We start from the raw sequence: 56,917 nt of genomic DNA, 5'->3' as shown, positions 1-56,917 counted from the left end.
CCGAGCGGAGTCAGCACCCGGTCGCTGAGCACCTCCGCCCAGGTGCCACCGCGTACCTGCCCGACCAGGTGACCGAGCAACGCCATGCCGAGATTCGAGTAGTGGTAGCGGCGTCCGGGCGGCAGCACCCGCTCGGCCCGGGCCAACTCGGCGACGAGCTGCTCGGCGTCCGGCGCGCGCAGCGTGTCCCAGACGTCGCCGTCCGGCTCCCGTTGCAGGCCGGCGGTGTGCGACAGCAGCCGGCGTACGGTCAGCTCGCCGTGCGCCGGCAGGTCGACGTGCCGCCGCAGCGGGTCGTCGAGGTCGAGCAGCCCGTCGTCGCGGCACTGCATGACCAGGACCGCGGTGAAGGTCTTGGTCACCGAGCCGATCCGGAACCGGGTCTGCTCGTCCAGGGCCGTGTGGGTGCCGGTGCCACCGGCGGTGCACGTCCACAGCGGCCGGTCGGCGCGATGCACCGCGGCCGAGATCGCCGGCACCCGGGCCTGCGCCTGGACCTGACGCACCATCCGGTCCAGGTGACGGGCGGCGGAGGTGCGGCCGGCGGCGGAGGTCATCCGAGGTTCCGGGCCAGCATCGGGCCCAGTGGCGCGCCGCCGAGGACGTGCGCGTGCACGTGGAAGACCTCCTGGCCGCCGTACGCGCCGGTGTTGAACATCAGCCGGAACCCGTCGCCGAGCAGGCCCTCGTCCTCCGCCACGGCGGCGGCGGTGGCGAGCACCTCGCCGGCCAGCGCCGGATCTCCCTGACCGAGCGTGGCCACGTCCGCGTAGTGCTCCTTCGGCACGACCAGCACGTGGACCGGCGCCTTCGGGTCGATGTCGCGGAAGGCGAGGGTGGTCGGCGTCTCACGGACCACGGTGGCCGGGATCTCTCCGGCGACGATGCGGCAGAACAGACAGTCGCTTCCCATCCGGGCAGTGTAAGGAAGAGATCCCCGGCGGCGTCCCTGCGACGCTCACCACCGCAGCAGGCGGGTGGCGAGGACGGCGAGGGCGGCCACGCCCGCGGTGGAGGTACGCAGCACCGAGGTGCCGAGCCGGACCGGCCGGGCACCGGCCTGCTGGAAGGCCGACAGTTCGTCCGGGGTGATGCCGCCCTCCGGCCCCACCACCAGCACGATCTCGCCGTGGTCGGGCAGTTCGACGGTGGTCAGCCGGTCGGTCGCCTCCTCGTGCAGTACGTACCCGGCGGCTGCACCGGCGATCCGGCGTGCCACCGAGGCGGTGGCTTCGTCAGGTGCCCCCGCCACCACCGGCAGCCAGGCCCGTCGGGCTTGCTTCGCCGCCTCCCGGGTGGTGGCCAGCCATCTGCCGCGGGCGCGTAGGCCCCGGTCGCCGCGCCACTGCACCACCGAGCGGGTCGCCGCCCAGGGGACGATCTCGTCCACCCCTGCCTCGGTCATCGCCTGCACGGCCAGCTCGCCCCGGTCGCCCTTGGCGATGCCCTGCACCACCACCAGTCGGGGGTTCGCCGCGTCGACGTACCCCCGGTCGGTGACGTCGAGGTCGAGGACGCCCCGGCCGACGGCGGTGACCACGGCGGTGGCCGTGCCGCCCCGGCCGTCGGCGAGCAGCACCTGCTCGCCGACGCGTAGCCGTTGCACGGTGGCGGCGTGGTGGCCCTCCGGGCCGTCCAGCACCATCGAGTCCGTCGTCGGCAGCGACTCGACCAGGAACAGCGGGGCGGACACGTCAGGCGTGACCGTTGAAGGCGTCGCGCATCCGGGAGAAGAACCCGCCCTGCTTGGTCAGCTCGGCCACCTCTTCGCCACGCGTCTTGGCGAACTCGCGCAGCATCCGCTCCTGCTCGGCGTCGAGCTTGGTGGGGGTACGCACGTCCAGGTGGACGTAGAGGTCACCGCGCCCGGCGCCGCGCAGGTGCGGTACGCCCCGGGCCCGCAGCCGCAGGGTGCTGCCCGGCTGGGTGCCCGGCTTGACGTCGACAGGTTCCTCGCTGTCGAGCGCCTTGATGGTCAGCCGGGTGCCGAGCGCGGCGGCGGTCATCGGCACGGTGACCCGGCAGTGCAGGTCGTCGCCCTTGCGGGAGAAGACGTCGTGCGGTCGTTCGTGGATCTCCACGTAGAGGTCCCCGGCGGTGCCGCCACCCGGGCCGACCTCGCCCTGCTGCGCGAGGCGGATACGCATGCCGTCCTCCACCCCGGCGGGGATCTTGACGGTCAGCGACCGACGGGTGCGTACCCGACCGTCACCGGCGCAGGTCGGGCAGGGGTGCGGGATCGTGGTGCCGTAGCCCTGGCAGACCGTGCACGGCCGGGCGGAGACCACCTGGCCGAGGAAGGTGCGCTGCACCGACTGAACCTCGCCCCGACCGCCGCACGCCTCGCAGGTGGCCAGGTGGGTGCCGGCGGCGGTGCCGGCGCCGGAGCAGGTGGTGCAGAGCACGGCGGTGTCCACGGTGATCGGCGCCTCGACGCCGAAGGCGGTCTCCTGGAGGTCCAGTTCCAGGCGCAGGATCGCGTCGGCGCCGGGGCGGGTGCGCGGTCGCGGACCTCGTCCGGCGCCGGTCGCGCCGCCGAAGAACGCGTCCATGATGTCCTGGAAGCCGACGAAGGGTCCGGCTCCGCCGGGGCCGCCCGGGCCGCCGGGCCCACCCCCGCCGGGTGCCAGCGGGTCGCCGCCGAGGTCGACGATCTGCCGTTTCCGATCGTCCGAGAGGACCTCGTACGCGGCGTTGATGTCCTTGAACTTCTCCTGTGCCTCCGGGTCCGGATTCACGTCCGGATGGAACTGGCGCGCCAGCTTGCGGTAGGCGCGCTTGATCTCGTCATCGGAGGCACCCTTGCTCACGCCGAGAATGCCGTAGTAGTCCCTGGCCACTGCGTTCCGTGTCCTCGTGTTCGTCTCGAGTTACGCCGTTCGGCGGCGGCAGCCTGCCGGCGGCCCTGACTTGTCAGTTCTGGGCCAGCAGCTCGCCCACGTAGCGTGCCACGGCCCTCACCGTGGCGATGGTTCCGGGGTAGTCCATCCGGGTCGGTCCCAGCACGCCCATCCCCCCGACGATTGTCGCGCCCGGGCCGTACCCGGTACTGACCACGGAAGCCGCCCGCAGGTTGTCGTACTCGTTCTCGTCGCCGATGCGTACCCGCAGGGTGCTCGGCTCCACCTCACCGATGAGCTTGAGCAGCACGACCTCCTCCTCAAGCGCTTCGAGGATGGGGCGCAACGAGCCCTGGAAGTCGAGCAGGCCGCCCCGGGCGAGGTTCGCGGTGCCGGCGAGGGCGAGCCGTTCCTCGTGCCGTTCGACGAGCGTCTCCAGCAGCACCGTGGACAGGGTCGTCATGGCCGGGCGCAGGTGCGGCGCGCAGTCGTCGATCAGGGCCTGCACCAGCGGCGGGGTCTCCGACAGGCGGACTCCGACGAGTTTCTCGTTGACCAGCCGGCGCAGGTCCAGGACGTCGTCGGCGAGGACCGGTGCGGGCAGTTCGACGAGCCGCTGCTCGACCCGGCCGGTGTCGGCGATCATGACGAGCATCAGCCGGGTGGTGGAGATCGGCACCAGTTCCAGGTGACGCACCCGGGACCGGGCCAGGCTCGGGTACTGCACGACGGCGACCTGACGGGTCAGCTGTGCCAGCAGCCGCACCGTGCGGTGCACCACGTCGTCGAGGTCGACGGCGCCGGCCAGGAAGCGCTCGATCGCCCGGCGTTCGGCCGGGCTGAGCGGCTTGACCCGGCTCAGCCGGTCGACGAAGAGTCGGTAGCCACGATCGGTGGGCACCCGCCCCGCGCTGGTGTGCGGCTGGCGGATGTAGCCCTCCTCCTCCAGCACGGCCATGTCGTTACGGACCGTGGCAGGTGAGACACCCAGCTGATGCCGTTCGACGAGTGACTTGCTGCCGACCGGCTCCTGGGTGGCGACGTAGTCCTCGACGATCGCGCGGAGCACGGCGAGCTTGCGGTCGTCCAGACCCATCTTCCCCACCTCCTGTCGCAGGTCAGCTCTCAGCGTCGCGGCCACCAGAGGAACACTCTGGCACTCGACTGTAGCGAGTGCCAGTCTACGTCGGGGGCCCAGCGGACGCGATGATCAAGTCGTCCCGGCTGTCATCGGACCGATCGGCGGGTTGACACTCGCCGGTGTCGCTCTGGTGCGCCGTTGCCGGTGACACCTACCGTGACCTCCATGACTGAACCACCTCGTCCCCCGGACTCCGGCGACGAACCCACGACACCACTGTCCGGCTCACCTGGCCAGGGCGGCTATCCACCGCCCGGCGGCTATCCACCCCCCACCGGCGACCAGCCGCCGCCGGCCGGCTATCCCCCACCCGGTGGCTACCCCCCGCCCGGCGGTTACCCGCCGCCGGGAGGGCCAGGTGTCGGCTACCCGACCGGCGGTTACGGCCCTGCGGGTGGTGGCTACGCCAACAACGAGGACAAGACCTGGGTCCTGATCGCCCACTTCGGCGGCCCGCTCGGCGTGGTCGTCGGTGGCGGCCTCTTCGGCTGGGTGGCGCCGCTGATCGCGATGATGACCCGCGGGCAGCAGTCCCCGATCGCCCGGGCGCACTCCGTGGCCGCGCTGAACTTCCAGCTCACCTGGGCCATCGTCGGCGTGCTGAGCTGGGTGCTCGCCACGATCACCTGCGGCATCCTGTTCTTCGCGCCGATCATCGCGGGGATCGTGCCGGTGATCTTCGGCATCATCGGCGGGGTCAAGGCCAACGACGGAGTGCTCTACCAGTACCCGATGAGCTACTCCTTCGTGAAGCGCTGACCGGCCGGGCCGCCTGGTGACGGGGATCAGGGCAGCAGGTCGCGGACCACGGCGTCGGCGAGCAGCCGGCCGCGCAGGGTGAGCACGGCACGGCCGGCTGCGTGGGCGGGCTCGGCGAGCAGACCCTCGGCGAGGGCCCGCGCCGCGCCCGCTCGCCCGGCGTCGGTGAGCACGTCCAGCGGCAGGCCGGAGGCCAACCGCAACCGCAGCATGACCTCCTCCATGTGCGTCTCGTCGCCGGTGAGCACCTCCCGGGCCTGCCCGGGTGACCCACCGGTGGCGAGGCGTTTGGCGTACGCACCTGGATGTTTGACGTTCCACCAGCGCACGCCGCCGACGTGGCTGTGCGCCCCCGGCCCGAGGCCCCACCAGTTGCTGCCGGCCCAGTAGAGCAGGTTGTGCCGGCACCGCGCGTCAGGTGTGCGGGCCCAGTTGGAGACCTCGTACCAGGAGAAACCGGCCGCGTTGAGGGCGGACTCGGCGGCCAGGTACCGGTCCGCGGCCACGTCCTCGTCCGGGTACGGCAGCTCGCCACGGCGCATCCGGGCGGCCAGCCGGGTGCCGTCCTCGATGATCAGGGCGTACGCGCTTACGTGGTCCACGCCGGCGGCGACCACCTGGTCCAGCGAGGCGGCGAAGTCCTCGGCCCGCTCCCCCGGCGTCCCGTAGATCAGGTCGAGGTTGACGTGGTCGAACCCGGCGTCACGGGCCTCCAGCGCGGCGGCGGTGGCCCGGCCGGCGCTGTGCCGGCGATCCAGCACCGCGAGCACCCCGGGCGCGGCCGACTGCATGCCCAGCGAGATCCGGGTGTACCCGGCCGCCCGCAACTCCTTCAGCGTGGTGGGTGTCACCGACTCCGGGTTGGCCTCGGTGGTCACCTCCGCGTCGGCGGCCAGCCCCCAGGTCCGGTCGATGGCGTCGAGAATCCGGGCCAGGTCGTCGGTGGGCAGCAGGGTGGGGGTGCCGCCACCGACGAAGACCGTCTCCACCCGGGCGGGCGGAGCCTCGCCCAGCACCCGGGCGGCGAGCGCCAACTCCGCCAGCACGGCGTCGACGTAGCCCTCCCGGGTTGCCCCACCGCCCAACTCGTCGGCGGTGTACGTGTTGAAGTCGCAGTAGCCGCAGCGGCTCGCGCAGAAGGGCACGTGCACGTACACCCCGAACCCCCGGGCGCCCACCGACGCACGGGCGGACGCGGGCAGCGACCCGTCGCCGGGGACGGGCTCGCCTGCTGGAAGGACGCCGGGCATGGCCACTAGTGTGCCCTCCCATGACCTCTCCCGACGCGCTCGTGCGGGTCGCCACGGCCCACGGGGTGACCACGCTCACCCTGGACAGTCCGCACAACCGCAACGCGCTCTCCACGCCGCTGATGACCGAACTGCTGGCCGGGCTGGCCGCCGCGGTCGCCGACGACGCGGTCCGGGTGATCGTGCTCGACCACACCGGTCCGGTCTTCTGCTCCGGCGCCGACCTGAAGGAGACCGCCGCGGCGTACGCCAGCGGCACGGTGCCGGCAGGGATGCTGGGTGACGTGCTCGCGGCGGTCCGGGATTGCCCGAAGCCGGTGCTGGCGAAGGTCGGTGGCCCGGCCCGGGCCGGCGGCCTGGGCCTGATCGCGGCGGCCGACCTGGCGGTCTGCGCGGCCGAGGCCACGTTCGCCTTCACCGAGGTGCGGATCGGGGTGATCCCCGCGGTGATCTCCGCGACGGTGCTGCCCCGCCTGTCGTCCCGGGCGGCGGCCGAGCTGTACCTGACCGGCGACACCTTCGACGGCCCACGGGCCGCCGAGATCGGCCTGGTCACCGCGGCGGTGCCGGCAGCGGAGCTGGCTGCCGTGGTACGCCGCTACTGCGACTCGCTGGTGCGCGGCGCGCCGGCGGCGTTGGCCGGGGCGAAGCGCCTGCTGCGCCGCCCGGCCGCCGTCGACCTGCGCGCCGAACTGGCCGAGCTGGCCGAGCTGTCCACCGGGTACTTCCTGTCGGCGGACGGGATGGAGGGTGTCACCGCGTTCCGGGAGAAGCGGCCACCCCGCTGGGTGGCGGAACTCGGCAGGTGAGGGCCGGCCGGGACGGGGAACCTCACGTCCACGCGTGGTCGCCGCGCGGAAGCCGGAACCGGTCGGACGCCCCGGACGGGTCGATGAGGGACGTACGCTTGGCGGACCTTGACACAGGAGGTGCGGGTGCGAACTCGGGCTGCCGCGACGGGCTTCGTGGTCCTCGTCCTGATCGCCGCGATCGGGATGATCGTGGTGCTGAGGCAGGCCGGTGAGGGGTTACGGCTGCCGCTGGCCGGCCGGGCCTGCACAGTGCAGGCCGACGGCGAGGTGACGCTCGACTCGCAGCAGATGGCGAACGCGGCGACGATCGCGGCGATCGGCGTGCAGCGCGAGATGCCCGAGCGCGCCGTGGTGGTGGCGCTGGCCACCGCGTACCAGGAGTCCGGGCTGCGCAACCTGACAGGTGGTGACCGCGACTCCGTGGGGCTGTTCCAGCAGCGGCCGAGTCAGGGTTGGGGCACGCCGACCCAGATCCGCGACCCCCGCTACGCGGCGGGAAAGTTCTACGCGGCGTTGAAGAAGGTGCGCGGCTGGGAGGACATGCGGGTCACCGACGCCGCGCAGAAAGTGCAGCGCTCGGCCTTCCCGGAGGCGTACGAGAAGTGGGCCGACGAGTCGCAGGTGCTCACCCGGGCGCTGCTCGGTCATGCCACCACGGCTGTCACCTGCGCGGTGGGTGGCGATCCGGTGATGCGGGGCGCCGCCGCCATCGCCGCGCTGGCCGAGGGGTTGACGCTCGACTGGGGTCTGTCCGAGCGCTCCCCGGTCGAGGACTCCGGGCCGGGTTCGGACTACTTCGCCACCGAGGTGGACCGCGAGGTCGGCCTGGCGAGCCTGACGGTGGGCATCCGGGCCGCCGCGGCGCGCTCGACCGACGCCACGCAGGCGATCCCCGAGGGCGAGCGGGCCGGCTGGCGGTACGCGCACTGGCTGGTCTCCCACGCGAAAGAGCACGGGGTGAAGCGGGTCGCCTTCGACGGCCGGGAGTGGACCGCCAAGCGGGGCACCTGGAAGCGCCTGCCGGACAGCGAACGCAGCAGTGGGCAGGTCCAGGCGGAGGTCCACGCGGACGTCTGAGCAGCCCCGATCTCCTTACCCGCAGTCACCGCAAAATCGGGCCATCCCCCACATAATTGCCCGTCCCGCCACGTTGCGTGACTGGCGGTAGTTGGGCAACAGCCATCAGTCGTCATCCCCGTGGAAAGGTCACGGGGTGCCCCCCGGGCCATTGCCACGCGCGTTACGATCGGCGGCCTGTGCCAGAAATGGTTTCACCTCTTGGGGAGGGGTACGACGTGGCGTTCGACTACGGCGACCGGACCGGCTACGAACCGATCAGTGACGTCGACCGCAAGGAGTTTCACGAGCAGGGCTTCCTCCTGCTGCGGAACGTCCTGACCGAGGATCACCGGGCTGCGCTGGAGGCCGCGGTCGACCGGGTGTACGAGGAGGAGAAGGCAAAGGGCACCACCACCAAGGACGGCACCCTGCACCTGCTGGGTTTCCTCGAGCGGGACGAGCTCTTCGGTGAGCTGCTGACCCACCCGATCGCGTTCCCGTACATGTGGGGCCTGGCGGGTTGGAACATCTACACCCACCACAACCACCTCGACGTCACGCCGCCGGCGGCGGAACCCGAGAAGCCGTACTGGGGTTGGCACCAGGACGGTTACCGGCAGAACTCCGACCCGGAGACGATGGACCCGAACCTGCCGCGTCCGATGTTCTCGCTGAAGGTCGCCTACGTGCTCTCCGACCTGTCGGAGAAGGGCCGCGGCGCGACGAAGGTGATCCCGGGCAGCCACCTGTGGAACTCGCTGCCGCGTCCGACGGACCTGAGCGTGCACAACCCGGATCCGGAGGGCACTGTCGAGATCACCGCCAACCCGGGCGACGCCTTCATCTTCGACCGCCGCCAGTGGCACTCCCGCTCGACCAACCTGTCGAACATCACCCGCAAGATGCTGTTCGTCGGCTACACCTACCGGTGGATCCGTCCGCTCGACGAGCTGCACCCCGACAAGGACGGCGAGTGGTACCGCAACCGCACGCCGGTGCAGCGCCAGTTGCTCGGTGAGGGCACCCACACGGCCAACTACTGGGGCATCAACTGGGACGGCTACATCGACGACGAGATCCCGCTGCGCAAGGAGCTCAAGCAGCGCGGTCTGCTCAACCGCAACATCCCCTGGCTCCGCTGACCGGACCGTGACGAAGGGTCCCGCCGGCCACGACCGATCGTGGCCGGCGGGACCTTTTCGCGTTCGCCCGCCGGTTCGGCCGGCACGCCGGTGCGTCAGCCGGGCGGTCCGCCGAGACGGCGGCGCACCTTCTCGCGGACCGGCTCGGGCAGGTCCTCGGCGGCCAGCAGCCGGGGCAGCAGCGCCGGCTCCAGGCTGAGCGCCCGGAACACCTCACCGAGGGTCACCCCGTGCGCCGGCCGGTGCACGATCTCGATCTGGTCGCCGGCAGCGACCGCTCCCTCGCGCAGCACCCGCAGGTACGCGCCCGGGGTCGCCCGCTCGGTGAACCGCTTGATCAGATCCGGTACGCCCCAGAAACCGGCGAAGGTGGTGCACGGCGTACGCGGGGTGGTCACCTGGAGCAGCGCCGCGCCGACCGCCCACCGCTCGCCGATCACGGCACCTGTCACGTCGACCGCCTCCGTGGTGAGGTTCTCGCCGAAGCCGCCGGGGCGGATGGCGCGCCCGAGGTCCGCCTCCCACCAGGTCGCGTCCTCCACCGCGTACGCGTAGACCGCCTTGTCCGGACCGCCGTGGTGGGCCCGTTCGCCGATGAAGTCGCCTGCCACGCCGTCGGCCCGGAAGAGCACCTGGGCGTCGGTCGGCCGCTTGTCGATGCCGCTGCGTCCGCTCGCGGCACCGGCCCACGGAGCTTCGGTCACCACGCCCACGTTCACCGAAGCCACAGTGCCCATCATGATCAGCATCCTACGGGAGCAACCCGGTGACGCCTCGGCCCTCTCGTTCGGCAGCCGGGCTGGTCAGGTCGGGCCCGCCACCGGTCACGAGACCGTGGGCACCCATGCGAAAGGCGCCCGACCTCACGGTCGGGCGCCTTTCGACGGTTCAGCGGTTACCGGGTCACACCGCGGCGGTTACGGCCCACACCGGCGACCAGCGCGACCGCGACGGCGGCCAGCAGCACCTGGAGCATCAGCTCCCGCCAGTCGATCCCGGCGGTCTCGGCGAAGCCGGAGGCCCGGGCGATCACGGTGCCGAGCAGCGCGGCACCGACACCGATGAGCATGTGCAGCCAGATCGGCATGTTCTGCCGGCCCGGCACCACCAGGCGGCCAAGCGCGCCGATGATCAGACCGACGATCAGCGCGGTGATGATGCCCCAGACGGTGAGCTCCATGGTCGCTCTCCTTCACAAAAGACGTTCCACGTTTGTGGTGTTCCTGTCGTGACCGCCTAGTGCCCGACCCGTGAAGATCCCAAACCGAATTTTCTGGCGGAGAAGCCGCGACGATTCCGAAAGATCGCGTCGAGGGAGCCCACACGCGGACGGGCGCCCGGCCTGATGGCCGGGCGCCCGTCGGAGGCGGATGCGGTTACCTGTGGGTGACACCGCGACGGCGGCTGCCCAGGCCGGCCACCAGGGCGACCGCGATCGCGGCCAGGGCGACCTGGACGGCCAACTCGGCCCAGTCGATGCCGGCGGTCACCGTGGCGATGCCCATCGCACGGGCGAGCACGGTACCGAGCAGCGCCGCGCCGACGCCGATGATCATGTGCAGCCAGATCGGCATGTCCTGACGGCCCGGCACCACCAGGCGGCCAAGCGCGCCGATGATCAGACCCACGAACAGCGCGGTGATGATGCCCCAGACGGTGAGCTCCATGGCGGCTCTCCTTACCCAGAAGATGTCATTCGGGGGTTCCTGTCGTGCCGATCAGATTCCCTCGACACCGAATCCCCAAACCGCCCAGAGCGCCGTCGGCGGACGCCACAGGTCATGCCGCGCGTCAATGGCACATTGCGCCGCGACGAGACCTGTCGGTCACTTCTTTCCAGTCGCCTTGCCGTCGGAGTCGGAGGAGAGCGCGGCGATGAAGGCCTCCTGCGGGACCTCCACCCGGCCCACCATCTTCATCCGCTTCTTGCCCTCCTTCTGCTTCTCCAGCAGCTTGCGCTTACGGCTGATGTCACCGCCGTAGCACTTGGCGAGCACGTCCTTGCGGATGGCGCGGATCGTCTCCCGAGCGATCACCCGACTACCGATGGCCGCCTGGATGGGCACCTCGAACTGCTGGCGCGGGATGAGGTTGCGCAGCTTCGCGGCGATCGTGGTGCCGTAGGCGTACGCCTTGTCCTTGTGCACGATGGCGCTGAACGCGTCCACCGGCTCGCCGTGCAGCAGGATGTCGACCTTCACCAGGTCGGACGCCTGCTCGTCGGTGGGCTCGTAGTCCAGCGAGGCGTAGCCCTTGGTACGGCTCTTGAGCTGGTCGAAGAAGTCGAAGATGATCTCCGCGAGGGGCAGCGTGTAGCGCAGCTCCACCCGGTCGGCGGAGAGGTAGTCCATGCCGAGCAGATTGCCCCGCCGGCCCTGACACAGCTCCATCACCGCACCGACGTAGTCGTTGGGGGTCAGCACGGTGGCCCGCACCGTCGGCTCGTACACCTCGGCGATCTTGCCGGTCGGGTACTCGCTGGGGTTGGTGACCACGACCTCCTGGCCATCCTCCTGGATCGCCCGGTAGACCACGTTCGGCGCGGTGGAGATGAGGTCCAGGTTGAACTCCCGCTCCAGCCGCTCCCCGATGATCTCCAGGTGCAGCAGGCCGAGGAAGCCGCAGCGGAACCCGAAGCCGAGGGCACCCGAGGTCTCCGGCTCGTAGGTGAGCGCCGCGTCGTTGAGCTTGAGCTTGTCCAGCGCGTCGCGCAGCGCCGGGTAGTCCGACCCGTCGATCGGGTAGAGACCCGAGTACACCATCGGCTTCGGGTCCTTGTAGCCGCCGAGAGCTTCGGTCGCCGGCCGGTTGTTGATGGTGACGGTGTCACCGACCCGGGACTGGCGGACATCCTTCACCCCGGTGATCAGGTAGCCGACCTCGCCGACGCCGAGCGCCTCGGCCTTCACCATCTCCGGCGAGATGACCCCGATCTCCAGCAGCTCGTGCACCGCCCCGGTGGACATCATCTTGATCCGGTCCCGGGCGCTGATGTGACCGTCGATCACCCGGACGTAGGTGACCACGCCCCGGTAGACGTCGTACACCGAGTCGAAGATCATGGCGCGGGCCGGAGCGTCGGCGTCACCGACCGGCGGGGTGAACTGCCGGACGATCTCGTCGAGCAGGTACGGCACGCCCTCACCGGTCTTGCCGGAGACCCTGATGCAGTCCGCCGGGTCGCCGCCGATCAGGTGGGCCAGTTCCTCGGCGTACTTCTCCGGCTGGGCGGCCGGCAGGTCGATCTTGTTGAGCACCGGAATGATGTGCAGGTCGTTCTCGAGCGCGAGATAGAGGTTCGCAAGCGTCTGCGCCTCGATGCCCTGGGCCGCGTCGACGAGCAGGATGGCACCCTCGCAGGCGGCCAGCGACCGGGACACCTCGTAGGTGAAGTCCACGTGGCCCGGGGTGTCGATCATGTTGAGCACGGCCTGTTCGCCGGCCCGCTCGCCCTCTCGGATGGTCCACGGCATGCGAACGGCCTGGCTCTTGATGGTGATGCCGCGCTCGCGCTCGATGTCCATCCGGTCGAGGTACTGCGCGCGCATCAGCCGCGGATCGACCACACCGGTGAGCTGCAACATCCGGTCAGCCAGGGTCGACTTTCCGTGGTCGATGTGAGCGATGATGCAGAAGTTCCTGATCCGCCCCGGGTCGGTGGCACCAGGAGCGTTCGCGCCGGGATCGAGCGTCGGTGGCACAGCGGTCCGTTCTGGTCGGCTGACGTGAGCGGGCCGGCACGCGCCGGCCCCCTCTATGCTCCCATGTCCCCGGCGGACATCGGCCGGGCGTCCGTCACTCCTGCGGCGGCTCGACGAAGAGGGCGGCGAGCCGGGGCAGTCGGCGGCGCGCCTCGTCCTCGTCGTCGAAGTCCCAGAAGTCGTTCAGGTCGGGCTGCCGGATCGCCGCACGCTCTCCCGGCAGGTCGGTCGCGGTCGCCTTGCGGTACGCGTCCCACGGCACCGCGAGCATGTCCTCGCACTCGAACTCCTCGCCGCTGAGCGAGGCGGACCGGATCTGCGGCAGCTCGGCAAGCGAGTCCGGATCGGCGACCGCCCGGGCGAAGACCTCCCGTCCCTGGGTCATCAGCCAACCCCGGAAGTACTCGAATCCGTCGTCGGAGGCCCCACCGTTGATCAGGTACGCGGCACCCCACAGATCGACCCGGTAGGACGCGGCCAGGACCCGTTGCTGGTGGTGGGCGTACCCGATGATCTCCTCGGGGTCGCGGGCGGCGAGCAACGCGACAGCCCGGGCGGCGACGGCGTCCGGTTCGCCCCCGCCGGTCCGGGCGCGGTCGATCAACTGCCAGAAGTCGTCGGTCCTCATGGGCTGGCAGTCTGGCAGACGCGCCCGGATCCGCGCCGGATGTCGCCGCCCGGCCGGCCGCCGGGCAGCATGGTCGGGTGAGTGTTCCCGTCCCGTACCACGCGACCGCGCAGCGGCCCGAGTGGTCGTCGCTGCCGGCGCGGCTACGAGCCGAAGTGTCCACGCGGATGGGTGCCCCGGTAATCCAGGCCCGCACCGCTGGTGCCGGCTTCACCCGCGGGTTCGCGGCGCTGCTGCGCACCGCCGACGGGCAGAGCGCGTTCGTCAAGGCCGCGCCCCACGCCGAGCAACCGCACCTGGTCGACTGGTACGCCCGGGAGGCCGCGATCCTCACCCGGCTGCCGGCCGGGCTGCCCGCGCCTCGGCCGCGCTGGACGCTGTGGGAGGCGGGCTGGTACGTCCTCTGCCTCGACCCCGTCGACGGTCACACCCCCCGGCTGCCCTGGGACCAGGCCGAACTGACCGCCACCCTGACCGCCTTCGCCGACGTCGCCGAGGCGCTCGCCGAGCCGCCCGTTGAGCTGACCGCCCTCGGCCTGCCCCGCCTCGCCGACCTGGCCCGCGACGACCTCCTCTGGTGGGGCGAGGTCGCCGCCGGCCGGGAGCAGGTACCGCCGCTGCCCGCCCCGGCGCGGGGACGCCTGGCCGACCTGGTCACGCTGGAGTCGCGCCTGCCCCGGTACGCCGCCGCCGCGACCGGGCTGACCCACGGCGACCTGCGGGTCGACAACGTACTCGTCGACACCGCCGGATCGGTCTGGTTCTGCGACTGGCCGTGGCTGTGTCACGGGCCCGCCTGGTTCGACCTGGTCACCCTGCTCATCACCGGGTACGCCACCGGACTCGACGTCGATTCGCTCTTCGCCGCCCAGCCGGCCGCCGCCAGCGCACCCGACGACGCGCTCGACGTCACGCTCGCCGCCCTGGCCGGCTACCACCTCACCGCCGCGACCTCAGCGCCACCGACCGCCTCGACCAACCTGCCGGCCCACCAGCGGTGGACCGGCGAGCAGGCCATCCGCTGGCTGTCCCACCGCCGCGGCTGGCTCTGACCCCACCCGCACCCACACCCGCCACCCGCACCCACGCCGTTGATCATGAGGTTATCGGCACCTTGAAGATCAACAATTGCCGCTACCCTCATGATCGACCACGGTGGGCGGCGGGAGGCTGTTTTGGCCCGTTCGAGCCGACCTGGTAACCTGGCTCTTCGCGCAGCGATGACGCATGCTCGTCGCGCGCGCAAGCTGACCAACCCGAGCTATCAAGACGAGGCTGTCGCGTGGCGAACATCAAGTCCCAGATCAAGCGCAACCGGCAGAACGAGAAGCGCCGGCTGCGTAACAAGTCGGTCAAGTCGTCGCTGAAGACCGCCATCCGCAAGTTCCACGAGGCCGCTGAGGCCGGTGACGTCGAGAAGGCCACCGCCCTCATGCAGGACGCCTCGCGCAAGCTGGACAAGGCGGCCAGCAAGGGCGTCATCCACGGCAACCAGGCCGCGAACCGGAAGTCCGCGATCGCCAAGCGCGTCGCGTCGCTCGCCGCCTGAGCCAGCGCCCAGACCTGACGGAAGCCCCGGGGCACCGCCCCGGGGCTTCCGCACGTCGTCCACCGGCTGTCGCTCCGGCCTTGTCCGGCGGCAGCCGGTCCCTTGATTCCTTCCCGGTCGGCGGCACGCCCCGGTCCAGCCAGCGTCCCCGGTCCAGCCAGCGTCCCTGCTTCGGGAAGCGCGCTGATCAGGATCCAGGCTCTGTGGTCCCCGATCGACGGCCAGGCTGACCCCGATCGGCCTCGACCTCGACACCGCGCGCTGCCGGGCGGTGCTGCTGGCCCGCCGGCCCGGCCGGCCGGTGCTGCTGCTGGTGCGCTGATCCGGCCGGGCGATGCTGCTGGTCCGCCGGCCCGGCCGGGCGATGCTGCTGGTCCGCCGGCTCGGAGCGGACCACGACGCCGGGCACGCTGTGCCGCAACCAGTCGACCCGGGCCCGCCCGACCACCGGCTCCATCTGCCGGCGGAACCTGTCACGTTCCTGCTCGGGTACGGCCGCGGCGGAGCGCACCACCGCGGCGGCCACCAGATCGTTGAGCTTGACCATCACGGCCACCGCGGCAGGCAGCACCAGCACCGCCCACCAGGTCACCAGCTCGGCGAGCGCGAGCAGGGCCGCCAACGCGATCGCCCCCTCGAAGAAGATGAAGCAGAGGACTCCGCCCGGGTTGACGAACCGCAGCCCGAGCACCCGCGCGTAGAACGGACGGTACCGCTCCTCGTCGGCCGGGATCGTGGCCCACGAGCCATGGAGCGCTCCGCTCACCTGGCGCCACCCTGCCGCGCCGCCGCCACCGAGAAGACCGCCTTCTCCAGCGCGTACGCCCGATCGTCGGAGCCGCCCTTGACCGCCGCGTTGCACTCCGCCGCCGCCCGCATCGCCAGTACCAGACCGTCCGGGGTCCAACCACGGGCCTGCCGTTGGGCCCGTTCCACCTTCCACGGCGGCATGCCCAGACTGCTGGCGAGTTGATACGGACTGCCCCGGCCGGCGGAGGCGACCCGGGCGACCGTACGGATGCCGTCGGCGAGGGCGTCGGCGATCGGTACCGGATCGACCCCCACGTGCAGCGCCCAGCGCAGCGCCTCGAGCGCACCCGGCAGGTCACCGACCATCGTGGCGTCGGCCACCGTGAACCCGCTCACCTCCACCCGGCCCCGGTAGTAGCGGGCCACCGTGTCGGCGCCGATCCGGCCGTCGGTGTCGGCGATCAGTTGGGAACAGGCCGCCGCGAGTTCGCGCAGATCGTTGCCGACCGCGGCGATCAGCGCCTCGGCCGCGTCGTCGGTGCATCGCCCACCTGCCCGGCGAATCTCCTCGCGGACGAAGGCCACCCGCTCGCGGTGTCCCTTCAGTTTGGTAGCCGGCACGACCTGGGCGCCTGCCGCCTTCAACCCGTCGGCGAACGCCTTGCCCTTCGCCGCACCGAGGTGCGCCACCACGAGCTGCACCTCCGGGTCAGGGTTCTTCGCGTACGCCAACAGGGCGGCGACCAGGTCCTTGCGGGCGTCCTGACCGGACCGGAGCACAAGCACCCGACGCCCACCGAACAGCGACGGGCTGAGCATCTCGTCGATCTCGCCCACGGTCAGCTGACCGGCCTGGTACTCGCGCACGTCGACGCCGGGGTCAGCGGCCCGGGCAGCGGCGACGGTTTCGGTCACCGCGCGCGTGGCGAGCAGCTCCTCGTCGCCGAGGACGAGCACAATGGGAGCGGCACTGGCGGCGGTCACGCCGCCCATATTCGCACGCTCGGCCGGCTGGTCCAGCCTGCTCGTCGGTACTCTGCCGGCAGACCCCGCACTCAGCGCAAATCCAGACATACGCCTCATATTCCGCCTTTCGCGGTAAATTGCCGTCGATTCATCACGATGGACGGACCCGGTCGACACCGGCGCTCACCACCCCGAGCCCTCGGGTCGACCGCACGACCGCCAGGTCACCACCGGTGTCGGTACGCAGCACCCGCGCCCCACCGCGGGCCAGCCGGGCCAGCACCGCCGGGTTGGGATGCCCGTAGGTGTTCCCCGCCCCGACCGGCACCAGCGCCACCGCCGGCCGTACCGCGTCCAGAAAGGCCGGATCCTGGTACGCGGAGCCGTGGTGGGCGACCTTCAGCACGTCGGCCCGCAGCCCGTCCGGCGGCAGCCGTTCCCGCACCGCCTGCTGCTCCTCCACCTCGGCGTCGCCGGTCAGCAGGATCCGCACCCGGTCGACAGTGGCGAGCAGCATCAGGGAGTTGTTGTTCGGATCCGATCGGGTTCCGCGCATCGGGTACGGCGGCCCGAGCACTGTCACCTCGACCGCCCCGGCCCGGTAACGCCACCCCACCGGGGCGGCCACCACAGGTGTGTGGTGTGCCGCGGCGGTGCTGCGCACCAGGTCCCGGCCGGCCGCCGGCTCCGGCCACTGCGGAACCAGCACCGTGTCCACCCGCCGTCCCCGGAAGATCCCGGCCACCCCGCCGGTGTGATCCACGTGGAAGTGGCTGACCACGAGCAGCGACACCCGCCGTACGCCGAGCCGGCGCAGGCAGGCGTCCGCCGCCGCCGGATCCGGACCGGCGTCGACCACCACCGCCCGGCCGGCCACCACCGGCAGCAGCACCGTGTCGCCCTGGCCCACCGCACAGGCCGTGACGACCCACCCCGGCGGCGGCCACCCCGGCGCGATCATCCGTACCGGCAGGGTGCCCACCATCACCGCGACCGCGCAGACCGCCACCAGGCGACGTACCACGGGACGGCGGGCCGCGATCAGCAACGCCACGGTCAGCGCCGCCAGCAGCAGCGCCCCGGAGATCCCGCCGGGCCACGGCAGGTTGCCCGCCGGCAGCCGGGCACCGTACCTGGCGACAAGCACCAGCCACCACGCCGGCCAGTGCGCCAGCCAGGCGACGGTCTCGGCACCGGCCGGCCAGACCGGCGAGACGACAGCCGCCGTCACGCCCAGCACCGTCGCCGGGGCGATCGCCGGCACCGCGAGCAGGTTCGCCGGCACCGCGACCAGGCTGACCGTGCCGGTCAGGCCCGCGATCACAGGTGAACAGGCGAGTTGTGCGGCAGCCGGCACCGCGAGTGCCTCGGCCGCCCCCGGCGGTACGCCCCGCCGCCGCAGCCTGTCCCGCCAACCCGGCGCGAGCAGCAGCAGACCACCTGTGGCCAGCACGGACAGCGCGAAGCCGGCGTCACCGGCGAGTTCCGGATCGACGAGTACCAGCACCGCCACGGCGGCGGCAAGTGCGGGCACCGCCGCCCGGCGTCGCCCGGTGGCCAGCGCGGCGAGCCCGATCGCGCCCATGGTGGCCGCGCGGACCACGCTCGGCGACGGCCGGACCAGGATGACGAAGCCCACCAGGGCCAGCCCGCAGAGACCCACGGCCAGCACCGGACCGGCTCGGGCCCAGCGGGCCAGCAGCAGCACCGCACCCACCACAATTGCCACGTTCGATCCGGAAACAGCGTTCAGGTGGGTCATTCCGGTGGCGCGGAAGTCCTCTTCCACAGTGTCGGGCAACTCGCTGGTGTCGCCGACGACCAGGCCGGGCAGCAGGCCACCCGGATCATCCGGCAGCGGCGCACACGCTCGCTGGAGACCGGCACGGAGCCGGTCGGCCGCGCGCTGCACCGCCGACGGGGCACCGAGCCGATCCGGTGCCCCGTCGGCCATCAGGACCGCCCCGGTGAGGTCGCCGCCGCGCGGTGCGGCAAGGCGCCCCTGGGCGGTGAGGCGCTGCCCGGGCAGCAGCCCTCGCCAGGCCGGGTCGTCGGCGAGCACCAGGACCCGCGCCGGTGTGGTGATCCGCTGGCCCCGTGGCCCGGTCAGGGTGACCAACCTGGCCGGCACCAGCAGCGTCGGTGGGCGGCCCACGATGCCGCCGCGTACCGGCCTGGGGTCGTCCCGGACGACCAGTTCGGTGCTGACCCGGGCCTGTTCGTCCACCAGGACACGCAACGGGCCGGCGTCCCGTACGGTCAGCCGCGCCGAGGTGGCCGCCCCGCCGCAGACCACGCCGAGCAGGATCGCCACCGCGATCCAGCCGTGGTGGCGCACGGTCGGGCGAGGGCGGCCGACGAACCCGAGCAGGTGCAGTGTCACCGTCCCGGCGAGGCCGGCCGCCGCGGCGGTCACCAGCAGCGTCCGCCGGGTGTCGAGGTGCAGCCCGGCCAGCGCGGTGAGCCAGGCCGCCACGGCAAGCCCCGCCATTCGGAGATCCGGGGTGGTCGCGTCGGCCGCGAAACCGGCGGTTCCGGCCGACCGGGTGACCGGGGTGGGTGCCGCCTTCACACCGTCACCAGGTCCTTGAGCTGCTCGTACCGTGCGTCGCCGATCCCGTTCACCTGACGCAGATCCCCGACGGACCGAAAGCCGCCGTGCGTGGCGCGATGCTCGATGATGCGCTGGGCGAGCACCGGACCAACCCCGGGCAGCGTCTCAAGCTGTGCCGATGTGGCGGTGTTCAGGTTGACCCGCCCGCCGGTGCCGGGTCCGACGCCCGGACCTGAGCCGGGCAGGGCACCCGACGGCGGGACGCCCGGGCCCACGGTGGGCGCCGGTACGCCGACCAGGATCAACTCGCCGTCGCTGACCCGACGGGCCGGGTTCAGCATCGCCACGTCCACCCCCGGCAACGCACCCCCGGCGGCGTCGACGGCGTCGGCCACCCGTGCGCCGGCCGGCAGTCGCACCAGTCCGGGCCGCCGGACCTTGCCAGCGACAGCAACCACCAGTTCGCCGGTGGGCGCCGCCGCCGGCACCGCGGGTTCGTCGCCGGCCACGGCGGCCGGCTCCGGTGTCCCGGCGGTACCGGTCTCGGCGACGACCGGCTCCACCTGAGGTCGGGATCGCCAGGCCCAGAATCCTGCGGCCACCACCACGAGAACGGCGACGGCCGCGAGCGCCCGCACTCCCCGCCGCCCCGGATCGAAGGCACCGGGCCCGGGCAGCGGACGCCTCGGCGACGCCTCGTCGACCGTCCACTCCCGCTCGACGTGGACAGGTGCCTCGTCACCGGCACCAGCCGGACCACCTACGGCACGAGGACCGGCGGCACGAGCGGGTTCAGCGGCCCCGGCCGGACCGCCGTCACCGACCCGGTCGGCAGCCTGGACCGGCAGCAGCACTGTCGGCCAGTCGGTCACCGACGGCGGCGACCTGCCGGGCGTTCCGGCGAGCGGTGGCAGCCCGACCGAGGGCGGCAGCCCGTGTTCGCCCGACATCGGCGGGGCGGCAGCATCCCCCGAGTGGTCCAGCGCACCGGGCATGAGTCGCCACAGCCGCTGGCGGACCACCGTCTCCTCGTCCTCGTCCCTCGACACGGCGCGAGGCTAGAGCGGCGCGGCACTGGCAGGCGCGACGATCAGGCAGGACTGTGGACAGGGCAGGGCTCTGTGGACAACGCCCTGATCATGCACCGGTTCTGCTATGACCTCGGCAACGCCGAAGCGGCACGATTTCAGTCCGGGCGGCTCTCCGGGTCCAGACCGAGGACGGCGCGCCCGCCGTCGACCGGCAGGGTCACCCCGTTGACGAAACCGGCCGTCGGCGAGAGCAGGTACGCGACCGCCTCCGCCACGTCCTGCGGCTGCCCGATCCGGCCCACCGGGTGCAGCCGGTTCAGGTCCGCCTCGATCCGCCGCGCCCGCTCCGGTTCCGTCCCGGCCAGCAACGCCTCGTGGCGTTCGGTGACCACCGAACCGAGAGCGACCGTGTTGGCCCGGATGCCGTGCCTGCCGTACTCGACGGCCAGCGCCCGGGTCAGCCCTTCCACCGCCGCCTTGGCCGTGGCGTACGGCAGGCAGCCCGGGACCGGCCGGCTCGCCTGATGCGACGAGACGTTCACCACGGCGCCTGCGGTGCCGGCGGCGAGGAAGCGGCGTACCGCGATGGCCGCGCCGACCACGACGGGGCGCAGGTTGCGGGTGATCAGGTCGACGACCTCGCCGACCGGCGCGTCGTGTACCGAGGCGTCGCGGAAGACCGCCGCGTTGTTCACCCAGCCGGTGAGTGGCTGGGCGCGCTCGGCCAGGTCGGCGGCGCGGCCGGCGACGCCCTCGTCACCGGCGTCACCGACCACCGCCGCGAGCTGGTCGGCCCGGTCGTGCCCCGCCACCCAGGACAGCGCCTCCGGATCGCGTTCGATCACCACCACCGTCCGGCCGTCGGCGAGCAACCTCTCCACGATGCCCCGGCCGACGCCACGGCCACCACCGGTCACCACACAGGACACCCGCCCCACCTCCCCAACTCGGGATCCGCGACCAATCCTCGCCCACCCCCGCCATTACCCCCGGGCGGCTGCGCGGATCAGGCGCAGGTCAGGCGGCGGCGTCCGGCCGGCGGTGGATCACCACACAGGCGAGGCCGGGTCCGACGTGCACGGCGACGGCGGCACCAGCCTCGGAGACGTACACGTCGCGCAGCCGGTCGCCGAGCCGGTCGGTAAGCGTGCCGACGAGTTCCCCGGCCCGCTGCGGTGCGTCAAGATGGTGTACGGCCAGGTCCACAGGTCCGTCGCCGGCCGCCTCGACGGTGAGGTCGACCAGGCGTGCCATGCCCCGGCTGGCGGTGCGGACCTTGTCCCGCAGCACGATGTGCCCCTCGGGCATGTGCAGGATCGGCTTGACCGACAGCGCGGTACCGAGCAACGCCTCCGCCGCGTTGATCCGCCCGCCCCGACGGAGGAACTCCAGCGTGTCCACGTAGAAGTGGATGCTGGTGCGGCCGACGGCGGCCACTGCCGCAGCGCGTACCCCGGCCAGGTCGGCGCCGTGCGCGGCGGCCCGGGCCGCCGCGATCACCGGGAAACCGAGACCCATTCCGCAGGAGCGGCTGTCGACCACGCTGACCCGGTCGCCCAGTTCGGCGGCGGCCAGTTCGGCGGCCTCCACCGTGCCGGAGAGCCCGGCCGACAGGTGCACCGAGACGACGCCCTCCGCCCCGGCCGCCAGCAGCTCCCGGTACGTCCGGCCGAACTGTTCCGGCGAGGGACGGGAGGTGCTCACCGAGACCCGCCGCGCCCGCAACGCCCGAGTGGCGTCCGCCGGTAAGGTCTCGACGCCCTCCAGCCCTTCCACCCCGGCCAGCACCACGGTCAGCGGTACCACGGTCAGCGGGTGCTCCCGCAGCAGCTCGGGTGGCAGGTAGGCAGTGGAGTCGGTGACGACCGCGACTGGCATGCGGGCACCGTAGCGGATCAAGCTGGACGACCGCCCGACCGCGTCCTCAGACCGCCTCGGCGGAGACCGAGGTGACGGCCGCGACGGTGCCGGTCGGGGTGGCGGGGAGCTCCATCGGCCCGACGTTGTGGGCCCGCAGGTGCCAGCCACGCTCGACGTCGTGGCGCAGCTCCGTCCAGTGGCAGTTGCGCAGGGAGCCGACGGTACGCAGCACGTGGTGCTCCCAGCCGAGCAGGTGGCCGCAGCCTTGACGGGCCGCGGCACCGTGGGTGGCCACCACGACAGTGCCGCCCGGCACCTCCTCGGCGGCCTCCTGCAGGGCGGTGCCGATGCGCTTGGCCAACTCGTCGAGCGGTTCGATGTCCGCTCCCGGGTCGGGGTCGCCGGCCCGCCAGCGGGCGTACTCGTCGGGGAACCCTTCGGCCACCTCGGTGAGGAACATCCCCTGCCAGTTGCCGAAGTGCCGCTCCCGGAGCCGGGCGTCGGAGCGTACCGGCAGGCCGGTCAGCGCGGACAGCGCGTCGGCGGTCTCCGCAGCGCGGCTCAGATCGCTGGCGACCAGGGCGTCCGGGCGGAGCGCGGCCAGCAGCGGCGCGGCGGCGCGGGCCTGTTCCCGGCCGAGGTCGTTCAGCGGTACGTCGGTCTGCCCCTGCACCCGGCTGGCGGCGTTCCAGTCGGTGTTGCCGTGCCGCCAGATGATCAGCCTGGTCACTCGCCCGATCCGGCGGAGGCCTCGGCACTGGCGAGATCCCGGTCGACGAACGGGATCGTCGGGCAGTCCTTCCAGAGCCGGTCCAGGGCGTAGAACTCGCGCTCCTCGGTGTGCTGCACGTGCACCACGAGATCGACGTAGTCGAGCAGCACCCAGCGGCCGCCGCGCTCGCCCTCACGCCGCACCGGCTTCGCCTTCTCCGGCAGGTCGAGCAACGCCTCCTCGATGGCGTCGACGATGGCCAGCACCTGGCGCTCGTTCGGGGCCGCGGCGAGCAGGAACGCGTCGGTGATGGCGAGCTGGTCACCCACGTCGATGATGACGATGTCCTGAGCCTTCTTGTCGGCCGCGGCCTGGGCGGCGACGATCGCCAGCTCGTGGGCGCGTTCAGAAACTGTCACCGTTCTCCTTCGATCAACCGTGCGATGCTTCCAGCCTCTCACACGGCCCGGATTCACGACTCGTCAGTTTCAGCCGGAAAGAGGGATGAAACGGCTGAATCACTCCCGGTAGAGACGCCTTTTCGCGATGTACTGCACCACACCGTCAGGCACCAGATACCAGACCGGCTCGCCCCGGGCGACCCGTGCCCGGCAGTCGGTGGACGAGATGGCCATCGCCGGCACCTGCACCAGGCTTACCGTGTCAGCGGGCAGGTGCGCGGCGGTCAGCTCGAAGCCCGGCCGGGTGACCCCGATGAAGTGGGCCAGCTCGAAGATCTCGTCGAGGTCCTTCCAGCTCAGGATCCGTTCCAGGGCGTCCGCGCCGGTGATGAAGAACAACTGCGCCTTCGTCCCGTACCGGGAGCGCAGGTCGCGCAGGGTGTCGACGGTGTAGGTGGGCCCGCCCCGGTCGATGTCGACCCGGCTGACCTGGAACCGGGGATTGGAGGCCGTGGCGATCACGGTCATCAGGTATCGGTCCTCGGCCGAGCTGACCGGCACGTCGGCCTTCTGCCACGGCTGCCCTGTCGGCACGAATATCACTTCGTCGAGGCCGAACCGGTCCGCCACCTCGCTCGCGGCCACGAGGTGCCCATGATGGATCGGATCGAACGTCCCGCCCATGATCCCGATCCGCCGGATGTCTTCCTCCACCCGATGATCGTAGAGCCTGGCCAGTCGACCGGGCGGGCACACCTGACCGCACCCCGGCTCAACCGAGCTGGTCGACCAGTTCCCGGTCCGTCACGACCGTGCGCAGGCCGTCCAGGTCGAGCGGCAGCGGCGCACCCTCGTTGGGGATCGACTCCATCCACACCGCCCGACCGTCGGCCCACACCGCAGCCGCGTGGAGCTCGCCGTAGCTGGTGTCGATCGCGTAGAAGAGCGGCCTGCTGGCGGTGCCCTCCGTGCACTCGACCACCTCGCCGCGGGGTTCGCCGTCAGCGCCCTGCTGCGCGGCCTCCGCCTCGACCTCCGCGCAGTTGCGCGGCAGTTGGTGGTGCCTCCGGTCAGCGAGGTACAGCGTGAGGTGTCCACCGTCCTCACGGCTGGGGCCGAGATTGATCACCGAGTAGGCGTTTGGCGTGTCCCGCTCGCTCGGCTGGCACGGGCCGTAACCCGACTGCATCACCCAGTTCTTGCCCTCGGGCAGCCGGTCCATCGCGATGCGCACGTACTTGGGCCAGTTGCCGGGAGCGACCTGCTTGACCCCGCCGGTGATCGCAGTTGCCTCGACGCAGCCGTCCTGATCCGCCGATCCGACCGCGCCGGGCGTCGCCGTCGGTGCCAGCGCTGACGCCGTCACCGGGGGCGGCGGGGGCGCGCCGAACTGAGCGGGCTCGGATCCGCCGCTCGACCACAGCAGGAACGGCGTGGCGATGGCACCGGTCGCGGCCACGGCCGCCAGCCCACCCGTCACGGCGTGTGCCCGGCGGACCCACCGGGCGCGGGTCAACGCGCCGTCGGCGAGACCCGACGGTACCGGCACGTCCGCCAGCTCGCGTAGCCCCCGGCCGAGCTTGTTCTCGATGTCGTGTGTCATTTCATCTCCATGGTCAGCGAAAGCTCGGGACAGGAGACACGAAGGCGGGCCAGGGTGCGATGCGTCTGGCTGCGCACCGTACCCACCGAGCAGGACAGGATCGCGGCGATCTCGGCTTCCGGCAGATCCTCGTAGTAGCGCAGCACGATGACCGCGCGCTGGCGGGGAGTGAGCCCCCTCAGCGCCTCGGCCAGCGCCAGCCGCAACGCGGTGTCAGCGGCCGGATCGGCGACCTGAACTGCCGGTTCCGGTGGCTCGGCGTACGACCGCTCGCGCCGGTGTCGCAGCCGGCGCCACACGCTCACCTGCTGGTGGTAGAGGATCCTGCGCAGGTAGGCGTCGGGTGAGCCGGAGCCACGCAACGACATCCACCGGGTGGCCAGCTTCGCCAACGCCGTCTGTAGTAGATCCTCGGCGTCCTGCCGGTGGCCGGTGAGCAGCATCGCGGTACGGAAGAGTGCTCCCTGCCGTGCCGCGACATACTCCCGGAACTCCCGCTCTGCCGCGCGGTCCATGCGCTGCCTCCCTCGTGTCACCCATCTACACGCCACGAGGGAGGCGTCACTATGCCGGGATACCGAGAAAATCTGGCTGGCGCCGCGGAGCCGCGACGCCAGCGCAGGTCAGGCGGTGGTGGCCGCCACCGCCGTGCGCGCCACCAGAGCCCGGCGCAGGTCGTCGTCGGCATCGGTGACCACCCGACGCAGCCCCGGCGTGAGGTCGTCGCGGGCCAGCAGCGCCGCGGCCGCCTCCCGGGTCGGCTGGGACACCGCGTGGCGGGGGAAGGCCAGCTTGGCGACCTCGTCCGCCACCCAGGGCGTACGCAGCCGCGCGGCGGCCGGCATGTCGGCGAAGTATCTGGCGACGTAGGCGCTTGTCAGTTCCGCCTGCTCAGGCTGCCAGAAGCCCTCCGCCGTCGCCTCGACCAGCCGGTTCGACAACTCCGTGTTCGACACGATGATCTCCCACGCGGCCTGCTTTGCGGCGGGTTCGGGCAGGGCGGCCCGACACCGCGCAGCCCGCTCGGCACCTGTGGCGCTCGGGTCGGCCGCCGCCTCGGCCGCGATCTCGGCCGCGCCGGCGGCACCGATCACCACAAGTCGACCGAGCAGCGCCCACCGCAGTTCGGTGTCCACCGCCAGCCCGGCGGGTACGGCCCGGCCGGCGAGCCAGCCGGTGAGCAACTCGGCGTCGGTGCTCGCGGCGATCAGCCCGCGCGCGGCGGCCAACTGCAACGACTCCCCCGGTGCGGCGCCGTCGAGCAACCGCCGGCAGGACTCGGCGACCCGGGCCAGCGCGGACAGTCGCGCCAGCGGGTCGAGGTAACGGTCGATGAGCGCCCGGCTCATCGCCAGCACATCCTCCACGATGATCACTTCCGTCTCGGCGGGCAACGCCGCGACGATCAGGTCGACCAGGCCGCTGACCGGCCGTTCGCCGTCGGTCGCCGCGTCCAACGCCGCTCCCCAGAGCAGGGCGCGGGCCAGCGGGTCGGCGAGCCGGGGCAGCAGCAGCGGCACCGCGTCCACCGAGGCGGGATCGAGGCGGATCTTCGCGAAGGTCAGGTCGCCGTCGTTGGGCAGCAGGACCGCCGCCGCAGGTTCGCCGACCAACCCGACGAGCCGGGTACGTCCGTCGTCGGTCTTCGGGTCGAGGTCGACCTCGACCCGCTCGGCGGTGCCGTCCACGGAGTACCGGCCCACGCCGATGCGGTGCGGGCGCAGCACCGGGTGCGTCGGCGGCGCGGTCTGAGCGATCACGACCTCGCGGTACCGGCCGGCGGCGTCCACCCCCACCTCGGCCCGCAGCGTGTTGACCTGCGCGGTCCGCAACCAGGACTCCGCCCAGTCGGTCAGCTCCCGCCCGCTGCTGGCGGCCAGGCTCTCCAGCAGGTCGGCGAGGCTGGCGTTACCGAAGCGGTGCCGGGCGAAGTGGTCGTTGAGCCCGGCCAGGAACGCCTCGTCGCCGAGCCACGCCACCAGCTGCCGTAGCACGCTGGCACCCTTGGCGTACGAGATGCCGTCGAAGTTGAGCAACCCCTCGGCGGCATCGGTGACCCGCTCGGGCGCCACCGGATGCGTGGAAGGGCGCTGGTCGGCGGCGTATCCCCACGCCTTGCGGCGCAGCGCGAACGTCGTCCACGCCCGGTCGAACCGGGTCGCCTCGGCGGTGACCCGGGTGCCCAGATACTCCGCGAACGACTCGTTCAACCACAGATCGTCCCACCACCGCATGGTGACCAGGTCGCCGAACCACATGTGGGCCATCTCGTGGGCGATGGTGGTGGCACGCAGCTCGCGCTCGCTGTCGGTGACCGCCGAGCGGAACACGTAATCGTCGCGGAAGGTGACCAGGCCGGGATTTTCCATCGCACCGGCGTTGAACTCGGGCACGAACGCCTGGTCGTACTTGCCGAACGGGTAGCGCTCGTCGAACAGCTGATGGAACCGGTCAAGGCACTGCCTGGTGACGGTGAAGATCTCCGCCGCGTCCGCGTCGAGGTGCTCGGCGAGTGAGCGCCGGCAGTACACACCCAGCGGAATCCCGTCGTGGGTGTCCCGGCGGACGTGCCAGGGACCGGCGATCAGGGTGAAGAAGTACGTCGCGATCGGCAGGGTGGGGGCGAACTCCCAGCGGCCCGGCGCCGGGTTGGCCGCCAGTGCCGCGTTGGCCGCCACCGTCCAGTGCTCCGGCGCGGTCACCGACAACGTGACAGGCGCCTTCAGATCCGGCTGGTCGAAGGCGGCGAAGACCCGCTGCACGTCGTCCAGGAACGACATCACGTACAGGTAGGTCTCACCGTCGGCGGGGTCGACGAAGCGGTGCATCCCCTCGCCGGTGTTCGTGTACGCCATCTCGGCGTCGACGATGAGTGTGTTCTGCGCCGCGAGGCCGGTCAGGGGCAGCCGGTTGTCGTCGAGCGAGGCGGGATCCAGTTCGGTGTCGTTGAGGCGTACCGCGCGCAGCTCCGCCGGCTTGACCTCGGCGAAGGTCTCGGTGCCGGTGGCCCGGAACCGGATCGTGACGCGGGAGCGGAAGCGCTCGCCGCCCCCGGTCAGGTCGAGGTCCACCTGGTAGGACTCGACGGTGATCGACGCGCCACGCGCGGTCGCCTCTGCACGGCTCAGGCTCGGCATCCGCTTATCCTGCCCGATGAGGGAACGAACCGGCTTCCCCATATCCCCTGGTACTGGAGGACGGGACCATGACAGCGCACCCCAAGGGTGACTTCGACCTCTCCCGGGCGGTCTGGCAGCGGGCCGAAGGCGACACCTCGGAGGCCGCCGTGGAGGTCGCCTTCGTCGACGATCTCATCGGCATGCGCAACTCCGCCGAGCCGGACGGCCCGGTGCTGGTGTTCACCCAGGCCGAGTGGGACGCCTTCGTCGCGGGCGCTCAGGACGGCGAGTTCGACCTGGACTGAGCGCGGGCGCGGGGTCCGGGAACGGTCGCTCGGTCCGGCGTTCCCGGACCCCGCGCTAGCCACGGTCACCGTCGCCCCAACCGAGGCCACCCGGGCCGGGCCCGTGATGGAAACCGCAATGGTCTGCGACATCGACACAGCGCTCGCCGTCCGGCCCGAGGGCACCACAGAACAACCGCTCCGCACGCTGCCAGGCGTCGGCCGGCGACAACGCGGAGGCGCCGATCGCCAGCTCGGGCCGGAGCACGCTCAACGCCTCGGCGTACCCGACAGCCACCTCGCGGGCGGTGACGAGATCGGCGGCGGTGAAGCCGAGATGCACGGTGAAGTGGCGGTCGGGCCGGGACTGTCGGCGCGGCGGCGCCACCAGCGGCGGCTGCTCCCCGCCGGACGCCCCGGTCATCCACCGTCGCCAGTACGCCGCCCGGTTGTCCCGCATCAGTCCCTCCCCGTGGCTCGTCGAACCGCCTGACCGACGCCGCACCGACCGCTCGGACCCGGGGGCCGGATGACCGCCGGAGATGTCGACAACGCCGCCGGATCCAGCAAACCAGGCTCCCCCGGTCCTGGGAGGGGCCAGCAGCCGACCAGCCTCACCGGCCCGGCGACGCCACCGCCCGGCTGGTGGGTTCAGCGGCCCTGACCTGGGTAGACCCAGCCCGCGATGCAGGAACGGCCGGTCGGCGACGGCCGCGCCCCGGCAACAGGGGACCCGATGGCCACCATTCCGACGGACCGCAGCCCGGACAGCACCCTGGCCTTCCTGCGGGCCGGCTACCGGTTCATCGGGCAGCGGTGCGATCGGTACGGCACCGACATCTTCCAGACCCGTCTGCTGCTGGAACCGACGATCTGCCTGCGCGGCCGGGCCGCCGCCGAGCTCTTCTACGACGCCGACCGGTTCGCGCGGGAGGGTGCCATGCCGGCCCGAGGCCAGCGGACGTTGACCGGTCGGGGCGGCGTCCAGGGCCTCGACGGCGACGCCCACCGGGACCGCAAGGCGATCTACCTGTCACTGATGACCCCGACCGCGGTCCGGCGGCTGGGGCAGCTCTTCACCGACGAGTGGCAGGCCCGGCTGCCCGCCTGGGAACTGGCCGGGACGGTGACCCTGCACACCGAGGTCGCGTCGATGCTGACCCGGGCGGTCTGCGCCTGGGCGGGGGTGCCCCTGGCCGGCGGTGAGCTGGACCGGCGTACCGCCGACCTGCTAGCCATGATCGCCAGTGCCGCCGCGATCGGCCCCCGGCACTGGCGCGGCCGACTGAGCCGCCACCGCGGCGAGTACTGGGTCGGTGATCTCGTCGGGCAGGTACGCACCGGCTCGCTGTCGCCGCCCGGGGGCACCGCCCTGCGGGTGTTCGCTGAGCATCGCGACGGCGACGGGCACCTGTTGCCCCGCCGCATCGCCGCGGTGGAGCTGCTCAACGTGCTCCGCCCGACAGTCGCGGTGGCCCGGTTCGTGGTTTTCACCGCGTTGGCCCTGCACGATCATCCCGCCTGGCGGCAGCGGGTACCCGGCGACGCCGACGCCGCCGGGCAGTTCGTGCAGGAGGTACGCCGCTACTACCCGTTCTTCCCGGTGACCGCGGCCCGGGTCCGGCGGGACTTCGACTGGCAGGGATACCATTTCCCGCGCGGCCGGCGGGTGCTGCTGGACCTGTACGGCACCGATCATCACCCCGAGTTGTGGCCGGAGCCGGAGCGGTTCCGGCCGGAGCGCTTCGCCGGCTGGCCTGGCGACCCCTACACGCTCATCCCGCAGGGCGGCGGGGACCATCTCCACGGACACCGCTGCGCCGGCGAGTGGATCACGATTGAGTTGATGAAACGGGCGCTTGCAGTGTTGACCGAGTTCATCCGCTACGACGTACCGCCGCAGGACCTCGCGGTGGACCTGAGCCGGATGCCGGCCCTGCCGGCCAGCGGCTTCGTGATCACCGCCGTGCGGCGTACCGGTTGAGCCCGGCCCAGCGCTCACCGATTGGCCGTTCTTCTGCGGAAACGCCGTTGACCCTCAAGGATTGGACAGAGGGTCGGCGTCCGACGGCCAGTGTCCGGTCGCGGTCAGGCCGCTGTCCCGCGCATCCTCGGAGGTGACAACGATGACACATCGGTCAGGCCACCGGACCGCACGCACCCAGGTCCAGCTCGCCGCCATGATCGTGTCGGGGATCATCCTCCTGCTCGGCCTGCTCGGTTTCGTTCCCGGCATCACCACCGGCTACCGCGAGATGGCCTTCGCCGGGCACCGCAGCGGGGCGGAGCTGTTCGGGCTGTTCCAGGTGTCCGTGCTCCGCAACCTGGTGTTCGTGCTCATCGGTCTGATCGGCCTGGCAATGGCACGGCGGCTGACCGGGGCACGGGTCTTCCTGACTGTCGGCGGCGCGCTGTTTCTCCTGTTCTGGATCTACGGGCTGGCGACAGCGGACGAGAGCGCCGCCAACTGGATGCCAGCGAACGGCCCTGGCGACTGGTTGCACCTGCTGCTCGGCCTCGGCATGCTGATCCTCGGCCTGCTGCTGTCCAACCGGGTCGGTACCGCAGGCAGGCTGGACGAACCCTTCGACAGGCCGTGACCGGGCTCAGGCCGGCACCGGCAGCCGCTTGACGAAGCAGGTGAGGTACGGCCCGTCGGCGAGCCCACCAACGCCTGTGGTCGGCTCGTATCCGCAGGCCCGGAAGAGTGCCACCGCTGCCGGCAGATGCGGGCCGGCCTCCACCCGCACCACCGAGTGCCCCCGTTGGTACGCCAGTTCCTCAAGCGCGGCGACCAGTTGGCGGGCGATGCCGCGACGCCGGTAGGCAGGACGGACGAACAGCCGCTCCAACTCGCCGGTGTCGTCGTCGCGCACCCGGATCCCGCCGTACGCCACAGCCCGGCCGGAGACCACGACCGTCAGCCAGCAGGGATCACCGTGCGTACCGATGTCCCGACCGGTGATCCCGCCCAGCTCGCGCTGCCCAGCCACGACGAGTGCGGCGACCTCCGGATCCGCCAGGGGGCGGGACTCGATGAGCATCACTCCACGCTAGGGCGACGAAATTTCGCGAAGGTTTCCAGCAGTCGTCCCCATTTCGGAGCGCATCGAGCTATTTGGCGTCGTCCCCGTCGTCGGACGCCGGCCCGACCGCGCCAGAGGCCGCCGCGGCCTCGTCGGACGCCGGCACGACCTCGGCGGAGGCCGACACGACTTCGTCGGCCGGTCGCTGCCGGCGCGCCTTGCGGGCCGCCAGGCGCTCGGCCGCGCTGGCCCGGTTCGACTTCTCCTCCAGCCGGACGTCACGGCCTCGGGCACCCGGGACGAACTCGGCACCGGCGTAGAGGGTCGGCTGCCAGTCGAACTCGCGTTCGCCGATGCGGACCAGGTCACCGGGCTGCGCGCCCGCCTTGGCCAACTGCTCCTCGACGCCGAGCCGAGCCAGCCGATCGGCGAGATAGCCGACCGCCTCGTCGTTGTCGAAGTTCGTCTGACGCACCCAGCGCTGCGGGCGGACACCGCGCACCGTGTACGAGCCGTCATCCTCGGCCTCGATGGTGAAGCCGGCGTCGTCGACAGCCTTCGGTCGGATCACGATCCGGGTCGGTTCGGCCGGCGGCGTCGCGGCACGCGACTGTTCCACAAGCTCCGCCATCGCGTACGTGAGTTCCTTGAGCCCTTCCCGGGTGGCCGCGGAGACCTCGAAGACCCGCAGTCCACGCGCTTCCAGGTCGGGCCGGACGATCTCGGCGAGGTCGCGGCCGTCCGGCACGTCGACCTTGTTCAACGCGACAAGCCGGGGCCGGTCGGCCAGCCCGCCGTACTCGGCCAGCTCCGCCTCGATGGTGTCGATGTCGGCCAGCGGATCCCGTCCCGGCTCCAGGGTGGCGGTGTCGATGACGTGCACCAGCACAGCACATCGCTCGATGTGCCGCAGGAACTCCAGGCCCAGCCCCTTGCCGGTGGCCGCGCCCGGGATCAGCCCCGGCACGTCGGCGACGGTGAAGGTGTGGTTGTCGAGCCGGACCACGCCGAGGTTCGGTACCAGCGTGGTGAACGGGTAGTCGGCGATCTTCGGCTTGGCGGCGGAGATCACCGAGATGAGCGACGACTTCCCGGCCGACGGGAAACCCACCAGACCGACGTCGGCGACGCTCTTCAGTTCCAGCACCACGTCCAGTTGCTCGCCCGGCTCACCCAGCTCGGCGAAGCCGGGGGCCTTACGGCGCGAGTTGGCCAGCGAGGCGTTGCCCCGGCCACCGCGCCCGCCCCGGGCCACCTCGAACGTGGTGCCGGCGCCGACCATGTCGGCCAGCACGGTGCCGTCGCTTGTCTGCACGACAGTGCCGTCGGGCACCTTGAGCACCAGGTCGGCGCCGTTGCCGCCGTCCCGGTTCGACCCCGCGCCGCCCCGCCCGTTCTCCGCCTTGACATGCGGACGGAAGTGGAAGTCGAGAAGCGTGTGCACCTGCGGGTCGACCACCAGCGAGACGCTGCCACCGTGTCCGCCGTTGCCACCGTCCGGGCCACCGAACGGCTTGAACTTCTCCCGGTGGATCGAGACACAGCCGTGCCCGCCGTCGCCGGCCTGCAGGTGCAGGACGACCCGGTCAACGAACGTCGTCACGCCGTAATCCTTCCAGCAGGGCCCGGCCCCGCGCGAGAAAAGGCGAAGCGGGCCGGGACATCAGGTCCACGGCCCGCTTACGCCGGAGAGCTACTGCTGCGGCACGATGCTGACGGTCTTACGACCGCGCCTGGTGCCGAACTGGACCGCACCAGCGGCCAGCGCGAAGAGCGTGTCGTCTCCGCCGCGGCCGACCAGGTCACCGGGGTGGAACTTGGTGCCACGCTGACGGATGAGGATCTCACCCGCGCTGACGACCTGACCACCGAAGCGCTTCACGCCGAGCCGCTGGGCCGCAGAGTCACGACCGTTACGCGAGCTGGACGCACCCTTTTTGTGAGCCATTGGAGGACGACCTACTTCCCGCTGGAGATGCCGGTCACCTTGACCTGGGTCAACGGCTGGCGGTGACCCTGGCGCTTGTGGTAGCCGGTCTTGTTCTTGAACTTGTGGATCCGGATCTTCGGGCCCTTGGTGTGCGCGGCGATCTCGCCGGACACCTCGACCTGAGCGAGCTTCGCCGCGTCGGTCACCAGGTCGTCACCGTCGACGAGGAGCACCGCGGCGAGCTTCACCGCGTCACCGGGGGCACCGGTGAGCTTCTCGACCTCGATCACGTCGCCCTCGGCGACCTTGTACTGCTTGCCGCCGGTCTTGACGATCGCGTACATCGGAGGCGGACTCCCTGTCGTTGAGGCTGCTGGCGTCTTTTCCCGACCGTTGCCGGCCCGGTCGTCCCCACGGCGGCTCGCCGGGCAGCAGAAGCACGGCGGCACGGGCACGCGGGAACTCGGCACACCAAAGTGCGCCGCAGGCTAGCGTACGCCATGGTCGGGCCGGGACCCAAACCGGGGCTGCGCCGGTCAGCGGGCGCAGAGCTGGTCGAGACGCTGCTGCAGCCGGTCCAGCGCCGTCCCCTCAAGCGCCTCGATGTCGGTGCCGAGCCGACCGACCTCACGCGACAACTCCGTCAGCAGCGCCTTGAGCTGCTGGTCGTCGGCGCGTGCCGCCTGCGCTCTGAGCGCTTTCGCCCAGTCGGACAGCGCCGCCTCGGCCCGCCTACCGGCGGCCTCCGCGTCGGCGGTGTCGCCCGAACCGGTAGCCGTGACCATCGCGGCCACCTGCTCGACGTACTTCTTTCCCGCGTCACCGCTGGCCTGCTGTGCGGCGGCGCAGACCTCCGGGGCGTTCCCGCCCGCCGCTCCGGGGGCGGGTGTCGCCGCCGACGACTCAGGGTTGGGCGTCGTCGGGCCGGTGGTGACGTCGACGCGCGTCGTGGCCGGAGCGGCCGGCTCGCCCGCGTCGCGCCGCTCGGCCGAGCAGGCGGTGCCGACGAGCAACGCGGCGATGGCCACGGTGACGGCGAGCGTTCGGCGCATCGTCTCCTCCTCCGCGGCCGCGTCCACCCGCCGCGTGCCCGACCGCACGGGGACGGGGTCAGCGTGCCCGGACCGGGCCGCGGCGACCGCCCATCGACCATACGGGAAGGTCCCGCCCGGCGGACATCACCACCGGGCGGGACCTGTCGACAGTCGGCTGCCCGTCGCCAGGCGGAGCCACCCCCTGAACGAACGCCGTCAGGGCCGGGTACGTCGACGCGCGCCACCGCGACGGGAACGACGCCGCCCGGTGCCACCTTCGCCGCCGTCCTCCTCGTCGGCCTCGCCGAGCGCGTCCGGATCGTCAGGCGCGGCGAGCCGTGCCGACTCGCCCTGCTGGCTGTCGGCCACGTCCATGGCAGCCGGGGTGTCCGTCTCGTACCGCGACAGGTCGTAGCCCATGGTGTCGTGGTAGTCGGTGTCGACGGTGCTCGTGGCGTCGGTCTCGGTGACCTCCACCACCGTCCGCTCCGCCGACGCAGCGCCCTTGCGCGCGCGTCGCCTGGCCGAACCGGTCGTCTGCTCGGCCGCCGGGACACCCGCCGAGGCAACCGCCTTGACCTTGTCCCCACCGCCGGAGCGCGGCTTCTCCGGCACCGGTTCGGTGTGAATGACCAGTCCCCGGCCCTTGCAGCAGTCGCAGGTCTCGCTGAACGCCTCCAACAGCCCCGCGCCGATCCGCTTACGGGTCATCTGCACCAGGCCCAGCGAGGTGATCTCGGTGACCTGGTGCTTGGTGCGGTCCCGGCCCAGGCACTCGGTCAGCCGACGCAGCACCAGTTCCCGGTTCGACTCCAGCACCATGTCGATGAAGTCGATCACCACGATCCCGCCGATATCCCGCAGCCGCAGCTGCCGGACGATCTCCTCGGCCGCTTCCAGGTTGTTACGGGTGACAGTCTCCTCCAGATTGCCCCCGGCACCCGTGTACTTACCGGTGTTCACGTCGACCACAGTCATCGCCTCGGTCCGGTCGATCACCAGGTGTCCACCGGAGGGCAGGAAGACCTTGCGGTCGAGCCCCTTGAGGATCTGCTCGTCGATCCGGTACTCGGCGAAGACGTCGGTGGTGCCGACGTGCCGCCGCAACCGCGCGACCAGGTCCGGCGACACGTGCGACAGGTACGACTCGACCATGTCGTACGCCTCGTCGCCCTCCATCACCAGCTCGCGGAAGTCCTCGTTGAACAGGTCACGGACCACCCTGATCACCAGATCCGGCTCCTGGTAGAGGAGCACCGGCGCACCGCCCTCGGCGGCCTTGGCCTGGATGTCCTCCCACTGCGCCTGGAGCCGCTTGACGTCCCGGGCCAGTTCGTCCTCACTCGCGCCCTCGGCGGCGGTCCGGACGATCACTCCAGCGCCGTCGGGCACCAGCTTCTTCAGCACGTCACGCAGCCGCTTACGCTCGTTGTCCGGCAGCTTGCGGCTGATCCCGGAGGCGTTGCCGCCGGGTACGTAGACCAGGTGCCGGCCGGAGAGCGCGATGTGGCTGGTCAACCGGGCCCCCTTGTGCCCGATCGGGTCCTTGGTGACCTGGACCAGCACCGAATCACCGGACCTGAGGGCCTGCTCGATCGAGCGGGCCCGTCCCTCCAGGCCGGTGGTGTCCCAGTTGACCTCGCCGGCGTACAGGACCGCGTTGCGCCCCCGACCGATGTCGACGAACGCCGCCTCCATGCTCGGCAGCACGTTCTGCACCTTGCCGAGGTAGACGTTGCCGGCCATGGTGCCGGAGGAACTGCGAGTGACGTAATGCTCGACCAGGACGCCGTCCTCCAGCACGGCGATCTGGGTCCGGTCGCCGCGCTGGCGCACCGCCATCACCCGGTCGACCGCCTCCCGGCGGGCCAGGAATTCCGACTCGCTGAGGATCGGCGGACGGGTTCGACGCTGCTCACGGCCGTCCCGACGGCGCTGCCGCTTGGCCTCCAGCCGGGTCGATCCGGAGACGCCCTGCACCTCGTCGACCGTCCGGCGCGGCTCTCTGATCTTCACGACGGTGGGTACGCCGTCGTCAGCGGCACCGTCGGTGTCACCGGCACCCCGGCGACGCCGCCGACGGCGCCGACGGGTCATCCCGTCGCCCTCGGCCTCGTCGCTCTCCTCGGCCTCGGCCTCGGCCTCGTCAGCCTCGGCCTGGACGGCCTCCTCGGCCTCGCCGTCCTCGACCTCGTCGCCGTCGTCGGCACCGCCCTTGCCCCGGCCCCGGCCCCGGCGACCGCGGCGGCGGCGACGCCGACCGCCAGCGGTCTCCTCGTCGTCGTCGTCCTCCTCCTCGGGGGCCTCCTCGGCAGCCGCGGCGGGTTCCTCGTCGACCTCGGCCGCCACCACCGGCTCGGCCTCCCGCCGGCCCCGACGGCGTCGGCGCGACGGCTCGGCCGGTTCCTCGGCGGGCTCCTCCTCGGTGGTCTGCGCCGCGGCGGCGCGGGCCGCGATCACCTCTTCCGGGGCCATGAACAGCACGGTCGGCGCGGTGAGCGCGGCCTTCCGCCGACGGGACCGGGTCTCGGGCTCGGCCGGTGCCACCTCCGCACCCGTCGGCTCGACGGCCCCCTCCGACTGGACGGAAACCACCGGCTCAGCGTCCCCGGTCGGGGCGACCATCGGCTCCGGGTCGGTGCCGCCCTCGGCGGGCAGCGCGGCGGAGCCGAAGTCGGTGCCGGCCGCCGGCGCGAGACCGGCGTCCGGCGCGCCGGCGGAGGGCTGCGTCGGCTCGGTCCCGGCGGGCGGCTCGATCGCGGCGTCGACGGACGGTTCGGCGGCCGCGGGCGTCGACTTCCGGCGGCGGGTACGGGTCACCTTGACCGGCGGTACGACGTCGCTCTCCGCGACCTCCGCCTCGGCCACGGCCAGGGGCTCCTCGACGGCCTTCTGCCCGGTGGTCGCCTTGCGGCGACGGCGTGGCGTCTTCGCCGGAGGGTCGAGATCACCGGATACCGGGGCGAACACCTCGGCCTGGGGCGATTCCCCGCTGCCCACCGTCGCGGCGCTGGGCGCCTCCACCGGCGCGTCGGTCTGCTCGGGCCGGCTGACCGAGGTGGCCCGGCGGCGGGTCGCGCGACGCCGGGGCGCCGGTTCGGCGGTGCCACCCGGATCGGCGACGCCGCCGAGGTCAGCGGTGCCGCTCACGGCACCGGGAATCTCCTCCGGCGGGTCAGCGACCGGGCCGGGCCCGGCCACCCCCTGGGACGGGGGGAAGCTGGCCGCCTCGGCGGTGCTGGTCTCGACGGTCTCGTCGGCCGGGTTGACACCGGCTCGTTCGCTGCCCTCGGGCTCGTTCTCGAGCATGGACGTTCTCCAGTTCTGGCTTCCCCGGGCGCGGGTGAGCGCTGCCACGCAGGGTTGCCGCAAAGGTGTTTCCCCGGGCGCACGGAGTGCGCGCCGGCGAAGTCTGCCTGCCTGGACGCCGACCGTCGGTCAGCGCCCGCCGATGGTTGCCCCGTCGCGGTCCGCATCCAGCGGATCCACGATCGCACCCTGCGCGGTCAGCGTGCCCTGAGCCAGCCGGATCACCTTCGGGGCCACCGGCGGCTCCAGGCCGGCCACCACGCGGAAGCCGGAAAGGACGTCATCGGGCCGTACGGACGGAGTGACCTGCCGCACGACCAGTTCGAGTATCGCACACGGTACGTCCGGGTCCTCGGAAGGCGTCGTCGGTGCGGCGATCACATCGATGCCGATAACCGCGGCACGCGCGTCGAAGGTGCGCCGCCCCTGCTTGGTCATCCGTTCGACAAGCACCTCCTCGGCGGCGCTGAAGACGGCCACCGCCTTGGCCAGCACGTCGGGATCCACCTGCGGCAGCTCGATCCGCCAGCGGGACGCCTCGATCCGGTCGGGCAGGCTCGCACCGCTGGCCACCACGGCGTCGAGCACGTCGAGTCCGGGTGACAGCGCCGCGTCCAGCGCCAACCGCAACTGCTCCGGATCGACCGGCTCACGCAGGCCGATCTCCAGATACTCCGCCTCGCTCGCCACCCCGGTAGGCGCCGCGCTGGCGTACGAGATCTTCGGGTGCGGGGTGAAGCCCTGGGAGAAGGCCACCGGTACGCCGGCCCGGCGCAGCGCCCGTTCGAAGGCCCGGGCGAAATCCCGGTGCGAGGTGAACCGCAGCGGTCCCCGCTTGGCGTACCGGATCCGGACGCGCTGGACGACGGGTGCCTGGCCGCCCTCGGGCTGTGGTTTCCTACTGATCGTCGTGCTCCTCGGTGTCGGGCCCCGCCGGTGGCGCCGGGTTACTGCTGGGCGCCGGTGGACAGCTTCAGACCGTTGACCGGAGTCAACGGGAGCAGCTTCCGACCGGTCGGGCCGATCTGGATCTCGGTGTCCATCGCCGGGCAGACGCCACAGTCGAAGCAGGGCGTCCACCGGCAGTCGTCCTGCTCATACTCGCTGAGCGCGTCCTGCCAGTCCTGCCAGAGCCAGTCCTTGTCCAGGCCCGAGTCCAGGTGGTCCCAGGGCAGGACCTCCAGCTCGTCGCGCTCCCGGGTGGTGTACCAGTCCAGGTCGACCCCGAAAGCGGGCAGCACCTCGGCGGCCGCGTCCACCCAGCGCTGGTACGAGAAGTGCTCGCTCCAGCCGTCGAACCGCCCGCCGTTCTCCCAGACCCGCCGGATCACCGCGCCGACCCGACGGTCACCGCGGGACAACAGGCCCTCGATCAGCGAGGGCTCACCGTCGTGGTAGCGGTAACCGATCGCCCGGCCCAGCGACCGGTCGGCGTTGATGGCCTGCTTGAGCAGCTTGAGGCGGTGGTCGATGACCTCCGGCCGTTCCATCGCCGCCCACTGGAACGGGGTGTGCGGCTTGGGCACGAAACCGCCGATCGAGACGGTGCACCGGATGTCCTTGGAACCGGTGGCGGCCCGACCGGCCCGGATGACCTCGTGCGCCATCTCGGCGATCTCCAGCACGTCCGCGTCGGTCTCGGTCGGCAGGCCACACATGAAGTAGAGCTTCACCTGCCGCCAACCGTTCGTGTACGCGGTGACCACGGTACGGATCAGGTCGTCCTTGGAGACCATCTTGTTGATCACCTTGCGGATCCGCTCCGACCCGCCCTCCGGGGCGAAGGTCAGACCGGTCCGGCGGCCGTTGCGGGACAACTCCTGGGCCAGGTCGATGTTGAAGGCGTCGACCCGGGTGGACGGCAACGAGAGCGAGACGTTCGTACCCTGGTACTGCTCGGCCAGGCCGGAGCACATGTCACCGATCTCGGAGTGGTCCGCCGACGACAGCGACAACAGCCCCACCTCGTGGAAGCCGGAGAACTCCAGCCCCTGCTGCACCATCTGTCCCACTGTGGTGATGGAACGCTCACGGACCGGCCGGGTGATCATGCCGGCCTGGCAGAACCGACAACCGCGCGTACAGCCCCGGAAGATCTCCACCGCGTACCGCTCGTGCACCGTCTCGGCCAGCGGCACGAGCGGCTTCTTCGGGTACGGCCAGGCGTCCAGGTCCATGGTCGTGCGCTTGTGCACCCGGAACGGCACGTCCGCCCGGTTCGGCACGACCCGCTGGATCCGGCCGTCCGGCAGGTAGTCCACGTCGTAGAAGCGCGGCACGTAGACGCTCTCCGTACGCGCCAGCCGCAGCAGCAGCTCGTCCCGTCCGCCCGGGCAGCCCTCGGCCTTCCACTCCCGGACGATCCCGGTGATCTCCAGGACCGCCTCCTCGCCGTCACCGAGCACGGCGGCGTCGACGAAGTCGGCGATGGGCTCCGGGTTGAACGCCGCGTGCCCGCCAGCCACGATCACCGGGTCGGCGTCGGTACGGTCCGCCGCGAGCAGCGGGATGCCGGCCAGGTCGATCGCGGCGAGCAGGTTGGTGTAGCCCAGCTCGGTGGCGAACGACACGCCGAAGACGTCGAAGTCACGGACCGGGCGGTGGGCGTCGACGGTGAACTGCGGCACCCCGTGAGCGCGCATCAGCTTCTCCAGGTCCGGCCAGACCGCGTACGTCCGCTCGGCCAGGGTGTCCGGCAGCTCGTTGAGCACCTCGTAGAGGATCTGCACGCCCTGGTTGGGCAGCCCCACCTCGTACGCGTCCGGGTACATCAACGCCCACCGTACGGTCGCCGTGTCCCACTCCTTGACCACCGCGCCCAGCTCTCCACCGACGTACTGGATGGGCTTGGTCACCTGGGGCAGCAGCGGCTCCAGGCGGGGCCACACGGAGTTGGCCGCGACGGGACGTGGAGTGGTGGACGGGACGCTCATGATGCCCAAGGGTACGCGGTGCTCCGCCGCCAGCCGCGCCGACGGGGCGAGCGCAACCGGTCAGGCTGGCGTGCGCCGCCGCGACCGCCCACGCCGCATGCCCTCGGTGGTCACCGCATGGAAGAAGATCATGACGCCGATGCCGACCAGCCCGATGAGCGGACTGACGAGCCAGCCCAGCGCCGCACTCAGGAGATAGAGCACCATGCCAACCACCGACCTGATCCGCTGGTGGGACACGAACGCCCAGTCGATCCCATCCCCGAGCAACATCGGGTGCCGACGGAGATAGGCGAAGAAGGCGAGCCAGGGTGCGGACATCGCCGCCGCGGTCAGGGCGTAGAGCACCACGGCGACCCGGCGGTCGCGGGTCGGTGCCGGGATGCGCGAAGGCGTCCGCGAGCACCGAGGTCGGGAACGGGATGATCACCACACCGAGCAGCAGTCACAGATTGATCCAGTTGAGGCCGACAGTGGTTCCGCAGACAAGGCGTAGCAGAGTGCGGTGATTGAGCCAGAGCACGCCGACGTAACCGAAGGAGAGCAGGAAGGCGAGGTACGCCGGAGCCTGCTCGATCAGGGCGTGGAGCAGTTCTCCCGGCGCATGGTCGGGAACCTGGAGTTCGATCACCAACAGGGTGATCACGATGGCGAAGACCCCGTCGCTGAATCCGGTCATCCGGCCGGTCTCACTGATCGGCGGCATACCTGACGCCGTCTCTGGCTCGGACATAGGCCGAGACTAAGGGTGCCCATCCGGCCACCGCCGGTGAACGACGCGCGTCAGCGGACCAGCTTGCCTCGGCGCTCCCCTCATCCCGGGTCGGTGCCGGTGGCACACCGGTACTAACCTCGGACCGGCGCGAGAGGAGATTGCCGCGATGCCGGAGCCGCAGCCGGGAGCCGACCGGCCGGTCGACGGGAGCCGTCCTGATGAACACCGGGACGGGGAGCCGGCGGTCACCCACGAACTGCCCACCGACCCCGCAGCCGTCGACGACCAGTCGGCCAGCTCGGACGAGACCAAGCAGGCCGACACCCAGCCTGCCGACGTGGCACCCACCGAGGCGGGTTCGCCCGCCGACGTGGCGACACCCACCCGGGTCGACAGGCCCGCCGACGCCGACCCGGACGACGGGCAGCCCTCCGTCCCGCCGGAACCGCCTGTCGGCCCGCAGGGCACCCGCGTGCTGTCCGAGGCCGCGCCGGAGGCGGTCACCCCGCGCTGGAGCGGCTCGGCACCGGTACCGCCGGCAGCACCGCGCCGACGTGGCTGGGGCGAGTCGGCCGAACCCACCCCGCCGCCGGCACCCCCGGTGTCGCCGGTGCCGCAGCCGGAGCACCAGACGCCTGTCGATCCGTGGGCCGGCGTCGACACGAGCGGCTGGGATCTTCCCTCGACCGATTTTCCCGCCCTGCCGCCGACGCTGTCCTACCCGAGCCCACCACCGACCCGGCCGTACTCCGGCCCCCCGGCACCGGTCTCGCCGGTTCCGCAGCCCCCGCCCGCGCCGCGACACCAGCCCCCGCCCGCGCCGCAGCACCAGCTCCCACCCGGGGTCGGGCCGCAGCAGCAGCCACAACAGCCAGGGCCCTACCCACCCCTTCCGGCCGGCCCACCGGCGTCACCGCCGCCGCGTGGTCGGCGGGGCAGGAAGAAGGCCAAGGCCGGACCGGCCGCGCCCGCACCGGGTTGGCCGCCAGCCCAGGGCCACCTCCCGAAGCCGCCCCGCAAGCGTCGCCGTTGGCCGTGGTTGCTGCTGCTGACCCTGGCCTGCTGCTGTGGCTGCCCCGCCTACTACGGCGTCCCGATGGCCAGCCAGTACCCGGCGAACGCCACGGTGCCCCAGCAGGTGGCCGACCTCAGGCTGCGCGAGGACCCTCGGAGCACCCGCGACGCCCGGCAGTTGGAGACCCAGATGCGCGAGGCGCACTGGCTGGCCGACGGCACCTTCGCCGGGATCTACCACACGAGCAACGGCAAGCGGGTGACCGTCTTCGGCGGCACCGGCTTCCGGTTCACCCCGTCGGCGGACGCCGACGCCGAGATCGAGCGCCTCAAAGACCAGTACGCACTCGGCGACGCGCAGGTGATGGAGACCGGTGTCCGGGGTCGCCACGAGCGTTGCGCCGTGGGTCGTACCGACGGTGTCGGCGCGGTGGTGTGCACCTCAGTCGACCACGGCAGCATCACCACAGGTGTCTTCACCGGGCTCTCCGTGGACGACAGCTCCCGGTTGCTGGGCACCCTACGGGACCAGATCGTCACCACCGAGGGTTGATCGGGGCCGCCGGGCCGCCCGTCAACAGACATGACGCGGCCCGGCCACCGTCGGCTCAGCCGGCGTCGGTCTCTCCGGTGACCGGCGGATGGGCCCGCGGTGGGGCGTAGCGCGGCACGTACTCCTGGCCGGTGAGCTTCTGGATCTCACCCATCATCTCGTCGGTCATCTGCCGCAGCGACAGCCGGTCGTCCGGCCGGCCGGTGTAATCAAGCGGCTTGCCGAACTTGACGGTGATCTTTCCGGTGAAGGGGCGCGGCACCCGCGCACCGATCGGCTGCACCTTCTCGGTGCCGATCATGCCCACCGGGATGATCGGAACGCCTGCCGCGATGGCCAGCCGGACCGCCCCGGTGCGCCCCCGGTACAGCCGCCCGTCCGGCGAGCGGGTGCCCTCCGGATAGACGACCACCAGGTCACCGCCCTTGAGTGCCGGGATCGCGGCGTCGAACGCGGCAAGCGCGGCGCGGCCACCGGCCCGCTCCACCGGGATCGCGCCGAGACCGGTGAGCACGAACTTGGAGAAGCGCCCCTTGACGCCGGTGCCCGTGAAGTACTCGGACTTGGCCCAGAACGCCAGGTGCCGGGGCACCACGGTGCCGAGGAACAGTTCGTCGGCCACCGACAGGTGGTTACCGGCGAAGATCGCTCCGCCCCGGTCCGGGATGTGCTCCAGCCCCTCCACTGTCGGACGGAACGCCAGCCGCATCGCGGGCCCCACGGTGAGCTTGCCGATGGTGTAGAGCAGCGGCACTGGTCCTCCGGCGGATCGAGTGAGGTAAGAGGCGGTGTCACCGTAGCGGACCGCCCCACCACAGCATGCGTGAGGTCGGGCTGGTCCGCTCGCTGGGTACGGGTTACCGGGAAGGGGGCCCCTCCGCTCGGAAAGGGCCCCTCCGGGCAACTCAGACGCGACGAACGACCACGGTGACGGGGATACCCTCGCCGACCTCACCGGCGAAGCCGTCGATCCCCTCGGCGAAGTCGACGCTGTCGGCAAGCACCTCCCGGGCCACGAAGTCGCGGTACCCGGCCACCGCCGCCCGGACCTCGTCGGAGCCCGACGCCGTCACCACGATCCGGTCGGACACGTCGAGGTCGGCGTCCCGGCGCGCCTGCTGCACCACCCGGACGAAGTCCCGGGCCAACCCCTCCGCGGCGAGTTCGGCGGTGACCTCGGTGTCCAGCACCACCACCCCCTCGCCACCGGGCAGCGGAGCCGAGTGCTCGGCGTCGGCGGCGACCAGGCGCAGCTCGAACTCGCCCTCGGCGAGGGTGACTCCGGCGGCCACCGGAGCGCCGTCGACAAGCTCCCACTCCCCCGACTTGACCGCCTTGATCACCTGCTGCACCTGCTTGCCGACCCGGGGGCCGAGCGCCCGCGGCACCACTGTCAACACCTGCTGGCAGTACGCCGACACCTGGTCGGTGAAGACGACCTCCTTGACGTTCACCTCGTCGGCAACCAGGTCGGCGAAGGGCCGCAACTGCCCGGCCGCCGGGCTGGCCACGGTCAGCTTCGCCAGCGGCAGCCGCACCCGCAGCCCCTTGGCCTTACGCAGCGACAGCGTCGCGGAGGCCACCGCACGCACCGCGTCCATCGCGGCCACCAGCTCGTGGTCGGCCGGGAACTCCTCGGCCTGCGGCCAGTCGGTCAGGTGCACCGACCGCTCACCGGTCAGCCCACGCCAGATCTCCTCCGCGGTCAGCGGCGCCAGCGGCGCCACCACCCGACAGAGCGTCTCCAGCACGGTCCACAGCGTGTCGAACGCGTCCGCGTCGCCGGTCCAGAAACGATCCCGGGAACGACGCACGTACCAGTTGGTCAACGCGTCCAGGTAGGACCGGACGGTGGCGCAGGCACCCGAGATGTCGTACGCGTCCATCTGCGCGCCGACCGTCGACACCAGCTCGTTCGTCTTCGCCAGCACGTACCTGTCGAGCAGGTGCGTGCTGTCCACCCGCCGCCGTGCGGTGTGCCCGTCGGCGTTGGCGTAGAGCGAGAAGAAGTACCAGACGTTCCACAGCGGCAGCAGCACCTGCCGGACGGCGTCGCGCACGCTCGACTCGGTGACCGGCATGTCCCCGCCCCGCAGCACCGGCGACGACATCAGCATCCACCGCATCGCGTCCGAACCGTACGAGTCGAAGACGTGGTAGACGTCCGGATAGTTGCGCAGGCTCTTGGACATCTTGCGCCCGTCGGAGCCGAGCAGGATGCCGTGGCTGAGGCAGTTGCGGAACGCCGGCCTGTCGAACAGCGCGGTGGCCAGCACGTGCATGGTGTAGAACCAGCCCCGGGTCTGGCCGATGTACTCGACGATGAAGTCACCCGGGTAGTGGTGCTCGAACCAGTCGGCGTTCTCGAACGGGTAGTGCACCTGGGCGAACGGCATCGAGCCGGACTCGAACCAGCAGTCCAGCACCTCGGACACCCGACGCATCATCGACCTGCCGGTCGGATCGTCCGGGTTGGGCCGGACCAGCTCGTCCACCGCCGGCCGGTGCAGGTCGGTCAGGCGTACGCCGAAGTCGCGTTCGATCTCCGCCAGCGACCCGTACACGTCGACCCTCGGGTAGTTGGGGTCGTCGGACTTCCACACCGGGATCGGCGAACCCCAGAACCGGTTGCGGCTGATCGACCAGTCCCGGGCGTTGGCCAGCCACTTGCCGAACGAGCCGTCCTTGATGTGGCCCGGCGTCCAGTTGATCTGCTGGTTCAGCTCGACCATCCGGTCCTTGAACGTCGTCACCGCGACGAACCACGACGACACCGCCTTGTAGACAAGCGGGGTGTCGCAGCGCCAGCAGTGCGGGTACGAGTGGGTGTAGGTGTCCTGCTTGAGCACCACCCCCCGCTCCTTGAGCTGACGGATCACCGGCTTGTTGACGTCGAAGACCTGCTCGCCCTCGAAGGGCGGCACCAGCGCGGTAAACCGGGTGTGGTCGTCGACCGTGACGATCGTCGGGATACCGGCCGCGTTGCAGACGTTCTGGTCGTCCTCACCGAAGGCGGGCGCCAGGTGCACGATCCCGGTGCCGTCCTCGGTGGTCACGAACTCCGCACCGAGCACCTGGTAGGCGTTCGGCCCGGCCTGCTCGACCAGGAAGTCGAAGAGCGGCGTGTACCGCCGCCCCACCAGGTCCGCGCCCCGCACCGTGCCGACCTGCTGGTACCCCTCGAGTTCCTTGGCGTACGCCCCGAGCCGGGCGGCACCGACGAGGTGGCGGTCGCCGTCGCGTTCCAGCACCGCGTACTCGATGTCCGGGCCGACGGCGAGCGCCAGGTTCGACGGCAGGGTCCACGGCGTGGTGGTCCAGACACCCAGCCGCACCGGCCCTCGGACCAGCTCCGACGCGGACTCGTCCGGCGTCAGCTCGAACCACACGGTCAACGTCGGGTCGTGCCGGTCGCGGTAGACGTCGTCCATCCGCGTCTCGGTGTTCGACAGCGGCGTCTCGCACCGCCAGCAGTACGCCAGCACCCGGAAGCCCTCGTAGACCAGACCCTTGTCGTGCAGGGTCTTGAAGGCCCACATGACGCTTTCCATGTAGTCCAGGTCGAGGGTCTTGTAGTCGTTGGCGAAGTCGACCCAGCGCGCCTGCCGGGTGACGTAGCGTTCCCAGTCCTGGGTGAACTCCAGCACCGAGGCACGGCACGCCTCGTTGAACCGGGCCACCCCCAGGTCGAGGATCTCCGCCTTGCTGGTGATGCCGAGCTGCTTCTCGGCGACCACCTCGGCGGGCAGGCCGTGGCAGTCCCAGCCGAAGCGCCGCTCCACCCGCCGACCACGCATGGTCTGGTAGCGCGGCACCACGTCCTTGACGTATCCGGTGAACAGGTGCCCGTAGTGGGGCAGGCCGTTGGCGAACGGCGGGCCGTCGTAGAAGACGTACTCGTTCTTCCCCTGGTCGCCGGCCGCGCGGGCGTCCACGGACGCCTCGAAGGTCCTGTCGGCCGTCCAGTGCTCCAGCACCCCGCGCTCGACCGCGGGCAGGTCCGGGCTCGCCGGTACGCCGCCGGCGGTCGGGTCATGCAACGGATAGACCATCGCCTGTCGCTCCTCGCTGACGCTCACTGTCGTGGGTCTGCGAGGACGAAGCCCTTTACCGGTACGCCGTGACAGGCGTCCCGGGGCCCGCGGTACCACCCCGCTTGACGGTCAGGATCAACCGCCCGCTCGTTGCCGGCTGTGACGGGCCGCCCCGTCCGGTTCTACTGAGCCGGTCACCCGGCCGTTCTTCCGGAAGCTCCCCGGTGATGGCCGGATCATCGCCCACCCATGATACCCACCCCGCCTCCCACCCCTCCCCCCCAATAACCCCCACCCCAACTCCCGCCGATCATGAAGTTGTTTGTCACCCAGTCGCGGCTACAACTTCATGATCGTCCGAGGTGCGGCGGTGCGTTGCGGACGGTGCATGAGCGGGGTCACATGGCCGGGTGGTCACGCGGGGGGTCCGGCGATCCGTCTAGGTGGTGTCGGACCGAACTATCGGGAGGTTGTCATGCAACGGATCAACGTGGCCGAGGTGGCGCCGGAGGCCTTCGGGGCCGTGCTGGGTCTGGAAAAGTACGTCCGGGCCAACGTCGACCACACCGTGCTGGAACTGGTGAAACTTCGCGCATCGATGTTGAACGGCTGCACGTACTGCGTCGACATGCACAGCCGGGAAGCCCTCGGCGCCGGCGAGTCGAGCCGGCGACTGTTCGCGGTGGCCGCCTGGCGGGAGGCGCCCTTCTTCGACGAGCGGGAACGCGCCGCGCTCGCGTTGACCGACGCGGTCACCAAGCTGGGTGAGCACGGGGTGCCCGACGACGTCTGGGACGCCGCGTCGAAGGTGTGGTCGGAGAAGGCCCTCGCCGACCTGGTTCTGGCAATTGCCACAATCAACGTGTGGAACCGGATCGCGGTGACCTTCCGCACCGAGTTGCCGACGGACGTGTGAGCCCGGTCGACGCGGCGGAGGCGGCCGGTGCGCTCGACGCGCACCGGCCGATGCTGCTCGGGCTGGCCTACCGTCTGCTGGGTAGCCGACACGACGCCGAAGATGTCCTCCAGGAGGCGTACCTGCGCTGGTTACGGGTCGACCGCGCGGAGGTGAGCGAGCCGCGTCGCTACCTGTCCCGGGTGGTGACCCACCTGTCGATGGACCGACTGCGGGCCCGGCAGGCCACCCGCGAGACGTACGTCGGGTCGTGGCTACCGGAGCCGGTGCCGACCGCGCCGTCACCGTTCGGGCCGTTGGAGCGGGCCGAACTGCGCGACTCCCTCTCCACCGCGCTGCTGCACCTGCTGGAACGGCTCACCCCGCCGGAGCGCGCCGTCTACGTGCTGCACACCGCCTTCGAGCTGCCCTACGCCGAGATCGCCGAGTTGCTGGACCGCTCCGCCGAGGACTGCCGCCAGTTGCACCACCGGGCCAGCGTCCGGATCGGGCGCGACAAGCGCCGCTTCACCGCCGACCGCGCCGAGCAGGAGCGGCTGCTGGAGGCGTTCATCGCCGCCGCCACCGAGGGCGACCTGGCCACGCTCACCGACCTGGTCGCCGCGGACGCGACCGCGTGGAGCGACGGCGGGGGCCGGGTGCGCGCTGCCCGCAACCCGATCACCGGCGCAGACCGGGTCGTTCGGTTCCTGCTTGGCGTCCGGGAGAAGGGCTGGCTGCTCACCGTGCGGCGGACGGAACTCAACGGCCAGCCGGCCGCCGTGATCACCACAGCGGCCGGTGACGCGTACGCGGTGACGCTCGGCACGGCCGCCGGTCGGATCACCGACATCTTCCTGGTGGCCAACCCGGACAAGCTGCCCTGGGCGAACTGAGTCGAGCGGGCCGGGCTCAGCCCAGCTCGGGGAACCAGAGCGCCAGCTCGCGCTTGGCGCTGTCAGCCGAGTCGGAGGCGTGCACCAGGTTCTCCCGGTTGGACAGGGAGAGGTCGCCCCGGATGGTGCCGGCGGCGGCCTTACGCCCGTCGGTGGCACCGATCAGCCCACGCACCACCTCGATGACCGCGTCGCCGGAGAGCACGAGCGCGACAAGCGGACCAGCTGTCATGAACGCCTTCAGCGGCGGATAGAACGGCTTGTCGACGTGCTCGGCGTAGTGCTCGTCGGCCAGCGCGGCGTCCATCGTCCGGGACACCATCGCGTCGATGCGCAGCCCCTTGCGCTCGAACCGGGAGATGATCTCGCCCACCAGCCCTCGGCGGACCGCGTCGGGCTTGATCAGGACGAGCGTACGCTCGTCCGGGCTGCTGCTGGACACGCTGGGTTCCTCCTCAGAGCGGAAGCCGGTCGGGCTGGGTACGGTCAGCCTAGCGACCCGGTCCCGGCGCCGGCGCGGTGGCCGGCCTTCCCCCGGCCCCCGATCCGGCCTAGCCTGGCCCTGACCCCCGGGAGGTCCACTGTGGCGAATGGTGGCGGCAACCGACCCATCGCACCGGTACGCAAGTTGATCGCTGCGGTGCTGGGCACCGTGGCCACCTTCGTGGTCCTCTTCGGCCTGGGCATGACCAGCTGGGCCATTGTCGCGCTCGGTGCCGCCCTGCTCGCCCTGGCGATCGCGCTGGCCACCGTGCGGGGCGGCGGCCGCACCTGGGTGGTCGGCGCCGGCCACGTGCACAGCGCGTCCGAACCCCCGACCCAGTACGCCTTCGGTCGCTGCGAACTTCAACTGGTGATCGACGCTCCCGGGTTGCCACCCCGCTCGAAGAAGATCATCGAGCCGCGGGTCCCGGTGTCGAAGTGGCCGTCACTGGGGCAGACCCTGCCGATCCGGGTTGCCTTGGACGACCCTCGACACGTACGGGTGCTCTGGGACGAGGTGCTCACGCACACCGAGGCCGGCAGTACCGCCGACCTGCCCCCCGAGTTCGCCACGGTGCCACCGGACGAGGTGCTGATCGGGCAGCAGGCACCACCTTGGGCCGGCCGGGCACCGGAGGACGACTTCCACGACCCTCTGGGCGACCCGTCCGACAGTCCACGCGGCGGTCCGTCGGACAGCCGGCCGCACGACGTCGTGGCCGAGCCCGTGGAGCACCACGAGACGGTGCGGGTACGCCAGCGCCCCGGTGAGCCGGTAGTGCTTGAGGGGACCGTGGTGGAACGCTCCGACGAGCACCAGCTCCCCCGCCGAGCCACACCCGCCCCCCGGATGCCGGCCGAGGAGCGGTTCGCCGAGCAGCAGCCGGCCGAGGAATGGCTCGCCACGGCGGCGACCCCCGCCGGAGACGCACCCGCCGACCTGCCTGCCGACCCGGCAACCACCGGGCGACAGGCGCCGCCGCCTACCGCTCCGACCACGGGGCTGACCGACCCGATGGATCCCCTCGACCCGCTCGACCTGCCGCTCGACGACCCGGAACCGGGCCGTACGACCACCGCCGACCGCGCGACGACGAGCGGCGAACCAGCTACCACCGCCCGGGCGGAGACGGTCGACGCGGGGGAACTGGACGAGGCGATCTTCGGGTTCGATCCGGACGCCGCCGACCCGGCGGCCCCGATCAGCGGGGTGGGCATCACCCTGCTGGTGACCGAGTTGTCCCGTTCCCTGGAGTTCTACCGGGACCGGCTCGGCTTCACCGAGATTGACCGAGGTGCCGCCAACGCCGTGCTCTCCTCCGGGACGACCCGCCTGGTGCTCCGCGAGATGACCGGAGCCCAGCCGATCAGCCGCCGACTGGTCCACGTGAACCTCGACGTGGACGACATCCAGTCGGCGTACGAGCGGCTGCGCGACTCCGGAGTCCGCTTCACCTACCCGCCCCGGGTGGTCAACCGCGGCAGCAAGCTGGAGGTGTGGGCGGCGGCGTTCCGCGACCCCGACGGGCACGGCATCGCGCTCACCCAGTGGCGGGAACTCGCCGAGGCGTGACGAGGCCCCGGGGCAGCCGGTAGCCTGACGCACCTCCGCGGCCGCTCTCAGCCGAGGATGACGCGGCGCACGTGCAGCGCGTACGCCCACACCAGCGCGAACATCACGCCCAGCACGAACAGCGACCAGTGCAGCAGGCCGGCCAACAGCAGCAGTCCCTGCAGCACCGTGCCGGCGTGCCAGGCCCACGGCCGGCGCATCATGCCGGCGAGCACGGTGGCGACCACGGCCAGCGCCACGACCACCGCGATGACCGCACCACCGAGATCACCGTCTACCGCCCGGATCGGCTGGATCGCCAGCAGCAGCACCAGCGCCTCCAGGGCGAGGGCAGCCGCACCGAGGCCACGTACCGCCCGCTGCGGATCGCGCAGCCCGGACCGGCGCGGCTGACCGTCGCCGTCCCCGGTCATCGCTTCAGCAGCCGACGCGCGTCGGCCACGGTCACCACGGACCCGGTGATGAGCACCCCGACGCCGGACAGTTCGCCCGGCACGTCCTCCTCGGCGAGCGCCACCGCCGCCTCGATGGCGTCCGGCATGTCCTCGGCCATTTCGACCCGGTCCGGACCGAACACCTCCGCGGCCAGCGCGGCCAGCTCCTTGGCCGGCAGGGCACGCGGTGAGCTGTTGCGGGTCACCACCAGCTGGTCGACCACCGGCTCCAGCAGTTCCAACATGCTGGCGGCGTCCTTGTCGGCGAGCGTTCCCAGCACCGCGACCAACTTGCTGAACGCGAACTCCTCCTGCAGCGCGGTGACGGTGGCCGCCATGCCCTGCGGATTGTGCGCCCCGTCGAGCAGGATCGTCGGCGCGGTGCGTACCCGCTCCAGCCGTCCCGGGGAGCTGGCGGCGGCGAAGCCTTCCCGCACCGCCTCCACGTCAAGCTGTCGACGGGCACCCGCGCCCAGGAACGCCTCGACGGCGGCCAGCGCCACCGCCGCGTTCTGTGCCTGGTGGGCACCGTGCAGCGGGACGAAGACCTCTTCGTACACCCCGCCCAGCCCCTGCAGGGTGAGCACCTGACCGCCGACCGCGACAGCCCGGCGCAGGACGCCGAACTCCGAGCCCTCCCGGGCGACTGTCGCGCCCACCTCCGCGCAGCGTTGCAGGATCGGCCGGGCGGCCTCCTCCTCCTGGGCGGCGGCGATCACCGTCGCGCCCGGGTGGATGATGCCGGCCTTGGCGACCGCGATGTCCTGGAGCGTGTCACCGAGCCACTCGGTGTGGTCGAGCCCGATCGGGGTCAGCACGCACACCCCCGCCTGGATGACGTTCGTGGCGTCCTCGGCACCACCGAGACCCACCTCGACCACTGCCACGTCGACCGGGGCGTCGGCGAAGGTGGCGAAGGCCAGGGCCGTGGTCATGTCGAAGTAGGTGAGCGGCTCGGCCGAACGGTCGTCGACCAGCTCGGCCAGCGGCTTCACCTCCTGGTAGACGGCGGTGAACCGGGCCTCGTCCACCGGCTCGCCGTCGAGGCTGATCCGCTCCCGCACCGTCTCCAGATGCGGGCTGGTGTACCGCCCGGTGTGCAGCCCGAAGGCCCGCAGCAGCGAGTCGATCATCCGGGCCGTGGAGGTCTTGCCGTTGGTCCCGGTCAGATGGATCGACGGGTACGCCCGCTGCGGGCTACCCAGCAGGTCCAGCAGGGACGAGATGCGGTCCAGTTCGAAGACCATCCGGGTGAAGCCGCGCGCGGCCAGCTCGGCCTCCACCTCCGCGAAGGCGGCACGCTCGGCCCGGCTGGTCCGCTCCCGGCGGTCCGCGCCCACCCGATCACCGGTACGGGGACGGTCGGTCAGTTCGCTGAGTTCCGCACCCGTCCGTTCGGCACGGACGTCATCGGTGCGGTCGACAGGGTCGGTCACGAGGAAAGCGCCTCCAGGGCGGCATCGATGCGGGCCAGGTCGGCCTCGGCGACCGCCAGCCGTTCGCGGATCTTGGAAACGACATGGTCGGGGGCCTTACCGACGAACGCCGGGTTGCCCAGCTTCGCCCGGGCCTGCCCCGCCTCCTTCTCCGCCGCCGCGCGGTCCTTGGTCAGCCGGGCGCGCTCGGCTGCGACGTCGATCGAGCCCCGGGTGTCCAACGCGACACTTACCTCGCCCGGCATGGCCAACGTCGCACTGGCTTGGAAGTCGTCGCCGGCCGGGTCCAGCCGCGCCAGCGACCGGATCAACGGTTCGTGCGCTGACACACCGGCAGCGGACAACCCGTCCAACCGGGCCGCGACCCGCTGGGTCGGACGTAGGCCCTGGTCCGAACGGAACCGGCGGACCTCGGTCACCACCCGCTGGAGGGTGGCCACCTCCGTCTCGGCCGCGTCGTCGACAAGCGCCCGGTCAGCCATCGGCCAAGCCGCCGTCAGGACCGTCTCCCCACCGGTCAACGCCGTCCACAGCTCCTCCGTGACGAACGGGATCACCGGGTGCAGCAGTCGCAGCAGCTGGTCCAGCACGTGACCGAGGACCCGACGGCTGACCTCGGCCGGTTCACCGCCGGCGGCCAGCACGGGCTTGCTCAGCTCCACGTACCAGTCGCAGACGTCGTCCCAGGCGAAGTGGTACAGCAGGTCGCAGACCTTGGCGAACTCGTACGCCTCGAACTGCTCGTCGACCTCGGCGGTGACATGGGCCAGCCGGGACAGGATCCACCTGTCGACGGTCGACAACTGACCGGCGTCCGGCATCGGGCCGTCCGTGTGCGCACCGTTGAGCAGCGCGAACCGGGTGGCGTTCCAGAGCTTGTTGCAGAAGTTACGGGAGCCCTGGCACCACTCCTCGCTGACCGGCACGTCGCCACCGGGGTTGGCGCCCCGGGCCAGGGTGAAACGGGTGGCGTCGGCCCCGTACCTGTCGATCCAGTCCAGCGGGTCGACCACGTTGCCGAACGACTTGGACATCTTCTTGCCGTGCTCGTCGCGGACCATCCCGTGCAGGGCGATCACGTCGAACGGCTGTCGGCCGTCCATCGCGTACAGGCCGAACATCATCATCCGGGCGACCCAGAAGAACAGGATGTCGTACCCGGTGACCAGCACACTCGTCGGATAGAACTTCGCCAGGTCCGGGGTCTGCTCCGGCCAGCCGAGCGTGGAGAACGGCCAGAGGCCGCTGGAGAACCAGGTGTCCAGCACGTCCTCGTCCTGGTGCCAGCCCTCGCTGGCAGGCGGTTGCTCGTCGGGCCCGACGCAGACCACCTCGCCGGCCGGGCCGTACCAGACCGGGATCCGGTGGCCCCACCAGAGCTGCCGGGAGATGCACCAGTCGTGCATGTTGTCGACCCAGGCGAAGTAGCGCTTGGCCAGTTCCGCCGGCTCGATGCGCACTCGACCGTCACGCACCGCGTCGCCGGCCGCCTTGGCCAGCGGTGAGGTGTTGACGAACCACTGCAGCGACAGCCGGGGCTCCACGGTGGTGCGGCACCGGGAGCAGTGGCCGACGGCGTGCACGTACGGCCGCTTCTCCGCGACGATGCGTCCCTCGGCCCGCAGCGCGGCCACGATCGCCGGTCGGGCCTCGAACCGGTCCAGCCCCTCGAACGGTCCGTGCGCGGTGATGACCCCCCGCTCGTCCATGATCGTCAGGCTGGGCAGGTCGTGCCGCTGCCCGATCTCGAAGTCGTTCGGGTCGTGCGCCGGGGTCACCTTCACCATGCCGGTGCCGAAGGACGGATCGACGTGGGCGTCGCCCACGATCGGGATCCGCCGCCCGGTCAACGGCAGCTCGACCTCGGTTCCGATCAGGTGGCGGTACCGCTCGTCGTCCGGGTGCACGGCGACTGCCGTGTCGCCGAGCATCGTCTCCGCCCGGGTGGTGGCCACCACCACGTCGTCGCTGTACCGGATCGAGACGAGCTCGCCGTCGTCGTCAGTGTGCTCCACCTCGATGTCGGACAGCGCGGTGAGACAGCGCGGACACCAGTTGATGATCCGGTTTGCCCGGTAGATCAGGCCGTCGTCGTACAGCTTCTTGAACATGGTCTGCACGGCGCGGGACAGGCCCTCGTCCATGGTGAAGCGCTCGCGGTCCCAGTCGACCGAATCGCCGAGCCGGCGCATCTGGCCGAGGATCGCTCCGCCGGACTCCGCCTTCCACTGCCACACCCGCTCGACGAACTTCTCCCGGCCCAGGTCGTGACGGGAGAGCCCCTGCGCGGCGAGCTGCCGCTCGACCACGTTCTGGGTGGCGATGCCGGCGTGGTCCATGCCCGGCAGCCAGAGCGCCTCGAAGCCCTGCATCCGCTTCCGCCGCACCAGCGCGTCCTGCACCGTGTGGTCGAGCGCGTGGCCCATGTGCAGCGAGCCGGTGACGTTCGGCGGCGGGATGACGATGGTGAAGGGCTGCCGCTCGCTGTCCGTGGCGGCCCGGAATCGACCGTCGGCTACCCACTGCTCGTACCGTCGCTGCTCTACCTCACCCGGCTGATACTGGCCGGCGAGGGTCGGGGCGTCGGGGCGTCGGGCATCCAGTCTCTCGGTCACCCTGAAAGTCTACGGAGCGCTTCGACGGACCCGACGTGCGCCACCTGTCGTTCGCGTACGGTGTCGGCTATGTCCGACGCACATCTCAGTGCCCGCCAGCTCGCCGAGGGCGCTCCGCCGGTCGAACTGACCGATGAGCCGATCGAGCTGGGCGATCGCGAGCCGACCGACGGCACCGAACAGCGTGACGTGCGGTCCCGGCGGCGACGCCTGGCCGTGGTGCTGCTCGCGGTCGTCGCACTGGTGGGGGTCGGCGCACTCGGCACCTGGGGCTGGCGGATCGTGCAGCAGAAGGACGCCCGGATCACCACACCCGACCAGATCGCCGGACTTCGTCTGGACACCAGCGACCGGGGCGGCCAGCACGGCCGACTACCTGCGTAGTGGCCTCGCTGCCGACATCCAGCTCGACACCAGCTTCGGCGCCGTCTACCAGGACCCGGCCGACGCCCGACAATCGGTACTGATCTTCGGTGGGACGACCCTGCTCTGGCAGCCCGAGCGGGACCTGGAAAGTCTGTTCGAGCTGATGGCCGACGAGACCGCGGCCGTGACCGGCCTTCGCGGTGTGTCACCAGGTGAGTTGGGTGGCGTGATGAAATGCGGCAGCACCAGCGGCGAGGGTGGCGATTTCGCGGTATGCGGCTGGGCCGACCACGGCAGCGTGGTGCTGGCCATGTTCCCCGCCCGATCGGTCGACGAATCGGCAGGCCTGCTGCGGCAGATCCGGGAGAGCGTACAGACCCGCGACTGACCGCCCCGGCCGCCGGCCCCGGGTCCGTCAACCGGGGCCCGGGTGCCGCACCGGCGTGGTCAATCCCGCCAGGGCCACCAGCACACATCCTCCGCCGGCGAGAACACACACCAGCGGTACGCCGTACGCCTCCGCACCCCAGGTGACGGCGGCGGCGCCGACCGGGCCGAGGGCGTAGTGGGTCGCCCAGAACACCGAGGTGACCCGACCGAGCAGTCGGTTCGGGGTGACCTCCTGGCGCAGCGAGAGCGAGCAGATGGCCGCGACCGCCACCGCGCCGAGGTAGCCCGCCGCCAGGGCTGAACGCCGACAGCAGCAGGGTGAGGGCGCGCAGCACCGGATGCCGCCAGAGGAAACGCGCCCCCTCCAGCAGCTCGTCACGCAGGCCAGCGAACGAGATCGCGGTCCGCGACGGCCCGTCCTGCCGCAAGCGTACGAAGCTGAGTCCGGCGGCCGCCACGGCAAAGCTCGCCGCGTTCACCGCTATTGCTGTCGAGTGGCCGAACCCGGCGACGACCAGTCCGGCCAGCAGTGGTCCGCCGATGCCGGCTACCGCGTAGCTCGCCGAGAGTTTCCCGTTCGCCTCGGTGATCCGCTCGACGTCGACGAGCCCGGGGACCGCCGCCACGTACGCCACCCGGAACACCATGCCGACCGCCGCGCTCGCCGGGAGCACTAGGTAGAGCAGCCACAGTTGGGGTCCCCACAGCCAGGCCACCGGAATGGCAGTGAAGAGTGCGGCTCGGACGAGGTCGACGCCGATCAGCAGTCGTCTGCGGTCTGTCCGGTCGACAAACACGCCAGCGAAGATCGCGGTGACCACCGAGGCCACCCCGGCGATCGCGGTGAGCAGGCCCATCAGAGCCACCGAGCCGGTCAGCTGAAGCACCAGCAGTGGTACCGCCAGGGCGGCGAACCCGTCACCGACCACGGAGAGGAACTGCGCACCCCAGAACACGGTGAAGTTGCGGTTCCGCCACAGCGGGTCGACGGCCGACCGTTCCGCCGCACGTGCCGTCATTCGCGCGATGCTATTGGTTGGCCGCTCCCGGCGGCTTCCCATTTACGGTCCCGGCTACTCGCCGACGTGTGCCACCACGGGCCGCATCGGCGCGGAAAAAT

Annotated in this window: 54 protein-coding genes and 2 pseudogenes (1 of these 56 cut by a window edge); 14 read left to right on the top strand and 42 right to left on the bottom strand. The window is 71.5% G+C overall.

Annotated features, from left to right (window positions below; all coding sequences use genetic code 11):
• The 5 genes from Van01_RS11535 to hrcA all read right to left on the bottom strand — a co-directional run.
• A protein-coding gene (locus Van01_RS11535; protein ID WP_204005602.1) for a serine hydrolase domain-containing protein crosses the window boundary here: on the bottom strand, positions 1-557 show its beginning. 832 nt of this gene lie to the left of the window's left edge; 557 of the gene's 1,389 nt are visible here — the first part of the coding sequence; the start codon lies at positions 555-557; its stop codon lies beyond the left edge, outside the window.
• Positions 554-913, bottom strand: a complete 360-nt coding sequence (locus tag Van01_RS11530; protein ID WP_099850456.1) for a histidine triad nucleotide-binding protein — start codon at positions 911-913, stop codon at positions 554-556. Before Van01_RS11530 ends, Van01_RS11535 begins: the two co-directional genes overlap by 4 nt.
• A 45-nt stretch (positions 914-958) precedes the next feature.
• Entirely contained in the window at positions 959-1,693 is a 735-nt protein-coding gene (locus Van01_RS11525) for a 16S rRNA (uracil(1498)-N(3))-methyltransferase (protein WP_204005600.1), read from the bottom strand.
• A gap of 1 nt (position 1,694) precedes the next feature.
• Positions 1,695-2,840, bottom strand: coding sequence for a molecular chaperone DnaJ (gene dnaJ, locus Van01_RS11520; RefSeq protein ID WP_099850452.1), 1,146 nt, complete (start codon positions 2,838-2,840; stop codon positions 1,695-1,697).
• A 73-nt stretch (positions 2,841-2,913) separates the two neighbouring features.
• The gene (gene hrcA / locus Van01_RS11515) at positions 2,914-3,936 is read right to left on the bottom strand and encodes a heat-inducible transcriptional repressor HrcA (protein ID WP_204005598.1); all 1,023 of its coding nucleotides are present in this window, start codon (positions 3,934-3,936) and stop codon (positions 2,914-2,916) included.
• A 210-nt stretch (positions 3,937-4,146) separates the two neighbouring features.
• Here hrcA and Van01_RS11510 point away from each other — a divergent pair, with 210 nt between their 5' ends.
• The gene (locus Van01_RS11510) at positions 4,147-4,740 is read left to right on the top strand and encodes a DUF4870 domain-containing protein (RefSeq protein WP_204005596.1); all 594 of its coding nucleotides are present in this window, start codon (positions 4,147-4,149) and stop codon (positions 4,738-4,740) included.
• 26 nt (positions 4,741-4,766) lie between these two features.
• On the opposite strand, the gene hemW is transcribed toward Van01_RS11510, so the two are convergent.
• Positions 4,767-5,990 (bottom strand): radical SAM family heme chaperone HemW, encoded by a 1,224-nt coding sequence (gene hemW / locus Van01_RS11505; RefSeq protein ID WP_204005594.1) that lies wholly within the window; start codon positions 5,988-5,990, stop codon positions 4,767-4,769.
• Between the two features lie 20 nt (positions 5,991-6,010).
• On the opposite strand from hemW, the gene Van01_RS11500 reads away from it, so the two are divergent.
• From Van01_RS11500 to Van01_RS11490, 3 genes are all read left to right on the top strand, one after another.
• A complete protein-coding gene (locus Van01_RS11500) occupies positions 6,011-6,799 on the top strand; it encodes an enoyl-CoA hydratase-related protein (protein WP_204005592.1) in 789 nt (262 codons plus the stop codon).
• A gap of 120 nt (positions 6,800-6,919) precedes the next feature.
• The gene (locus Van01_RS11495) at positions 6,920-7,879 is read left to right on the top strand and encodes a hypothetical protein (protein WP_204006147.1); all 960 of its coding nucleotides are present in this window, start codon (positions 6,920-6,922) and stop codon (positions 7,877-7,879) included.
• Between the two features lie 188 nt (positions 7,880-8,067).
• Positions 8,068-9,003, top strand: coding sequence for a phytanoyl-CoA dioxygenase family protein (locus Van01_RS11490; protein WP_204005590.1), 936 nt, complete (start codon positions 8,068-8,070; stop codon positions 9,001-9,003).
• Positions 9,004-9,098: 95 nt separating this feature from the next.
• Here the strand turns inward: Van01_RS11490 and Van01_RS11485 are convergent, their stop codons facing one another.
• From Van01_RS11485 to Van01_RS11465, 5 genes are all read right to left on the bottom strand, one after another.
• Positions 9,099-9,743 carry an MOSC domain-containing protein gene (locus Van01_RS11485; RefSeq protein WP_373306238.1) on the bottom strand — a complete coding sequence of 215 codons (645 nt, stop codon included), beginning with the start codon at positions 9,741-9,743 and terminating at the stop codon, positions 9,099-9,101.
• Between the two features lie 155 nt (positions 9,744-9,898).
• Positions 9,899-10,183, bottom strand: coding sequence for a GlsB/YeaQ/YmgE family stress response membrane protein (locus Van01_RS11480; RefSeq protein WP_204005581.1), 285 nt, complete (start codon positions 10,181-10,183; stop codon positions 9,899-9,901).
• Between the two features lie 196 nt (positions 10,184-10,379).
• Entirely contained in the window at positions 10,380-10,670 is a 291-nt protein-coding gene (locus Van01_RS11475; RefSeq protein WP_099850443.1) for a GlsB/YeaQ/YmgE family stress response membrane protein, read from the bottom strand.
• Positions 10,671-10,829: 159 nt separating this feature from the next.
• On the bottom strand, positions 10,830-12,704 hold the full coding sequence (gene lepA / locus Van01_RS11470) for a translation elongation factor 4 (protein WP_204005573.1): 1,875 nt from the start codon (positions 12,702-12,704) through the stop codon (positions 10,830-10,832).
• Between the two features lie 94 nt (positions 12,705-12,798).
• A complete protein-coding gene (locus Van01_RS11465; protein ID WP_204005571.1) occupies positions 12,799-13,332 on the bottom strand; it encodes a DUF4240 domain-containing protein in 534 nt (177 codons plus the stop codon).
• A 77-nt stretch (positions 13,333-13,409) separates the two neighbouring features.
• Here Van01_RS11465 and Van01_RS11460 point away from each other — a divergent pair, with 77 nt between their 5' ends.
• Both Van01_RS11460 and rpsT read left to right on the top strand, forming a co-directional pair.
• Complete coding sequence (locus tag Van01_RS11460) at positions 13,410-14,384, top strand: phosphotransferase family protein (protein WP_239099006.1); 975 nt, start codon at positions 13,410-13,412, stop codon at positions 14,382-14,384.
• A 230-nt stretch (positions 14,385-14,614) separates the two neighbouring features.
• Positions 14,615-14,881 carry a 30S ribosomal protein S20 gene (gene rpsT / locus Van01_RS11455; RefSeq protein WP_204005569.1) on the top strand — a complete coding sequence of 89 codons (267 nt, stop codon included), beginning with the start codon at positions 14,615-14,617 and terminating at the stop codon, positions 14,879-14,881.
• A gap of 187 nt (positions 14,882-15,068) precedes the next feature.
• Here rpsT and Van01_RS32980 read toward each other — a convergent pair whose 3' ends face one another.
• The 12 genes from Van01_RS32980 to pepN form a co-directional block, all read right to left on the bottom strand.
• Positions 15,069-15,647 carry a hypothetical protein gene (locus tag Van01_RS32980; RefSeq protein ID WP_239099005.1) on the bottom strand — a complete coding sequence of 193 codons (579 nt, stop codon included), beginning with the start codon at positions 15,645-15,647 and terminating at the stop codon, positions 15,069-15,071.
• Entirely contained in the window at positions 15,644-16,624 is a 981-nt protein-coding gene (holA, locus tag Van01_RS11445; RefSeq protein ID WP_204005560.1) for a DNA polymerase III subunit delta, read from the bottom strand. Before holA ends, Van01_RS32980 begins: the two co-directional genes overlap by 4 nt.
• Positions 16,625-16,748: 124 nt before the next feature.
• Positions 16,749-19,169 carry a ComEC/Rec2 family competence protein gene (locus tag Van01_RS11440; protein ID WP_239099004.1) on the bottom strand — a complete coding sequence of 807 codons (2,421 nt, stop codon included), beginning with the start codon at positions 19,167-19,169 and terminating at the stop codon, positions 16,749-16,751.
• Entirely contained in the window at positions 19,166-20,146 is a 981-nt protein-coding gene (locus Van01_RS11435) for a helix-hairpin-helix domain-containing protein (protein ID WP_373306244.1), read from the bottom strand. The genes Van01_RS11440 and Van01_RS11435 overlap by 4 nt, the downstream gene beginning before the upstream one ends.
• Before the next feature lie 191 nt (positions 20,147-20,337).
• A complete protein-coding gene (locus tag Van01_RS11430) occupies positions 20,338-21,111 on the bottom strand; it encodes an SDR family NAD(P)-dependent oxidoreductase (RefSeq protein ID WP_308442381.1) in 774 nt (257 codons plus the stop codon).
• 88 nt (positions 21,112-21,199) lie between these two features.
• Positions 21,200-22,060 (bottom strand): DegV family protein, encoded by an 861-nt coding sequence (locus Van01_RS11425; RefSeq protein ID WP_204005555.1) that lies wholly within the window; start codon positions 22,058-22,060, stop codon positions 21,200-21,202.
• Between the two features lie 46 nt (positions 22,061-22,106).
• Positions 22,107-22,772 (bottom strand): histidine phosphatase family protein, encoded by a 666-nt coding sequence (locus Van01_RS11420; protein ID WP_204005553.1) that lies wholly within the window; start codon positions 22,770-22,772, stop codon positions 22,107-22,109.
• Complete coding sequence (gene rsfS, locus Van01_RS11415) at positions 22,769-23,173, bottom strand: ribosome silencing factor (RefSeq protein ID WP_204005551.1); 405 nt, start codon at positions 23,171-23,173, stop codon at positions 22,769-22,771. The genes Van01_RS11420 and rsfS overlap by 4 nt, the downstream gene beginning before the upstream one ends.
• A 99-nt stretch (positions 23,174-23,272) precedes the next feature.
• Entirely contained in the window at positions 23,273-23,869 is a 597-nt protein-coding gene (gene nadD, locus Van01_RS11410) for a nicotinate-nucleotide adenylyltransferase (protein WP_204005540.1), read from the bottom strand.
• 58 nt (positions 23,870-23,927) lie between these two features.
• Entirely contained in the window at positions 23,928-24,758 is an 831-nt protein-coding gene (locus Van01_RS11405; protein ID WP_204005538.1) for a hypothetical protein, read from the bottom strand.
• Positions 24,755-25,273: a SigE family RNA polymerase sigma factor gene (locus tag Van01_RS11400; RefSeq protein WP_204005536.1), complete on the bottom strand. Its 519-nt coding sequence runs from the start codon at positions 25,271-25,273 to the stop codon at positions 24,755-24,757. Before Van01_RS11400 ends, Van01_RS11405 begins: the two co-directional genes overlap by 4 nt.
• 108 nt (positions 25,274-25,381) lie before the next feature.
• Complete coding sequence (gene pepN / locus Van01_RS11395) at positions 25,382-27,895, bottom strand: aminopeptidase N (protein WP_204005534.1); 2,514 nt, start codon at positions 27,893-27,895, stop codon at positions 25,382-25,384.
• Positions 27,896-27,963: 68 nt separating this feature from the next.
• Between pepN and Van01_RS11390 the strand changes: the two genes are divergently transcribed.
• Positions 27,964-28,182, top strand: a complete 219-nt coding sequence (locus Van01_RS11390) for a DUF397 domain-containing protein (protein ID WP_093407559.1) — start codon at positions 27,964-27,966, stop codon at positions 28,180-28,182.
• A 55-nt stretch (positions 28,183-28,237) separates the two neighbouring features.
• Here the strand turns inward: Van01_RS11390 and Van01_RS11385 are convergent, their stop codons facing one another.
• Positions 28,238-28,621 carry a hypothetical protein gene (locus Van01_RS11385; RefSeq protein WP_204005532.1) on the bottom strand — a complete coding sequence of 128 codons (384 nt, stop codon included), beginning with the start codon at positions 28,619-28,621 and terminating at the stop codon, positions 28,238-28,240.
• Between the two features lie 276 nt (positions 28,622-28,897).
• Between Van01_RS11385 and Van01_RS11380 the strand changes: the two genes are divergently transcribed.
• Together Van01_RS11380 and Van01_RS11375 are read left to right on the top strand one after the other, a co-directional pair.
• Complete coding sequence (locus Van01_RS11380) at positions 28,898-30,145, top strand: cytochrome P450 (protein WP_204005530.1); 1,248 nt, start codon at positions 28,898-28,900, stop codon at positions 30,143-30,145.
• Positions 30,146-30,287: 142 nt separating this feature from the next.
• Positions 30,288-30,761 (top strand): DUF4383 domain-containing protein, encoded by a 474-nt coding sequence (locus Van01_RS11375; RefSeq protein ID WP_204005516.1) that lies wholly within the window; start codon positions 30,288-30,290, stop codon positions 30,759-30,761.
• Between the two features lie 6 nt (positions 30,762-30,767).
• Here the strand turns inward: Van01_RS11375 and Van01_RS11370 are convergent, their stop codons facing one another.
• The 10 genes from Van01_RS11370 to Van01_RS11325 all read right to left on the bottom strand — a co-directional run bounded on the left by Van01_RS11370 (position 30,768) and on the right by Van01_RS11325 (position 41,126).
• The gene (locus Van01_RS11370) at positions 30,768-31,205 is read right to left on the bottom strand and encodes a GNAT family N-acetyltransferase (protein WP_204005514.1); all 438 of its coding nucleotides are present in this window, start codon (positions 31,203-31,205) and stop codon (positions 30,768-30,770) included.
• Between the two features lie 70 nt (positions 31,206-31,275).
• Positions 31,276-32,790 (bottom strand): GTPase ObgE, encoded by a 1,515-nt coding sequence (obgE, locus tag Van01_RS11365; protein WP_239099003.1) that lies wholly within the window; start codon positions 32,788-32,790, stop codon positions 31,276-31,278.
• A gap of 90 nt (positions 32,791-32,880) precedes the next feature.
• Positions 32,881-33,135, bottom strand: a complete 255-nt coding sequence (gene rpmA, locus Van01_RS11360; protein WP_091197044.1) for a 50S ribosomal protein L27 — start codon at positions 33,133-33,135, stop codon at positions 32,881-32,883.
• Positions 33,136-33,146: 11 nt separating this feature from the next.
• Positions 33,147-33,461 (bottom strand): 50S ribosomal protein L21, encoded by a 315-nt coding sequence (rplU, locus tag Van01_RS11355; RefSeq protein ID WP_093407572.1) that lies wholly within the window; start codon positions 33,459-33,461, stop codon positions 33,147-33,149.
• Between the two features lie 192 nt (positions 33,462-33,653).
• Positions 33,654-34,169: a hypothetical protein gene (locus Van01_RS11350; RefSeq protein WP_204005512.1), complete on the bottom strand. Its 516-nt coding sequence runs from the start codon at positions 34,167-34,169 to the stop codon at positions 33,654-33,656.
• Between the two features lie 198 nt (positions 34,170-34,367).
• The gene (locus tag Van01_RS11345) at positions 34,368-37,460 is read right to left on the bottom strand and encodes an Rne/Rng family ribonuclease (RefSeq protein ID WP_204005510.1); all 3,093 of its coding nucleotides are present in this window, start codon (positions 37,458-37,460) and stop codon (positions 34,368-34,370) included.
• Positions 37,461-37,589: 129 nt separating this feature from the next.
• Positions 37,590-38,309 carry a TIGR03936 family radical SAM-associated protein gene (locus Van01_RS11340; protein WP_204006130.1) on the bottom strand — a complete coding sequence of 240 codons (720 nt, stop codon included), beginning with the start codon at positions 38,307-38,309 and terminating at the stop codon, positions 37,590-37,592.
• A 98-nt stretch (positions 38,310-38,407) separates the two neighbouring features.
• Positions 38,408-40,393 carry a TIGR03960 family B12-binding radical SAM protein gene (locus Van01_RS11335; RefSeq protein ID WP_204005508.1) on the bottom strand — a complete coding sequence of 662 codons (1,986 nt, stop codon included), beginning with the start codon at positions 40,391-40,393 and terminating at the stop codon, positions 38,408-38,410.
• A gap of 60 nt (positions 40,394-40,453) precedes the next feature.
• The gene (locus Van01_RS11330) at positions 40,454-40,741 is read right to left on the bottom strand and encodes a hypothetical protein (RefSeq protein WP_204005506.1); all 288 of its coding nucleotides are present in this window, start codon (positions 40,739-40,741) and stop codon (positions 40,454-40,456) included.
• Between the two features lie 97 nt (positions 40,742-40,838).
• Positions 40,839-41,126, bottom strand: coding sequence for a TMEM175 family protein (locus Van01_RS11325; protein ID WP_204005504.1), 288 nt, complete (start codon positions 41,124-41,126; stop codon positions 40,839-40,841).
• 148 nt (positions 41,127-41,274) lie between these two features.
• Between Van01_RS11325 and Van01_RS32975 the strand changes: the two genes are divergently transcribed.
• Positions 41,275-42,675, top strand: coding sequence for a hypothetical protein (locus Van01_RS32975; protein ID WP_239099002.1), 1,401 nt, complete (start codon positions 41,275-41,277; stop codon positions 42,673-42,675).
• 55 nt (positions 42,676-42,730) lie between these two features.
• Here Van01_RS32975 and Van01_RS11315 read toward each other — a convergent pair whose 3' ends face one another.
• Complete coding sequence (locus Van01_RS11315; protein WP_204005502.1) at positions 42,731-43,429, bottom strand: lysophospholipid acyltransferase family protein; 699 nt, start codon at positions 43,427-43,429, stop codon at positions 42,731-42,733.
• Positions 43,430-43,580: 151 nt separating this feature from the next.
• Positions 43,581-46,727 carry an isoleucine--tRNA ligase gene (gene ileS, locus Van01_RS11310; protein WP_204006126.1) on the bottom strand — a complete coding sequence of 1,049 codons (3,147 nt, stop codon included), beginning with the start codon at positions 46,725-46,727 and terminating at the stop codon, positions 43,581-43,583.
• 457 nt (positions 46,728-47,184) lie between these two features.
• On the opposite strand from ileS, the gene Van01_RS11305 reads away from it, so the two are divergent.
• The gene (locus Van01_RS11305) at positions 47,185-47,625 is read left to right on the top strand and encodes a carboxymuconolactone decarboxylase family protein (protein WP_204005499.1); all 441 of its coding nucleotides are present in this window, start codon (positions 47,185-47,187) and stop codon (positions 47,623-47,625) included.
• Positions 47,574-48,500, top strand: coding sequence for an RNA polymerase sigma factor SigJ (gene sigJ, locus Van01_RS11300; protein WP_239099001.1), 927 nt, complete (start codon positions 47,574-47,576; stop codon positions 48,498-48,500). The genes Van01_RS11305 and sigJ overlap by 52 nt, the downstream gene beginning before the upstream one ends.
• Positions 48,501-48,516: 16 nt before the next feature.
• On the opposite strand, the gene ndk is transcribed toward sigJ, so the two are convergent.
• Complete coding sequence (gene ndk / locus Van01_RS11295; RefSeq protein ID WP_204005497.1) at positions 48,517-48,942, bottom strand: nucleoside-diphosphate kinase; 426 nt, start codon at positions 48,940-48,942, stop codon at positions 48,517-48,519.
• A gap of 141 nt (positions 48,943-49,083) precedes the next feature.
• Here ndk and Van01_RS11290 point away from each other — a divergent pair, with 141 nt between their 5' ends.
• Complete coding sequence (locus Van01_RS11290; protein WP_204005495.1) at positions 49,084-50,556, top strand: VOC family protein; 1,473 nt, start codon at positions 49,084-49,086, stop codon at positions 50,554-50,556.
• Positions 50,557-50,603: 47 nt separating this feature from the next.
• Here the strand turns inward: Van01_RS11290 and Van01_RS11285 are convergent, their stop codons facing one another.
• The 3 genes from Van01_RS11285 to Van01_RS11275 form a co-directional block, all read right to left on the bottom strand.
• Positions 50,604-50,969, bottom strand: coding sequence for a DUF4233 domain-containing protein (locus tag Van01_RS11285; protein ID WP_204005488.1), 366 nt, complete (start codon positions 50,967-50,969; stop codon positions 50,604-50,606).
• Positions 50,966-52,237: a bifunctional folylpolyglutamate synthase/dihydrofolate synthase gene (locus Van01_RS11280; protein ID WP_239099023.1), complete on the bottom strand. Its 1,272-nt coding sequence runs from the start codon at positions 52,235-52,237 to the stop codon at positions 50,966-50,968. Before Van01_RS11280 ends, Van01_RS11285 begins: the two co-directional genes overlap by 4 nt.
• A gap of 185 nt (positions 52,238-52,422) precedes the next feature.
• On the bottom strand, positions 52,423-55,041 hold the full coding sequence (locus tag Van01_RS11275; protein ID WP_204005482.1) for a valine--tRNA ligase: 2,619 nt from the start codon (positions 55,039-55,041) through the stop codon (positions 52,423-52,425).
• 69 nt (positions 55,042-55,110) lie between these two features.
• On the opposite strand from Van01_RS11275, the pseudogene Van01_RS11270 reads away from it, so the two are divergent.
• Positions 55,111-55,795: pseudogene (locus tag Van01_RS11270) on the top strand (hypothetical protein).
• A gap of 27 nt (positions 55,796-55,822) precedes the next feature.
• Here Van01_RS11270 and Van01_RS32970 read toward each other — a convergent pair.
• Together Van01_RS32970 and Van01_RS11265 are read right to left on the bottom strand one after the other, a co-directional pair.
• On the bottom strand, positions 55,823-56,068 hold the full coding sequence (locus Van01_RS32970) for a hypothetical protein (protein WP_239099000.1): 246 nt from the start codon (positions 56,066-56,068) through the stop codon (positions 55,823-55,825).
• Positions 56,069-56,156: 88 nt separating this feature from the next.
• A pseudogene (locus Van01_RS11265) lies at positions 56,157-56,816 on the bottom strand (MFS transporter); the annotation flags it as partial.
• Positions 56,817-56,917 lie beyond the last annotated feature (101 nt).

Source organism: Micromonospora andamanensis, assembly GCF_016863495.1.
GTDB lineage: Bacteria > Actinomycetota > Actinomycetes > Mycobacteriales > Micromonosporaceae > Micromonospora > Micromonospora andamanensis.
The sequence above is the reverse complement of the archived record's forward strand: the minus strand, read 5'-3'. Positions and strand labels throughout refer to the sequence as shown.

Excerpts from the sequence above, each read along its gene's own strand:
- Van01_RS11530 (WP_099850456.1), bottom strand. The coding sequence starts at position 913 with ATGGGAAGCGACTGTCTGTTCTGCCGCATCGTCGCCGGAGAGATCCCG.
- hrcA (WP_204005598.1), bottom strand. The coding sequence starts at position 3,936 with ATGGGTCTGGACGACCGCAAGCTCGCCGTGCTCCGCGCGATCGTCGAG.
- Van01_RS11510 (WP_204005596.1), top strand. The coding sequence starts at position 4,147 with ATGACTGAACCACCTCGTCCCCCGGACTCCGGCGACGAACCCACGACA.
- hemW (WP_204005594.1), bottom strand. The coding sequence starts at position 5,990 with ATGCCCGGCGTCCTTCCAGCAGGCGAGCCCGTCCCCGGCGACGGGTCG.
- Van01_RS11500 (WP_204005592.1), top strand. The coding sequence starts at position 6,011 with ATGACCTCTCCCGACGCGCTCGTGCGGGTCGCCACGGCCCACGGGGTG.
- Van01_RS11490 (WP_204005590.1), top strand. The coding sequence starts at position 8,068 with ATGGTTTCACCTCTTGGGGAGGGGTACGACGTGGCGTTCGACTACGGC.
- Van01_RS11485 (WP_373306238.1), bottom strand. The coding sequence starts at position 9,743 with ATGATGGGCACTGTGGCTTCGGTGAACGTGGGCGTGGTGACCGAAGCT.
- Van01_RS11480 (WP_204005581.1), bottom strand. The coding sequence starts at position 10,183 with ATGGAGCTCACCGTCTGGGGCATCATCACCGCGCTGATCGTCGGTCTG.
- Van01_RS11475 (WP_099850443.1), bottom strand. The coding sequence starts at position 10,670 with ATGGAGCTCACCGTCTGGGGCATCATCACCGCGCTGTTCGTGGGTCTG.
- Van01_RS11465 (WP_204005571.1), bottom strand. The coding sequence starts at position 13,332 with ATGAGGACCGACGACTTCTGGCAGTTGATCGACCGCGCCCGGACCGGC.
- holA (WP_204005560.1), bottom strand. The coding sequence starts at position 16,624 with ATGGGCGGCGTGACCGCCGCCAGTGCCGCTCCCATTGTGCTCGTCCTC.
- Van01_RS11435 (WP_373306244.1), bottom strand. The coding sequence starts at position 20,146 with ATGCCCGGTGCGCTGGACCACTCGGGGGATGCTGCCGCCCCGCCGATG.
- Van01_RS11425 (WP_204005555.1), bottom strand. The coding sequence starts at position 22,060 with ATGCCAGTCGCGGTCGTCACCGACTCCACTGCCTACCTGCCACCCGAG.
- Van01_RS11405 (WP_204005538.1), bottom strand. The coding sequence starts at position 24,758 with ATGACACACGACATCGAGAACAAGCTCGGCCGGGGGCTACGCGAGCTG.
- Van01_RS11400 (WP_204005536.1), bottom strand. The coding sequence starts at position 25,273 with ATGGACCGCGCGGCAGAGCGGGAGTTCCGGGAGTATGTCGCGGCACGG.
- pepN (WP_204005534.1), bottom strand. The coding sequence starts at position 27,895 with ATGCCGAGCCTGAGCCGTGCAGAGGCGACCGCGCGTGGCGCGTCGATC.
- Van01_RS11390 (WP_093407559.1), top strand. The coding sequence starts at position 27,964 with ATGACAGCGCACCCCAAGGGTGACTTCGACCTCTCCCGGGCGGTCTGG.
- Van01_RS11385 (WP_204005532.1), bottom strand. The coding sequence starts at position 28,621 with ATGCGGGACAACCGGGCGGCGTACTGGCGACGGTGGATGACCGGGGCG.
- Van01_RS11380 (WP_204005530.1), top strand. The coding sequence starts at position 28,898 with ATGGCCACCATTCCGACGGACCGCAGCCCGGACAGCACCCTGGCCTTC.
- Van01_RS11375 (WP_204005516.1), top strand. The coding sequence starts at position 30,288 with ATGACACATCGGTCAGGCCACCGGACCGCACGCACCCAGGTCCAGCTC.
- Van01_RS11370 (WP_204005514.1), bottom strand. The coding sequence starts at position 31,205 with ATGCTCATCGAGTCCCGCCCCCTGGCGGATCCGGAGGTCGCCGCACTC.
- rpmA (WP_091197044.1), bottom strand. The coding sequence starts at position 33,135 with ATGGCTCACAAAAAGGGTGCGTCCAGCTCGCGTAACGGTCGTGACTCT.
- rplU (WP_093407572.1), bottom strand. The coding sequence starts at position 33,461 with ATGTACGCGATCGTCAAGACCGGCGGCAAGCAGTACAAGGTCGCCGAG.
- Van01_RS11350 (WP_204005512.1), bottom strand. The coding sequence starts at position 34,169 with ATGCGCCGAACGCTCGCCGTCACCGTGGCCATCGCCGCGTTGCTCGTC.
- Van01_RS11345 (WP_204005510.1), bottom strand. The coding sequence starts at position 37,460 with ATGCTCGAGAACGAGCCCGAGGGCAGCGAACGAGCCGGTGTCAACCCG.
- Van01_RS11335 (WP_204005508.1), bottom strand. The coding sequence starts at position 40,393 with ATGAGCGTCCCGTCCACCACTCCACGTCCCGTCGCGGCCAACTCCGTG.
- Van01_RS11325 (WP_204005504.1), bottom strand. The coding sequence starts at position 41,126 with ATGTCCGAGCCAGAGACGGCGTCAGGTATGCCGCCGATCAGTGAGACC.
- Van01_RS32975 (WP_239099002.1), top strand. The coding sequence starts at position 41,275 with ATGCCGGAGCCGCAGCCGGGAGCCGACCGGCCGGTCGACGGGAGCCGT.
- ileS (WP_204006126.1), bottom strand. The coding sequence starts at position 46,727 with ATGGTCTATCCGTTGCATGACCCGACCGCCGGCGGCGTACCGGCGAGC.
- Van01_RS11305 (WP_204005499.1), top strand. The coding sequence starts at position 47,185 with ATGCAACGGATCAACGTGGCCGAGGTGGCGCCGGAGGCCTTCGGGGCC.
- Van01_RS11285 (WP_204005488.1), bottom strand. The coding sequence starts at position 50,969 with ATGACCGGGGACGGCGACGGTCAGCCGCGCCGGTCCGGGCTGCGCGAT.
- Van01_RS11280 (WP_239099023.1), bottom strand. The coding sequence starts at position 52,237 with ATGGTCTTCGAACTGGACCGCATCTCGTCCCTGCTGGACCTGCTGGGT.